Annotated in this window: 45 protein-coding genes, 1 tRNA gene and 1 pseudogene (2 of these 47 cut by a window edge); 28 read left to right on the forward strand and 19 right to left on the reverse strand. The window is 49.8% G+C overall.

Translation table 11 applies throughout. From position 1 onward, the window contains the following. Positions 1–277 carry the end of a TonB-dependent receptor domain-containing protein gene (locus ACV7NC_RS12585; protein ID WP_458152930.1) on the forward strand. 2933 nt of this gene lie to the left of the window's left edge, so the window shows 277 of its 3210 coding nt (coding positions 2934–3210); the start codon falls outside the window, past its left edge; the stop codon is at positions 275–277. 40 nt (positions 278–317) lie between these two features. Here ACV7NC_RS12585 and ACV7NC_RS12590 read toward each other — a convergent pair whose 3' ends face one another. Then, complete coding sequence (locus tag ACV7NC_RS12590) at positions 318–1673, reverse strand: sensor histidine kinase (protein WP_458152931.1); 1356 nt, start codon at positions 1671–1673, stop codon at positions 318–320. Positions 1674–1747: 74 nt separating this feature from the next. Further along, the gene (locus tag ACV7NC_RS12595) at positions 1748–4186 is read right to left on the reverse strand and encodes a two-component system response regulator (RefSeq protein ID WP_458152932.1); all 2439 of its coding nucleotides are present in this window, start codon (positions 4184–4186) and stop codon (positions 1748–1750) included. A gap of 531 nt (positions 4187–4717) precedes the next feature. On the opposite strand from ACV7NC_RS12595, the gene ACV7NC_RS12600 reads away from it, so the two are divergent. From ACV7NC_RS12600 to ACV7NC_RS12645, 10 genes are all read left to right on the forward strand, one after another. Next, positions 4718–5653, forward strand: a complete 936-nt coding sequence (locus ACV7NC_RS12600) for a bile acid:sodium symporter family protein (RefSeq protein ID WP_458152933.1) — start codon at positions 4718–4720, stop codon at positions 5651–5653. Positions 5654–5824: 171 nt separating this feature from the next. Next, positions 5825–6103 carry a hypothetical protein gene (locus tag ACV7NC_RS12605; protein ID WP_458152935.1) on the forward strand — a complete coding sequence of 93 codons (279 nt, stop codon included), beginning with the start codon at positions 5825–5827 and terminating at the stop codon, positions 6101–6103. Between the two features lie 96 nt (positions 6104–6199). After that, complete coding sequence (locus ACV7NC_RS12610) at positions 6200–7801, forward strand: hypothetical protein (RefSeq protein WP_458152936.1); 1602 nt, start codon at positions 6200–6202, stop codon at positions 7799–7801. Between the two features lie 525 nt (positions 7802–8326). After that, positions 8327–8569: a hypothetical protein gene (locus ACV7NC_RS12615; protein ID WP_458152937.1), complete on the forward strand. Its 243-nt coding sequence runs from the start codon at positions 8327–8329 to the stop codon at positions 8567–8569. Between the two features lie 1058 nt (positions 8570–9627). Beyond that, complete coding sequence (gene pstS / locus ACV7NC_RS12620) at positions 9628–10671, forward strand: phosphate ABC transporter substrate-binding protein PstS (RefSeq protein WP_458152938.1); 1044 nt, start codon at positions 9628–9630, stop codon at positions 10669–10671. A 113-nt stretch (positions 10672–10784) separates the two neighbouring features. Beyond that, positions 10785–11723 carry a phosphate ABC transporter permease subunit PstC gene (gene pstC / locus ACV7NC_RS12625; protein ID WP_458152939.1) on the forward strand — a complete coding sequence of 313 codons (939 nt, stop codon included), beginning with the start codon at positions 10785–10787 and terminating at the stop codon, positions 11721–11723. Positions 11724–11733: 10 nt separating this feature from the next. Then, positions 11734–12582: a phosphate ABC transporter permease PstA gene (gene pstA / locus ACV7NC_RS12630; protein WP_458152940.1), complete on the forward strand. Its 849-nt coding sequence runs from the start codon at positions 11734–11736 to the stop codon at positions 12580–12582. Positions 12583–12710: 128 nt separating this feature from the next. Further along, positions 12711–13520, forward strand: coding sequence for a phosphate ABC transporter ATP-binding protein PstB (pstB, locus tag ACV7NC_RS12635; protein WP_458154937.1), 810 nt, complete (start codon positions 12711–12713; stop codon positions 13518–13520). Between the two features lie 44 nt (positions 13521–13564). Further along, the gene (locus ACV7NC_RS12640; protein ID WP_458152941.1) at positions 13565–15454 is read left to right on the forward strand and encodes a pyruvate kinase; all 1890 of its coding nucleotides are present in this window, start codon (positions 13565–13567) and stop codon (positions 15452–15454) included. A 117-nt stretch (positions 15455–15571) separates the two neighbouring features. Beyond that, the gene (locus tag ACV7NC_RS12645; protein WP_458152942.1) at positions 15572–17413 is read left to right on the forward strand and encodes a GGDEF domain-containing protein; all 1842 of its coding nucleotides are present in this window, start codon (positions 15572–15574) and stop codon (positions 17411–17413) included. Positions 17414–17556: 143 nt separating this feature from the next. On the opposite strand, the gene ACV7NC_RS12650 is transcribed toward ACV7NC_RS12645, so the two are convergent. Next, positions 17557–18132 carry a hypothetical protein gene (locus tag ACV7NC_RS12650; protein WP_458152943.1) on the reverse strand — a complete coding sequence of 192 codons (576 nt, stop codon included), beginning with the start codon at positions 18130–18132 and terminating at the stop codon, positions 17557–17559. A 239-nt stretch (positions 18133–18371) separates the two neighbouring features. Here ACV7NC_RS12650 and ACV7NC_RS12655 point away from each other — a divergent pair, with 239 nt between their 5' ends. Then, the gene (locus tag ACV7NC_RS12655; RefSeq protein WP_458152944.1) at positions 18372–18887 is read left to right on the forward strand and encodes a glycerophosphodiester phosphodiesterase family protein; all 516 of its coding nucleotides are present in this window, start codon (positions 18372–18374) and stop codon (positions 18885–18887) included. On the opposite strand, the pseudogene ACV7NC_RS12660 reads toward ACV7NC_RS12655, so the two are convergent. The 3 genes and pseudogenes from ACV7NC_RS12660 to clpS all read right to left on the reverse strand — a co-directional run bounded on the left by ACV7NC_RS12660 (position 18864) and on the right by clpS (position 22923). Further along, positions 18864–19854, reverse strand: a pseudogene (locus tag ACV7NC_RS12660) (IS30 family transposase). The gene ACV7NC_RS12655 and the pseudogene ACV7NC_RS12660 overlap by 24 nt on opposite strands. A 503-nt stretch (positions 19855–20357) precedes the next feature. Next, positions 20358–22613, reverse strand: coding sequence for an ATP-dependent Clp protease ATP-binding subunit ClpA (gene clpA, locus ACV7NC_RS12665; RefSeq protein ID WP_458152945.1), 2256 nt, complete (start codon positions 22611–22613; stop codon positions 20358–20360). A gap of 1 nt (position 22614) precedes the next feature. After that, on the reverse strand, positions 22615–22923 hold the full coding sequence (gene clpS / locus ACV7NC_RS12670) for an ATP-dependent Clp protease adapter ClpS (protein ID WP_458152946.1): 309 nt from the start codon (positions 22921–22923) through the stop codon (positions 22615–22617). Between the two features lie 274 nt (positions 22924–23197). Here clpS and ACV7NC_RS12675 point away from each other — a divergent pair, with 274 nt between their 5' ends. Then, positions 23198–23401: a cold-shock protein gene (locus ACV7NC_RS12675; RefSeq protein WP_108698144.1), complete on the forward strand. Its 204-nt coding sequence runs from the start codon at positions 23198–23200 to the stop codon at positions 23399–23401. Positions 23402–23748: 347 nt separating this feature from the next. Here the strand turns inward: ACV7NC_RS12675 and icd are convergent, their stop codons facing one another. Beyond that, complete coding sequence (gene icd, locus ACV7NC_RS12680) at positions 23749–25005, reverse strand: NADP-dependent isocitrate dehydrogenase (RefSeq protein WP_458152947.1); 1257 nt, start codon at positions 25003–25005, stop codon at positions 23749–23751. A 284-nt stretch (positions 25006–25289) separates the two neighbouring features. Here icd and ACV7NC_RS12685 point away from each other — a divergent pair, with 284 nt between their 5' ends. The 11 genes from ACV7NC_RS12685 (at position 25290) to ACV7NC_RS12735 (ending at position 34073) form a co-directional block, all read left to right on the forward strand. After that, positions 25290–26597 (forward strand): HlyC/CorC family transporter, encoded by a 1308-nt coding sequence (locus ACV7NC_RS12685; protein ID WP_458154939.1) that lies wholly within the window; start codon positions 25290–25292, stop codon positions 26595–26597. Between the two features lie 113 nt (positions 26598–26710). Beyond that, a tRNA-Arg gene (locus tag ACV7NC_RS12690) sits at positions 26711–26787 on the forward strand. Positions 26788–26867: 80 nt separating this feature from the next. Then, a complete protein-coding gene (locus ACV7NC_RS12695) occupies positions 26868–27464 on the forward strand; it encodes a TetR family transcriptional regulator C-terminal domain-containing protein (RefSeq protein ID WP_458152948.1) in 597 nt (198 codons plus the stop codon). A gap of 208 nt (positions 27465–27672) precedes the next feature. Beyond that, on the forward strand, positions 27673–27945 hold the full coding sequence (locus tag ACV7NC_RS12700; protein WP_458152949.1) for a DUF4242 domain-containing protein: 273 nt from the start codon (positions 27673–27675) through the stop codon (positions 27943–27945). Positions 27946–27998: 53 nt separating this feature from the next. After that, positions 27999–29705, forward strand: coding sequence for a hypothetical protein (locus tag ACV7NC_RS12705; protein WP_458152950.1), 1707 nt, complete (start codon positions 27999–28001; stop codon positions 29703–29705). 95 nt (positions 29706–29800) lie between these two features. Next, positions 29801–30400 carry a riboflavin synthase gene (locus tag ACV7NC_RS12710; protein WP_458152951.1) on the forward strand — a complete coding sequence of 200 codons (600 nt, stop codon included), beginning with the start codon at positions 29801–29803 and terminating at the stop codon, positions 30398–30400. A gap of 20 nt (positions 30401–30420) precedes the next feature. Then, positions 30421–31524, forward strand: coding sequence for a bifunctional 3,4-dihydroxy-2-butanone-4-phosphate synthase/GTP cyclohydrolase II (ribBA, locus tag ACV7NC_RS12715; protein ID WP_458152952.1), 1104 nt, complete (start codon positions 30421–30423; stop codon positions 31522–31524). 60 nt (positions 31525–31584) lie between these two features. Next, positions 31585–32067, forward strand: a complete 483-nt coding sequence (gene ribH, locus ACV7NC_RS12720) for a 6,7-dimethyl-8-ribityllumazine synthase (RefSeq protein ID WP_458152953.1) — start codon at positions 31585–31587, stop codon at positions 32065–32067. Then, a complete protein-coding gene (nusB, locus tag ACV7NC_RS12725; RefSeq protein ID WP_458152954.1) occupies positions 32064–32564 on the forward strand; it encodes a transcription antitermination factor NusB in 501 nt (166 codons plus the stop codon). Before ribH ends, nusB begins: the two co-directional genes overlap by 4 nt. An 11-nt stretch (positions 32565–32575) precedes the next feature. Further along, positions 32576–33544, forward strand: coding sequence for a thiamine-phosphate kinase (gene thiL, locus ACV7NC_RS12730; RefSeq protein WP_458152956.1), 969 nt, complete (start codon positions 32576–32578; stop codon positions 33542–33544). Next, complete coding sequence (locus ACV7NC_RS12735; RefSeq protein WP_458152957.1) at positions 33525–34073, forward strand: phosphatidylglycerophosphatase A family protein; 549 nt, start codon at positions 33525–33527, stop codon at positions 34071–34073. Before thiL ends, ACV7NC_RS12735 begins: the two co-directional genes overlap by 20 nt. A gap of 75 nt (positions 34074–34148) precedes the next feature. On the opposite strand, the gene ACV7NC_RS12740 is transcribed toward ACV7NC_RS12735, so the two are convergent. The 6 genes from ACV7NC_RS12740 to dhiT all read right to left on the reverse strand — a co-directional run bounded on the left by ACV7NC_RS12740 (position 34149) and on the right by dhiT (position 38454). Then, a complete protein-coding gene (locus tag ACV7NC_RS12740; protein ID WP_458152958.1) occupies positions 34149–35525 on the reverse strand; it encodes an SLC13 family permease in 1377 nt (458 codons plus the stop codon). 65 nt (positions 35526–35590) lie between these two features. Further along, positions 35591–35989 carry a type II toxin-antitoxin system MqsA family antitoxin gene (locus ACV7NC_RS12745; RefSeq protein ID WP_458152959.1) on the reverse strand — a complete coding sequence of 133 codons (399 nt, stop codon included), beginning with the start codon at positions 35987–35989 and terminating at the stop codon, positions 35591–35593. Next, complete coding sequence (locus ACV7NC_RS12750) at positions 35982–36290, reverse strand: type II toxin-antitoxin system MqsR family toxin (protein WP_458152960.1); 309 nt, start codon at positions 36288–36290, stop codon at positions 35982–35984. Before ACV7NC_RS12750 ends, ACV7NC_RS12745 begins: the two co-directional genes overlap by 8 nt. Before the next feature lie 134 nt (positions 36291–36424). Next, positions 36425–37804, reverse strand: a complete 1380-nt coding sequence (locus tag ACV7NC_RS12755) for an SLC13 family permease (RefSeq protein WP_458152961.1) — start codon at positions 37802–37804, stop codon at positions 36425–36427. Between the two features lie 131 nt (positions 37805–37935). Further along, complete coding sequence (locus ACV7NC_RS12760) at positions 37936–38175, reverse strand: DUF2442 domain-containing protein (protein ID WP_458152963.1); 240 nt, start codon at positions 38173–38175, stop codon at positions 37936–37938. A 12-nt stretch (positions 38176–38187) separates the two neighbouring features. Next, positions 38188–38454 carry a type II toxin-antitoxin system toxin DhiT gene (gene dhiT / locus ACV7NC_RS12765; RefSeq protein WP_458152964.1) on the reverse strand — a complete coding sequence of 89 codons (267 nt, stop codon included), beginning with the start codon at positions 38452–38454 and terminating at the stop codon, positions 38188–38190. 44 nt (positions 38455–38498) lie between these two features. Between dhiT and ACV7NC_RS12770 the strand changes: the two genes are divergently transcribed. From ACV7NC_RS12770 to ACV7NC_RS12785, 4 genes are all read left to right on the forward strand, one after another. After that, positions 38499–38636 carry a hypothetical protein gene (locus ACV7NC_RS12770; RefSeq protein ID WP_458152965.1) on the forward strand — a complete coding sequence of 46 codons (138 nt, stop codon included), beginning with the start codon at positions 38499–38501 and terminating at the stop codon, positions 38634–38636. After that, positions 38620–39336 (forward strand): N-acyl amino acid synthase FeeM domain-containing protein, encoded by a 717-nt coding sequence (locus tag ACV7NC_RS12775; protein ID WP_458152966.1) that lies wholly within the window; start codon positions 38620–38622, stop codon positions 39334–39336. The genes ACV7NC_RS12770 and ACV7NC_RS12775 overlap by 17 nt, the downstream gene beginning before the upstream one ends. A 57-nt stretch (positions 39337–39393) precedes the next feature. Continuing rightward, positions 39394–39567 (forward strand): hypothetical protein, encoded by a 174-nt coding sequence (locus tag ACV7NC_RS12780; RefSeq protein ID WP_458152967.1) that lies wholly within the window; start codon positions 39394–39396, stop codon positions 39565–39567. Positions 39568–39990: 423 nt separating this feature from the next. After that, on the forward strand, positions 39991–41265 hold the full coding sequence (locus ACV7NC_RS12785) for a D-alanyl-D-alanine carboxypeptidase family protein (protein ID WP_458152968.1): 1275 nt from the start codon (positions 39991–39993) through the stop codon (positions 41263–41265). A 180-nt stretch (positions 41266–41445) separates the two neighbouring features. Here ACV7NC_RS12785 and ACV7NC_RS12790 read toward each other — a convergent pair whose 3' ends face one another. The 6 genes from ACV7NC_RS12790 to ACV7NC_RS12815 all read right to left on the reverse strand — a co-directional run. Then, positions 41446–41997, reverse strand: coding sequence for a FecR domain-containing protein (locus ACV7NC_RS12790; protein ID WP_458152970.1), 552 nt, complete (start codon positions 41995–41997; stop codon positions 41446–41448). Between the two features lie 134 nt (positions 41998–42131). Continuing rightward, positions 42132–44042, reverse strand: a complete 1911-nt coding sequence (locus ACV7NC_RS12795; RefSeq protein ID WP_458152971.1) for a hypothetical protein — start codon at positions 44040–44042, stop codon at positions 42132–42134. 2 nt (positions 44043–44044) lie between these two features. Then, on the reverse strand, positions 44045–49672 hold the full coding sequence (locus tag ACV7NC_RS12800; protein ID WP_458152972.1) for a hypothetical protein: 5628 nt from the start codon (positions 49670–49672) through the stop codon (positions 44045–44047). 42 nt (positions 49673–49714) lie between these two features. Then, a complete protein-coding gene (locus ACV7NC_RS12805; protein WP_458152973.1) occupies positions 49715–53029 on the reverse strand; it encodes a hypothetical protein in 3315 nt (1104 codons plus the stop codon). After that, positions 53029–56427, reverse strand: coding sequence for a DUF6603 domain-containing protein (locus tag ACV7NC_RS12810; protein ID WP_458152974.1), 3399 nt, complete (start codon positions 56425–56427; stop codon positions 53029–53031). Before ACV7NC_RS12810 ends, ACV7NC_RS12805 begins: the two co-directional genes overlap by 1 nt. Then, on the reverse strand, positions 56417–57671 hold the 3' portion of the coding sequence (locus ACV7NC_RS12815) for a hypothetical protein (protein ID WP_458152975.1). 308 nt of this gene lie beyond the right edge of the window; only the last 1255 of its 1563 coding nucleotides appear in the window; its start codon lies beyond the right edge, outside the window; its stop codon occupies positions 56417–56419. Before ACV7NC_RS12815 ends, ACV7NC_RS12810 begins: the two co-directional genes overlap by 11 nt.

The following is a 57671-nucleotide window of genomic DNA, read 5'->3' on the forward strand; positions in this document are numbered from 1 at the left end:
TGACAATCCAGCGACCAAGACGCAAGCGACGCTGCTTTACAACGTCTCCAGCAAGCGCATCGTTTCTGCCGGTCTGCTGGGAACACCGGATAAATACGAGCAACCGTTTCATCAGCTCGATTTCGTGATCAGCCAGCATCTATACAAACGCCTGTCCGGACAACTGACAATGCAAAATCTGCTGGACGACGATGTGTTGATCATGCAAGGTGACGAAATCAGCCGTCAGTTCCGCCGCGGACGATTCTTCAACTTGAGCGTGCGTTTGGCGTATTGATCAGGAAAGCACGAGGCGATTTTTCTATTTTGAATAACGGCTACTGCTGCAAGGGAACTTTTAGCGTGAAGCAGGTCGGTTTCTTGCGGTGAATTGTCAGTTCCGCCGAAATCTGCTCACTGAGCAGTTGAACCAGTTGCAGACCCAGTGATGTCGTGTTTTCGATATCCAGATCGTCCGGAATGCCAACCCCGTTATCACTCACGCTCACCAGCAGTTGTCCGGGCGTTTGCTGCTTCAGGTAAATTTTGATTTCTCCTTTACGGTCACCGGGAAACGCATATTTCATTGCATTGGTGCAAAGTTCGTTCAAAATCAATGCAAGCGGAATGCTGATATCAATCGGTAAATGAACCTGATCGGCATCGATCATGATGGCGGTTTTTTCAACATCTAACGCATACGAAATCGACAAATTGTCTGTCAGCAATTGAATGAAACTGGAAAAGTCGATTCGGGAGAAATCAAGCGATTCGTAAAGAATCTGGTGAATCAATGCCATTGACTTTACTCGGTTCTGACTTTCTTTAAAAACAGATACGGCCGTTTCGTCCGGTAGTTTCTCAGATTGCATGCCGAGCAGGCTGTCGATTATTTGTAAGTTGTTTTTGACGCGATGATGAATTTCCGCTAAAAGCAGCTCCTTTTCTTTAAGCGCTGATTTGAGCAATTCTTCTTGTTGCTTGCGCTCTGTGATATCGATGACCGATGCAAGCACCATCTTTCCTCTGGGCGTTTGAATCGGATTCAGACCGACCTCGACCGGAAATTCCTTGCCGTTTTTGTGTAAACCGTACAAATCCCGGCCGTGACCCATCGCTCGCGTACTGGGGTTTTTCAGGTATTCACTCCTTAATTCAGGGTGATGCGCGCGGTGCGCGACGGGAATTAAGATTTCGATGAATTGTCCGAGCAATTCCTCCCGCTTGTAACCAAAAAGCGCTTCCGCGGTGGAATTGACCAGGATAATTTTTCCCTGCTGATCGGTCATAACCATCCCGTTCGGAGAAGCATCAACCGCCAGCAATATCATTTCTTCAGCATGCTTGCGGTCCGTAATGTCGACGATCGCGGCGAGCACAAACGTGCCGTCCCGTTCGGTTTCAACCGGATTCAAACCAACTTCGATCGGAAACTCTTGGCCATTTTTATGCAAGCCGTACAGATCTCTGCCGTGGCCCATCGGGCGCGTTCTCGATTCGTTGATATACGCTTGGCGGTAATCCGGATGAGTGTGGCGGAAACGATCGGGTATCAGTTTTTCCACCGGATGCCCGATTAATTCCTGCCGCGGGTAACCAAATAACTTTTCCGTTGCGGAATTCACCATGACAATCTTGCCATCGCGATCAGTCATAATCATGCCATTGGGGGATGCTTCCACGGCGAGAAGCATGATTTCCTCGGTATTGCTGAAGTTTCGGAATCGGGTTGATGACATCGTAATGCGCTAGCTCTAAAGGATTGATATTAAATATTGAAAGCGTCGATTCGATCCGGGAGCTTCCGGATCAAATAGGGAATCCGTTCCGCCGGAACCGGTTTGCTGAGCAAGTAACCTTGCAGCTCCTGGCATCCGAGATTACCGAGAAAGAAAGCCTGATCGTATATTTCGATGCCTTCCGCGGTGACTTGCAGGTTGAGTTTCTGAGCCATTGCCAGAATTGCAGCGGCAATGGCGCAATCGTTGCTGTCGTGCGGGATGCCTTTAACGAAACTTTGATCGATCTTTAACCGCCGGATTGGCAGATTTTTCAGCGAACTCAAGCACGAATAACCGGTGCCAAAGTCGTCGATGGATATCGGTATGCCAAGATTTTCCAGTTGCTCCAAGTTGGAGATATAAATGACTTCGTTCTGCAAGCAGGATTCCGTAACCTCCAGCTCCAGCAGGCGCGCCGGTAGGTCGTACTGTTTTAATAATTCCGCGATCAACTGCTGCAGATGCTTGTCTGCCAATTGGCGAATCGAAATATTCACGGCAATGCGAAGATCGGTGAAACCCTCGGCACGCCAATGCGCGAGCTGCTTGCAAGCTTCCATCAGAATCCAGTTGCCGATTTCGACGATCAACCGGCTGGTCTCCGCGACAGGAATGATTTCAGCCGGGGATAACAAACCTTTGACAGGGTGCTGCCAGCGGATCAAGGCCTCGACGCCGGTGACTCGGCGTTGTGATAACGAATATTGCGGTTGATAGTGCAGCACAAACTCATTTTTAATCAGGGCGTGATGCAATTCTCTTTCCCGGGTTAAATAATGCACTGCTTTTTGCGTCAGCGACGGATGGTAAAAAGCATAACTGTTGCGACCTTTATTTTTGGCTTCATACATTGCAGTATCGGCCATTTGCACCAGATCATCGTGATGCTTCGAGTGATCGGGATAAACACTGATGCCGATGCTGCATGACAGCACGATTTCCATGTTGTTGATAACAACCGGCTGCGATAAGCAATCGAGGATTTTCTCGGCAACTTTGACTAATGCATCGTTCGATTCGATATCCGGCACGATCACGATAAACTCATCGCCGCCCAATCTTCCCAGGGTATCGCTTTGACGCAAGATCGAGGTCATGCGATGGGCGACGTAGCACAGCATCGAGTCGCCATGTGCATGCCCCTGGGTGTCATTGATCAGCTTGAAATTATCGAGGTCGATGAATAACACGCCGAGTATCGAAGTGTTGCGTGTTGCCTTGGAGAGCGCCAGCTGCAACCGGTCCATGATCAACATCCGGTTCGGAAGCTTGGTCAGGCTATCGTAATAAGCCATATTGGATAGCTGTTCCTGAGTTTCGCGAATAACCGTGATATCGGAAATCATGACCACATACTGTTGCTCTTCGTTGGCTTTTGCCGGAATGAATCCGATGGTTAACCAGGCATGCATCGTCTCTTTACTTCGTTTGAAAGTCGAGATTTCGCCGCACCAGTGGTCGTGCCGGTCGACATTTTGCCAGATCTCCTCATACTTGCTGTCGCCCAAGGCTTTACTGGTCAGAAACGGTAATTCTTTATTTCTGAGATGATGGGGCTTGAGTTCGGTAATGCTGTAAAAGGCAGTGTTGGCGCAACTGAATTGACGATTCTTGTTCAGTATCACGATGCCTTCCGCAGCGTACTTAAACACGGTCGCTGCCTGTGCTAACCGGTCTTTGGTAAGCCGGCTTTCAGTCGTTTCTTGCAAGACACCGACAATCTGATTGACAGTCGCATCGCTGGTTGCAAATGCTTTGCCGTACAGCTTATACCAGAGGGTTTTATTGCTATCCGCATGAACGCGGAACTCGATTTCGTCTGCAGAGCCTTTATTGTCACGTAGCTTATTGATGAAATCGGTTACGTTTTGTTTATCGTTGTCATCAATGGTGAGAAAGAAGCTTTGCCAATTTGTTATTGGCTCGATATTTCCATTGGGATTCTTGCACATAAAGATCTCGTGCGAGTTTTTGACTTCCCAAGTTCCCAACCGCGCGGCTTCGAGTGCTAAGCGGAAATGCTCTTCGTTCTTTTTCAGTTGGAAATCGTTTTCAAAGCGCTCGATACTGACTTGGATGATGATGTGCAACTCTCTGTCGGAAAACGGTTTAAGAATATAGCCGTAAGGCTTGGTTGTTTTTGCACGGGTTACGGTTTTTTCCTCGGAGTAAGCCGTCAAATAAATGATTGGAATACTATGCGTTTTTTGCAGTCGATCGGCGGTTTCGATGCCATCCATATTTCCTTGAATATGAATATCCATCAGCACAATGTTGGGAAGTTCCTGATCCACTAGCGCCAATGCTTTCTCACCGCTGGCAGCCATGCCGGTAACTTGATAGCCCAGTTTGGTCAGCCGTCTCTTCAAGTCCAGCGCAACAATTTTTTCATCTTCCACAATCAAGATCTTGATATTTCCACTCATAGTTGCTGTCCTTTCTTTAGTGATAATTTCTACTGACCGACTAGCCAATAGCGCAGTGTATTTCTAACTGATTCATTCGAAGCTGATAAATCAACTGTGAGTGGTCAACAAATTAACAAAAGATAGAATTAATTGATATCAGTAATCTCTTATAGTAATTTTCCTACATTCAATCGGGTCTCAGTAATCGTGACATTTCAACAAAATAGGGGGGAGCGGGTATCGCGTAACGAAATGATTTGCTCGCATAGTCAATTAATCAGGGTTTCCTAAGATCAATCTAGTGCGTATCGGCGTCTTTTCAGACCGCAATCGCATGCGCCTACTTTTCATGCTATCGAATAACCTGCACAATCCGGGATTATTGGTAACAGCTTCAATGATCAACTACCCAACTAATTTGATGAATTTTTATGGCGTACCTTAGCGAGTTTTTAACATTTGTTTTTTCGAAAAACTTTTTTACCCGCGCTTGCCGGCTTGACGATGAACGGTGGATCATTGTTGGTTTCTCGCGGGAGCATGTTTGATATGCTGCAAAAACTCACCTCGCTGTTTCCGCTGTGGATGATTTTGCTATGCGCGACAGCATTAATCTGGCCTGAAGGCTGGATGTTTTTGAATCAAGGACCGGTGGTGGTGTTGATACTCGGTTTTGTGATGCTGTGCATGGGATTGACGTTGAGCTTCGATGACTTCCGCAGAATCACATCGATGCCAAGGGCTGTTGCGATTGGCTTTGCTGCACAGTATTCCATTATGCCGCCGCTCGCTTGGGGGATCGCCTATTTACTGGCGTTACCGGATCATTTCGCGGTCGGATTGATTCTGGTCGGTTGTTGTCCTGGCGGAACGGCTTCGAATTTGGTGTCGTACATCGCTAAGGCGGATGTAGCGCTGTCAGTGGTGATGACGGTATGCTCCACGTTGGCGGCGGTGGTGCTCACGCCGTTGCTGACGCAATTATTTGCGGGTGCACTGGTGCCGGTCGATACCTGGATGCTGTTCAAACAAACCATTCAGGTGGTGATCGTGCCGATCGCGCTGGGGTTGCTATTGAACCGCTGGCTGCCCAGGCTGGTGCAAAGTGTGCTGCCGGTCGCGCCGTTGCTGTCGGTGTTTGGCGTGTGCGTTATCTGCGCCATTGTATTTGCCGCCAACGCGGAATCGATTTTAACCCATGGCGCCGATTTGCTGCTGGCAACGTTGATGCTGCACGGATGTGGCTTCCTGATCGGCTATTATTTCGCAAAATTTTTGGGCTGCCCGGTACGCAGCGCTCGCACGATCGCAGTTGAGGTTGGCATGCAAAATTCCGGTTTATCGATCGTGCTGGCGAAACAAGCGTTTCCAATGCTGCCTTTGGCGCCGGTGGCGGGCGCGGTATCGGCGGTGATGCATTCGCTGATCGGCAGTTTATTGGCGGTTTTATGGCGATTACGGCCTGCCGTTTCTGATCGAAGTTAACCAGTAAAGAGGAATATTCGACGCTTCTCCGGGAGATACGGACACAATCCTCTGTGAATAACGGGCTTCCTTGTTGGTTCAGCGTGTATTAATTGGGTCTGGACTATGTTGTTTGTGCAACCATGACGCAGCGGCGATGCAACAACATTATCAATCAACAAGGAGCTCATCATGAAAAAGCTTTTCATCATCATTCTCGCTGTCTTACTGTTGTGCGGATTCCGTGCGCCAAACGGCAATATCATTTCCAAAGGCGAGCTGGCCGACAAGCTGATCGCCAACATGGGCGAGCCGCATCAAAAAACCGATCTGGGAATGATTCAAACCAGAGCTTTTGGCGGAATTGCCTATATCAAGCGCGAAGTCTGGTTTTATAAAATCGATGATTACAATTACCGGTTTGTCATTGAGAATGGGAGAATCATTGACGATCATTGGTCGCGGTTCTGATTGAAGGAATTGACACGCAAGTGTCATATTCCGGTAATGTTCGACTGTTAGATTGTTGCCACCTTATTACAATTATCACGCAAAGGTGGGTACATCATGTTTGAAATAAAGCAGGTAACAAAACGATTAACCGCAGTGACGGCATTGCTGCTGGGCGGTTTCGTCATCAACAGTCACGCGGCAACTGCGACATACAATCCGTCAACCGGTTTGGTCGAGCTTCCGGTCGTGGAAGTATTAAGCGGCGGATCATCAGCTTTCTACAGCGCGCAATTACAACTGAGCGGCAGCGAATTGCAATTGGTTTCGGCGGCTCCGATCGGCGCAGCCAGTGGGCAACGCAATGTATTTGATTCCGATACAGCGGCAGTGCATATTCCTTCAGTACTGGTGGGATCGGATGATTATTACGTGAAATTGAAATTGGTGCCCGGATCGAATCCGTTGCGCTTTTCACTGGATCAAGTTGTCAGCAATGCTTTCCAAGGTTGTCCAAGTTTCTCAACCAACGGTCCGGTTGCAGGGTCGTGCATTTTAAGCGGCACGATTACTTCCAATGTGACCTTGACCAAAAATATTCAGTGGATATTATCGGGCGGGGTGTATGTCGGTGGCGATAAAGTGCAGAACGCAACCATCACCATTAATCCGGGCACCAAAATTTTCGGACAAAGCGGCGCGGATTATTTGTGGATCCGCCGCGGTTCCAAAATCATGGCGGAAGGCACACCGGATAATCCGATTGTAATGTCAGGGCCGCTGCAACAAGAACCCGGTGAATGGGCGGGTCTGGTAATCGCCGGTAATGCACCGGTAAATGGCTGTAACGCCGGTGTAGCGCTTTGCGAAATTCCTTTCGAAGCGATCACGACCGAAAAGTTCGGCGGCAACAATCCCAACGATAACAGCGGCGTTCTCAAATACGTGCAGATCCTGTTCGCCGGCGCGCAAGTCCGCCCGGATGAAGAATTGAACGGGTTAACGCTCAACGGCGTCGGTTCCGGCACCATTATCAGCCATGTGCATGTTCATGCCGGTCTGGACGACGGTATCGAAGTATTTGGCGGTACCGCGCAAATGAAATATATCGTTCTGACCGATATTCGCGACGATTCCCTGGATTGGACGCAAGGCTGGAAAGGGCGCGCGCAATTCGTGCTGATCAAGCAAGCGGTGGATTCGGGCGATCGTGGCATTGAAGCGGATAACAATGAAGTCAACCACGACAGCGCGCCACGCGCACAGCCGATTCTGTCCAATATGACCATCATTGGCCGTAACGGCAGCGCGGTTCAAGGCGTATTGCTGCGCCGTGGCACCGGTGTCAATATTCATAACTCCGTGATAACCGGCGGCTTTTCATCCTGCGTGAGAATCGATGGCGCTTCAACCTTTAATAATGCCGGTGCAATTGGCAGTCTGAGCGGTAATTTAACCATTGAGAATTCTTTTGTGAATTGCACCAGCGACTTCTCCGATGGCGAAGGAAAAACCTTCACGACAGCGGACTGGTTTGCTGCGCAGCCCGGCAATCAATCAAGCAATCCTTTGTTAAACGGCTACTTACCAGCCGCTGGATCGCCATTAACAACAGGCGGATCGGCAGTTGGTGATTCGTTCTTTACGATTGTCGACTATGCCGGAGCATTCAAAGATGCCGGTAACGACTGGACCAGAGAATGGACCTTTCCCTTTTAATTAATCTTTGCTAAACCTCCCCCGGATTTTCGCGGCTAATCTCTCTGCAGCCAGCGAAAATCCGATTCGATTTTGTCTCTTTTGTTTTGACTTATGCATTCGCAGGTTTTATCCATCAAGACGTAACGTTTCTTTAGAGTAGTCATTTCCCATAAGAATACTCTGGCGTCGAGGCTGACCAGCAATTATTAGTTTATTACTGTCACTGGCGGTATCGAGTATTCACTAAACATTAATATATCTGACATCAGTGTTTCATATATTGCCGGTATATTTTCAGAACTCGGCTGATGCACCGCGAGAATAACCATTTTAATATTTTTCGAGTACTAGTTTGGGGCTAGCAAGGACGATACTTTTTTAAGAAGCCGGTTTAGAAACCTCAGTTTGAGTTACCATGATGCAAAAATATATTTTTGTTATGCTTTTGTTAGTGATGTAATAATTTACAAATTTTTAACATTCTGTACCTTATATTGAACCTCGTTTAGGTCGCTAATAAGCGTATGATTAACGAGGGTATGTATGAAAGTTGAAATTCGAATGGCTCGCGTGGTTATATGCTGTGTATTCCTTATTCTAATCAGTATTGCTTTGGCTGTTGCATTTTATGTTGTGATTGCCAATTGGGGAAATCTCTCTAGCATTATTGCAGGGGTATGTCTTTTTTCTGCTTTTTTCTTTCTTCGGAAGATAATGAATAAAAATAGAAATCAAACGCAATACCCACAGCGCAGATCTACCGATGATTGCACGGATGATGAATGATATCGTTATAGATTATTGAAATCCATAACCATTCAGAGACTGCCTATAGCTAGTGCTATATCTTTACCCTCAAATTTTTTACACATCAGGGATAGTTTCTTCGGAAGAGACGCAGCAACTAATTGAAGAAAAATTTTAAGTACGGAGTTTCATGCGTTTATTACACGCAATAAGAAATTATATAATCATCGTATCTGTGCGGTTTAGGTCTGTATCGCCAAGCGACGTTCAACCTTCATCAAAAATTCATTGCACTGACATAAGAATTTCATATCGGCTTGCTATCTTAACAGGCGGAAATCAATGTTCTGAAAAAGGAAAGCCGTTGTGATGTTTGAGAGTAGATTGACTAGCCTGAAAGAAAATTAAAAGTTGCTAACAAGGTTAGTGATGTTAGTGACAAAGGGCTAATAAATTTCATAGCCTTCTCAGAATCAGTCAACGCTTAGTCACGGTTGAACCGCTGATATTTAGATATTAATAAGGATTTTTATGAAAAATGGTAATCATATCCGGCCAGTACTTTATTTTACTTGTTTTATTCTTCTATGTATTTACATTTTCGTAACAAGCTCTGAATGGATGATTAACTGGTCGGTTGTTACTAATGTCTTTCTAGGAACTTATTTTTATTCAATCTATTGCTTGCTCGGGATTATGGCGGGTAAACCTTGGAATCAGGTACAACAATATTACCGTAGGCCATCCATCTAGCTGATAGCCTTTCAACGAAGTCAACGTTTTCTGACGAAGAATAATTCCTTGTAGCGGTTTGTTTTTCTCTGTATATCGCTTCCTTCTAAGCAATATAGATAATCGCTTGACCCAAGCGCTTTAATTAAAAAGTGTCACGACGGTCCCGGAGGCCGTGGGCGTGTTGAATTGGGTTTTATGTTTTTTTTACCTCCTTTACCGCACCTCCCAGCCAGCATCTTGCTGGCAGCCGTTGGGGGGAATTGCATTGCAATGTGAAGGTCATCAATTTGTCACATCAGCGGGTTACTATTTCATTTCATTCGAATTCCATTCATTGATAGCTCATAGGAGAAGAAGAGGGTATGAAATTTCCGATCAATGTCCTATTGTTTGCAACCGGCTTGTTATTTGCGGTTGGCGTGGGTGCGGCCGACATTACCGGTGCGGGCGCGACATTTCCTTATCCGATTTATGCCAAGTGGGCGGATGCCTACCATAAAGCAACCGGCATCCGGATGAATTATCAATCCATCGGTTCCGGCGGCGGTATCAAGCAAATCAAAGCCGGGACAGTCGACTTCGGTGCATCGGATAAACCGCTGCCGCCGGAAGAACTGGAAAAATCCGGGTTGATACAGTTCCCGACGGTTCTCGGCGGCGTTGTGCCGGTCATAAACCTGGAAGGCATCCAGGAAGGTCAATTGAAATTAACCGGCGCGGTGCTGGCCGATATATTTCTTGGAAAAATCAAGCGCTGGAATGATCCCGCCATTGCGAATCTGAATACCGGACTTAACCTGCCTGCGAGCAATATTGCCGTGGTGCATCGGGCTGATGGCTCCGGCACGACTTTTTTGTTTACCGATTACTTGAGCAAAGTAAGTCCGGCATGGAAAGAGAAGGTGGGCGCGGATGTTTCCGTGTCGTGGCCGATAGGCACCGGCGGTAAAGGCAATGAAGGTGTCGCCAATTTCGTCAAGCAGATTAAAAATTCGATCGGCTATGTCGAAGCGGCTTATGTGAAGCAAAGCCGCATGAATTTCGTGCAACTGCAGAATCTGGACGGTGCTTTTGTGATCCCCACAGAGGGAAATTTCAGAGCTGCCGCAGCCAATGCGCAATGGGATAGCGCCGGCTTTTATGAAATCCTTACGAACAAACCGGGTTTGGAAAGCTGGCCGATCACCGGCGCCACCTTTGTATTAATGCACAAAGTTCAGAAGAAACCGGGGCAGGCGCTGGCGGTGCTGAAATTTTTCGAATGGGGATATACCTCTGGCGGTTCCATGGCGCTCGATCTTGATTACATTCCGTTGCCAGACGATGTTGTGAGCCGGATAAAAGAATCCTGGACAGCTAATGTGAAAGGAAAAGATGGGCAGATTATTTACCCCGGTGGACAGTGATAGTCAGTGCGATAGCAGTGGCAAGCGGGTTTGCGATTTTGCTTTGAAGGCTGATACTTATACCAAGATTGCAATGTGAGTATAACGGTAGTTTTAATAATAGATTTTATGCAATGTTAACCAAACAGCGGCTTTGGGATGCGATATTCCGCAAAACGACCTGGTTTTTTACCGTGATCGTATTGGTGTTGCTGGTAGCGCTCATTATTTCCTTGATCATGGGCAGCATGCCGGCACTGAAGGTTTTTGGTCCTGGATTTATCACCAGCTCGGATTGGAATCCTGTCGCTGAGCGTTTCGGAGCATTGGTGCCGATCGTCGGTACCGTAATTACCTCGATTATCGCGCTGGCCATCGGCATTCCGGTAAGCTTCGGGATTGCGTTGTTTCTGACCGAGTTATCGCCGCTGTGGCTGCGGCGTCCGTTGGGCACCGCGATCGAATTGCTGGCCGGCATTCCCAGCATCATTTACGGCATGTGGGGACTGTTCGTGTTCGCTCCGTTCTTTGCAGCGACGGCCCAGCCATGGCTGCAGGAAACATTGGGGCATTTACCCGGAATTGGATTGTTGTTTGAAGGCGCCTTCATGGGAATCGGCATGCTGACTGCGGGAATCATCCTGGCCATTATGGTGATTCCATTTATTGCGGCGGTGATGCGCGACGTCTTCGAAATCGTGCCGCCGATGCTGAAGGAGTCTGCGTATGCATTCGGCGCCACTACTTGGGAAGTGCTGTGGAATATTGTCTTGCCCTATACCAAATCCGGCGTCATCGGTGGCATCATGCTGGGATTGGGGCGGGCCCTGGGTGAAACCATGGCGGTTACATTCGTGATCGGTAACGCTCATCAACTGCATGCTTCATTGTTCATGCCGGGGAACAGTATTGCTTCGGCGCTGGCGAATGAATTTACTGAAGCCGATGGTGAGCTTTATACCTCGGCATTGATTGCGCTCGGATTGATACTGTTTGTCATCACATTTGTGGTGCTGGCGTGTTCTAAATTGATGTTGATGCAACTGAAAAAACGCGAAGGCGTCACTGCTTAAAAGAGACTTCATGAAGATTCCCATCTATACCCGGCGGCGCATGATCAATGCGTTTCATCTGACCTGTTCGGTGTTGGCCATGATTTTCGGCTTGTTCTGGTTATCCTGGATTTTAGTAACACTGTTTGGTAAGGGCTTCGATGGAATCAGCACGGCATTGTTTACCGAGATGACACCGGCGCCCGGCAGCAGCGGCGGTTTGCTGAATGCCATTGCCGGCAGTTTGATGATGGTAACGCTCGCTACCATGATCGGCACGCCCATCGGAATACTGGCTGGCACCTACCTGGCCGAATTTGGCCAAAAGGGCTGGCTGGCATCAAGCACGCGGTTTGTAAACGATATTTTGCTATCGGCGCCGTCGATCGTGATCGGATTGTTCGTTTACACCGTTTATGTGGCGAAAGTGGGGCATTTTTCCGGGTGGGCCGGAGCGCTGGCATTATCGCTGATCGTTATTCCGGTGGTTGTGCGTACCACCGAGGATATGCTGCGGCTGGTCCCGGATAGCCTGCGCGAAGCCGCCGCCGCGCTGGGCGCGCCACAGTGGAAAGTGGTAACGCTGGTAACCTGGCGGGCATCGCAAGTCGGGATATTGACCGGCGTATTGCTGGCGGTTGCGCGTATTAGCGGGGAAACGGCTCCGCTGCTTTTCACCGCGCTGAATAATCAGTTTTGGAGCGCGGATATGAATCAGCCGATGGCAAATTTGCCGGTGGTGATTTTTCAGTTTGCCATGAGTCCGTATGAATCCTGGCAGGAATTGGCTTGGGCCGGGGCGCTATTGATTACGTTGAGCGTGCTGGGCCTGAATATCATTGCGCGGTTCTTTTTGCGCAAACAGGTCTTGCGTGGATAGCACCCGGTAATGGGTGTTGCCGGAGTGCCGCAAGACTACTGATTCACTCACTATGAAAGACTTTTATGATGATAAATCAAGAAATCATGTTCGATAGTAAATTGTTCGGATCATCCGATGCTTCGCAGATGGATGCGGCCGCAACATTGAAGCCGGGGATAACGGCTAGTCCTGCCGGCGATGCGGATGTCAAAGTGATCATCAACGATTTAAACTTTTTCTATGGCAAGCAGCATGCGCTGAAGGCCATCAAAATGAATATCCTGGAAAAAAAGGTGACTGCTTTCATCGGCCCTTCCGGTTGCGGTAAATCAACGCTGCTACGGACTTTAAACCGGATGTATCAGTTATATCCCGGGCAAGTCGCGCAAGGCGAAATTATCGTAGACGGGTTGAATATTCTCGACAACAAGCAGGATATCAATATGTTGCGCGCGCGCATGGGGATGGTTTTTCAGAAGCCGACACCTTTTCCGATGTCCATTTACGATAATGTCGCATTCGGCGTCAAGTTGTACGAAAGTCTAAACCGCAACGAAATGATGGAGCGCGTGGAATGGGCATTGCAAAAGGCCGCGCTTTGGGATGAAGTGAAAGACAAGCTGGATCACAGCGGCATCAGCCTCTCCGGCGGCCAGCAACAACGCTTGTGTATCGCCCGCGCCATTGCCGTGAAACCCGAAGTGGTATTGCTCGATGAACCGACTTCGGCGCTGGATCCGATTTCGACTGCGCATATCGAAGATCTGATATTCCAGCTTAAGCAAGACTACACCATCGCTATTGTTACCCACAATATGCAACAGGCCGCGCGCGTTTCCGACTATACCGCCTATATGTATCTGGGCGAGCTGATCGAATTTGGCGATACCGATACGATTTTTACCACGCCTAAGCAGAAAGCGACGGAAGATTATATTACCGGCAAGTTCGGCTAATGCATCGGGACTGTCACTCGAACTGTCAGTGAAATAATTGATTCATGATCAAGCATCAATCAAGAGCACAAGATCAGGATGATATGGGATTACAGCCGTTTGCCGGCTTGTTGACCGAACTTGAAGCTTTGAAGGATGAGCTGAAAGACATCGAGCAACATTATGCGCCGCAATTACGGCAGATCAGTCCGTTGCATCAAAAGGATGCGATCAACCTGATTCATTATCTCGGTTTGAGACGCCGGGATATGCGGGATTTGCAGGCGCGGCTGGCGAAGGTCGGATTGTCATCGCTGGGCCGCATGGAATCGCATGTGTTGTCGCATCTGAACGCCATTATCAATCTGCTCGACTGTCTTCTTGGGAAGCAATCGATCGCCAATATTTGCGCACCGGTTGAAACAACGGAAGATATCACCAAGCTGGAAAGCAATACCAACCAATTATTCGGCAAGCCCCCGGCGCATCGCAGGGTTCGCATTATGGTGACGTTGCCTGCGGAAACCGCCAACGATTATTCCTTGATCAAGGAAATGCTGGTCAACGGCATGGATTGCGCGCGAATCAATTGTGCGCATGATTCGCCGGAAGTTTGGTTGCGCATGATCGAGAAAATCCATCAGGCGCACCGTGAAACCGGGAAGCCGTGCCGGATTCTGATGGATTTGGGGGGACCCAAGTTACGCACCGGAAGCATTGCCAACGGACCGCCGGTGTTGAAATGGAAGCCGCAGCGCGATATCTACGGAAAAGTTACTTTTCCGGCGAGAATTTGGCTCTATCCGGAAATCGATGGTGATTCGATGCAGGCGGCTGAGGCCGATGCCAGCGTACCCGTGCAGGGTGACTGGCTGGCGAATGTTAAGAAACGCGATGTCATCGAATTAACCGATGCCAGAGGCTCGGTACGAACCTTGCGGGTAATTGATAAAATTGGCAGGGGGTGCTGGACGGAATCTTATCAAACGGTGTATCTCAAGCCTGGTACGACACTTAGCTTGTTGCGGCTGTCGGCATCCGGACATGCGCGCCGTGCAGGATATACCGGTATGGTTGGCGCATTACCGTCTATGCCTGAAACCATTCGCTTGCATACCGGCGATAGCTTGGTCATCACGCGCGAACAATCGCCGGGAAGACCCGCGCAATTCGATGTTAATGGACATCTGTTGCAATCGGCCAGCATTGCTTGCACGCTGCCGGAAGTATTTCAGACCTTGCAGCCTGGAGAACGTATCTTAATCGATGACGGTAGAATCGGCGGAATCATCCGCAGCGTTTGTATGCAGAAATTGGTAGTGGAAATCACCCAGGCACGAGAAAGTGGAGAGAAACTGCTCGCCGATAAAGGCATTAACCTGCCGGATAGTCAATTAGCGTTAAGCGGATTGACCGCACACGACATCGAGCACCTGGAATTTGTCGCGCAGCATGCGGATATGGTCGGATTGTCATTTGTCAGACAGCCGTCCGATATTTCACAATTGCAAGAACATTTGCAACGGTTGAAAGCCGGCAAAAAACCCGGGATTGTTCTAAAAGTGGAAACACGAGCCGCTTTTGAGAATTTGCCGGGATTATTATTGACATTGCTGCGTTCGGACAATGCCGGTTTGATGATTGCGCGCGGCGATCTGGCGGTGGAATGCGGTTACGAAAGATTGGCGGAGATGCAGGAGGAAATCCTGTGGTTAGCGGAAGGCGCGCATTTGCCGGTAATTTGGGCGACCCAGGTTCTGGAAGGATTATCCAAAACCGGCAAACCCAGCCGCGCGGAAATATCCGATGCGGCCATGGGCGAGCGTTCCGAATGCGTGATGCTGAACAAGGGAGCGCATATCATCAAAGCCATTCAATCGCTGGATGACATCTTGCATCGCATGCAGTCCCATCAACAGAAAAAAAGTTCGCTATTACGGCGCTTGCATTGGTAATCAGCGCTGTCAGTGTTTTTTGCATCGTGCAGCAAGGCTGACACTGATTGGATTGTAATAAAAAAGTCATTCGGCTTTGTTAGTGTTGCCGGCAGGAATTCTTTAATCAGAAGTGTTATGGAATGTGAAGTTAGAAAATCGTCAACGAAAGATATTACTGCGGGCACAGTAATCGAATCCAGCCGAAGTGAGATTTTCTTGCAATTGGTTGGAGTCATTGAGCAGCGTCAGCTTACCGCAAATTTTCAACCGATTATTTCCATGTCTAGCGGCGAAATTTTCGCTTACGAAGGGTTGATACGCGGTCCCTCGAACAGTTCATTGCATTCTCCCCTGAGCCTGTTTAGAGCGGCTAGTCAATTTGGTATGTTGGCCGAGCTGGAACGTTTATGCCGTCAGGTTACGATGGAAGCGTTTGTGCGGTTGCAGCTTCAGGGTAAACTATTTCTGAATGTGAGTCCGGAGTGTTTGCTGGATACGAATTTCCAAAACGGCGAAACTCTCGAGGTGATGCGTTCGATAGGTCTGGAACCGCACCGGATCGTAATCGAATTAACGGAGAATCAGCCGGCCTATGATTATTCTTTGCTGCTGGGAGCAGTGCGGCATTACCGCTCACTTGGGCTGGAAATTGCCATCGACGATCTGGGCGAAGGTTTTTCCAGTCTCCGGTTATGGTTCGAACTTCGTCCGGAATACGTCAAAGTTGATCAGCATTTTATCCAGAACATCAACCAGGATCCGATCAAGCTGCAATTTGTCCGTTCCATTCAGCAAATTGCTGAGAACTCGAATACCCAGATCATCGCCGAAGGTATCGAAACGCATGCAGAGTTAATGATCGTTAAGGATCTCGGCATTTTATACGGGCAAGGTTATTACATTGCCAGGCCTAATGCCGATCCGGCCAAGCTTGTGCCGATGGAAGTGGCGCATAGCATTCAACACAACGGTATTTCGGTGTATCCCAGAAAAAATAGCGTGATGCAGAAATCCTTGGCGACCATGAGGTTGCTGCGCATCGTGCTTCCCGCCACCCCGGAAATGGACAACGATGAAGTGTACCGGCGTTTTAGCGATTCATCCTTACTGGAATCATTGCCGGTCGTCAGAGATGGCGTTCCAACGGGTATCATCACCCGCAACCGTTTGATCGATGCTTTTGCGCGACCGTACTGGCGTGAGCTTTACGGTAAGAAATCCTGCACGCTTTTCATGGATGAAGCGCCGCTGATAGTGGACAAGAATATTAGCCTGCAGGAACTGAGTGCTGCAATGGTGGCGGCCGGGCAGCGCCATTTATCCAATGGCTTTATCATTACCGAACAAGGGCAGTACCTGGGCATGGGAACCGGTCACGATTTGATGCGCGAGATAACGCAATTGCAAATTACTGCCGCGCGCTACGCCAATCCGCTGACCCTGCTTCCGGGTAACGTGCCGATTGATGAACACATCGACCGGTTGCTGGAGAATCATGTCAGCTTTTGTGTTTGCTATTGCGATCTGGATGCATTTAAGCCTTTCAATGATATTTACGGTTACCGGAAGGGCGATGAGGTAATCCAGACGACCGGCAGCTTGCTGACACGCGCGTGTGCTTCCGAACGGGATTTTATCGGACATATCGGCGGAGATGATTTTATTATTTTGTTTCAGAGCGATGATTGGGAATTACGATGCCGCGATGTACTTAAGAGTTTTTCCCATGAAATTGAGTATCACTTTAAGCTGATTCATCGTGATCAAGGCGGTTACTATTCAATAGACCGCCGAGGTCAACGCGCGTTTCATCCGTTGATAACGCTTTCTATCGGAGCGTTGCTGGTTACTCCGGGTATTTTTAACTCACACCATGAAATCTCGACGATTGCCACCGCTGCCAAACATCAGGCAAAACGAATCGCGGGAAACAGCTTGTTTATCGATCGGCGTGAATATATAAAGAAGCGCTTGTAGTTTCCTCCCTAACACCCCGGCCGGTAGTTTAGCTGTGCATGGCAAGTAATCTTTTTAGAGAATTATCCAGTTTTTGTCTATGGCAAATATCGCAGCAATCCTGAAACTTATCGTGAATTAACCAGTAATAACAATCAACAAATCTATTCTTTAATAAAGAATTCAATGGTTTCAACTGGAAATATGGGATCTACTTGAGAAAGCGAAAAAGATTGCGAGACGCCGGTTTCTCCAGTAGTCCGGGCCATAAATGAATTATCGAGCTTGGTAACGCTTTTAAGCGTAAATGCCTGCTTTGAGGGTAAGTAATCAAAAACCAGTGTATACGTACTGGGAAAGCTAGTGTCACCCAGCAAGACCGGATCGCCGCGCACAATGTCTTTATTCCGCACAATACTACCGTACGAGATCACTAGCTGATTGCCATTAAAATACGCGACTGCTTTTATCCGTGAAAGATCGGCTACATGTTCAAGGCCTTCTGAAATTTTATTTAGCATTTCCAGGCAGGCTTTATCTTTGAAGACCAAGTAACCACCCTCCAGCAACAATTTGTAATGGCCATTCCCCAAGTCTTGTTCGATTAAAAATCTGCTTTGCGCCGGAACACTGGAAGCTGCCGATTCATCCGTACATTCAAATCCGTCATATACGATCGACAAGGCATAAGCATTGCTAAGGCTTAAAGAAAACAGTAACCAGATAAAAAATTTTTTCATGATTGCTTCCTGTTTGAAATCCGATTGGTTTTAAGGATTCGTTGATTATATAGTGTTGGCAGTTTTCGAACACTGAACTGTAAAAATCATCCGCGCAATCAAGTCATCATAGATTCATTAGAATTTAACCGGCTAATCATATCGTTGAAACATCCTCTGGCTAACATCCCGCACGGATATGTTGGTGGTATCCGCTCAGAAGTTTTAAGTCAATCAATAACGATGGATAGGAGAAAGCTATGAGACAGCATCAGGTAATGCAAATTGGTTCGCTGATGATGGGATCGATCGCGATCATTGTTTCGCTAACGACACCCGGTTGGGTTGCAAGCAGCGATGGCACCTTGATCGGTAACAATCAAAATCGGAACATGACTGTTCAATTGGGACCGCGGCCTTATTTTCTGGTCAACGATATGGATAGCGGACCGCTAAAAGATAAAATGAGAAGCTGTGAAAACGGGCCGTTTAAACGTTCGGATTTTTCGATCGGGCATCGCGGGGCGGCGTTGCAATTCCCGGAACATACCAAGGAATCATACGAAGCAGCGGCGCGGATGGGTGCCGGGATATTGGAGTGCGATGTCACGTTTACTCAAGATAAGGAATTGGTTTGCAGGCACTCGCAGTGCGATTTACATACTACGACCAATATCCTTGAGACCGCGCTGGCTGCGAAGTGTTCAGTACCTTTTGAGCCAGCTGTTTACGACAGCGAGGGTAAGGCGGATTCAATTTCGAAGTGCAACACCTAACGGTAATTTAGTGTAACGCACCGTCTTCCCGAAGAATATCTCAAACGGGGTTCTGAATCCAAGCACTTTGCGTGGCCGGTGGTTGAGTCTATCCACCGCCCATTGCACTTGTTCCTGGGTAACCTCAATCAACTCCATTGCCTTGGGGAAATACTGGCGCAGCAACCCGTTGTTGTTCTCGTTCAAGCCACGCTCCCATGAACGGTAGGGACGGGCGAAATAGACATCTGCATCCAGTTCCGCCGCGATGGTTTCATGCTCTGCAAACTCTTTCCCGTTGTCGAACGTCATGGTGTAGCACTTGTCTTTATGGGGACGCAGCAGCCGCGTTATCGGCCGCCGTCACACCCGATGCCTGTTTGCCGGGTACTTGGGCTGCCAGTATGTAGCGCGACTTCCGCTCAGCCAATGTGACCAAGGCGCCTCGATGGTTCTTGCCGATCACGGTGTCGCCTTCCCAGTCGCCTATGCGGCTCTTCTGATCGACAATCCCCGGGCGTTCGTCAATGCCGATCCGGTTCTTGATCGTGCCCCGGCGCTCTTGACCGCCCGCGTAACGTTTTCTGCGCGGTTTCTGGCAGCGCAAATGTTGCCACAGGTCGCCACCACGGCGTTTGTCTTCATAAATGTGCACCGTCTCATGGCTGATTCTCAACCCGCATTCCAGTGTAAGCCGGCAAGATGCTTGTTCCGGGCTCATGTCCAGCCGGATCAACCGTTCAATCTCCGCCCATTCCGGCAATGAGAAACGCTGGGCATTGACGCATTTCTTTCGACGCTCATCCCGCAATTCCTGCGCCTGCTTTGGACGCCAGCCACGCCGGCCTTTGTTCCGCCCGAATTCCCGGGATATCGTTGACTTATGTACGCCCACTTCATCCGCAATTTGCGTTTGGTTCAAGCCCGCTTTCTTCAAACCGGAAATCTGGTATCGTTGCTCTCGGGTGAGCTGCTTGTAGTGCTTCATCTGTGCTCCTTTTACTTGGCGTTTAAGCAGCTCCGATACTACCGCAGCTTGCCTATAAACTTCCTTACAAAAGTTGCACTTCAATGTTGAATCCGCCCTTTTAATGAGATGGGATTGTTGAAAGATTTATAATTGTTTGTAAACAATTAGACACAATGTTGCTACTGGCTGTATTTTGCTGGAGTGTTGAGTGATTCGATTGGAAAGTTAAAAAAAACGCATGCGCAACAGCGCTAAAAACATTGAGTTGAATTGCCTCGATCGCGTATTTCAAGAACCTTCTGAATTCAGTGCTTATATCCAGAGTAACTCGAATATATGTTGAGATGCAGGCACTGATTGGGAGATCAGTAGAACAACTGAATTTTGTGGTTATCGTTAAAATCGAATTGTATGGAATGGGAAACTAAAAACCCTTACATTTTTTGTTGGATGATGAGTTTGAGCAAGCTGCATTTTTAATGGGTCTTGAGCTTCTATTGTGATGAATGCCCTTACATAGATCATAAAAGTGCAGCTTCGTCCTCGAACAGAAGTTTGATCTTTTCGTGTTTATCGATATCGACGGTAATTTTACCGCCATTCACAAGCCGTCCGAATAGCAGCTCGTCAGCTAATGCGCTGCGAATTGTGTCTTGAATCAGCCGTTCCATTGGGCGGGCGCCCATTAACGGATCAAATCCGTGTTTTCCAAGATAGCTGCGCAATTTTTCGGTAAATGTTGCTTCTACTTTCTTCTCATGTAATTGCGATTCGAGCTGGATCAGGAATTTGTCAGTTATGCGAAGAATGATGTCTTCATTTAATGGTGCGAAAGAAATAATCGCGTCGAGTCGATTACGAAACTCGGGAGTAAATAATTTTTTAATGTCCGCGAGTTCATCTCCGGTAGATTTGGTTTTGGTAAACCCGATCGCTGATTTTGTGAGAGATTCTGCGCCGGCATTCGTCGTCATAATGATAATGACATTACGGAAATCCGCTTTTCGTCCATTATTATCGGTGAGGGTTCCATAATCCATGACCTGCAGCAGGATGTTAAAAATATCCGCGTGCGCTTTTTCAATCTCATCCAGTAACAATACTGAATAGGGATGTTTGATCACTGTTTCCGTTAATAATCCACCTTGATCGAAACCAACATATCCTGGTGGTGCACCGATCAGGCGGGAAACGGCGTGCCGCTCCATATACTCAGACATGTCGAAACGATGCAAATGGATACCAAGCGCATAGGCTAACTGCCTGGCAACTTCGGTTTTTCCAACACCTGTAGGTCCCGAAAACAAGAAGGAACCAACTGGTTTCTGGGGATTCCCAAGCCCGCTGCGCGCCATTTTTATCGCAGCTGTCAATGCATCGATTGCATCATCTTGACCGAAGACTATCGCCTTCATATCGCGCCCCAAATTTTTTAATCGATTACGATCATTTGTGGATATATTTTGCGGCGGAATCCGTGCGATTTTGGCAATGACGTTTTCGATTTCGTTTTTACCTATCACTTTGCGTTTTTTGGATTTAGGCAATAGCCGTTGCGCTGCGCCAGCTTCGTCAATCACATCAATCGCTTTGTCAGGTAAGTGCCTGTCATTGATGAATCGAGCCGACAGTTCGGCTGCGGAGACAAGCGCGCTAGCGGTGTATTTGACTTTGTGATGTTGCTCATACCGCGATTTTAAGCCACGTAGTATAGCAACTGTGTCATCCACGCTGGGTTCGTTTACCTCGATTTGTTGGAATCGCCGTGATAGGGCGTGGTCTTTTTCGAAAATTCCACGATATTCATTGTAGGTAGTTGCGCCAATACAGCGTAATTGTCCGGAACTTAAAACAGGTTTCAGCAAATTAGATGCGTCCAGAACGCCTCCGGAAGCCGCACCGGCGCCGATTAGGGTATGAATTTCATCAATAAACAAGATGGCGGAAGGATTGTCGGTGAGCTGTTTCAATAATGTCTTTAAGCGTTGTTCAAAATCACCGCGATATTTTGTACCTGCCAATAAAGCACCCATATCGAGTGCATAAATTTGATGCTTCAGCAGTAGATCAGGTACATCACCTTCGACAATACGCTTCGCCAGACCTTCTGCAATAGCGGTTTTACCAACACCGGCTTCACCGACCAGCAACGGGTTGTTCTTACGGCGCCGGCATAAGGTTTGAATGACGCGCTCGATTTCTTTATCGCGCCCGACCAACGGATCAATTTTGTTAAGTAAAGCTAGGTGATTAAGATTGATCGTATAATTCTCGGGCAGTCCACTAGTGCTGGATTCATTTTCATTTTCTGCTTCACTGCCTGATTTGGTATCGGACTCGTGTGAGACTTTGCGAATATTATGAGAGATGAAATTGACTACATCTAAACGTGTGACACCTCTTTGATGGAGGAAATAAACGGCATGAGAATCCTTTTCGCCAAAAATTGATACCAAAACATTGGCGCCCGTCACCTCTTTTTTTCCAGAAGATTGAACATGGAGAATCGCGCGCTGAATCACGCGTTGAAATCCGAGCGTTGGCTGCGTATCAACTTCGTCTGCTCCGTTAATTACGGGAGTATGCCGTGTGATATGGTCTAATAGGGCCGATCGTAAATCTTCAATATCGACCAAGCATGCATTGAGCACTTCTGCTGCGCTGGCATTATCAAGCATAGCCAGTAACAAATGCTCGACTGTAATAAATTCATACCGTTTCTGCCTTGATTCAACAAAAGCCATATGCAGACTGACTTCCAAGTCTGGAGCAATCATCTCAATTTTCCTCCATTACACACCTGAGCGGGTGCTGATTAATTCTCGCAAAGTCAGTAACCTGCTTTACTTTGGTGTTTGCGATATCACTTGGATAAATTCCACACACACCCACACCTTCAGTATGTACTTTCAACATTATCTGTGTGGCCTGCTCATGATTCATGGAAAAAAACTTTTTTAGCACTTCTATCACAAACTCCATAGGGGTGAAATCATCATTTAATAATAATATCTTATAAAGTGGAGGAGGTTTTTGTTTTACCTTCTCATGCACTTGGGAAATGACTTCTAAATGATTGTCAGACATTACGACTTACCAGCTTTTGAGAAACATACAACTACTGAAAATAATCTGCATTTTGACATCTTTGACGATTACGACAAATTTTTCAAGTATCTTAAGACAATTACATATTCGTTTGCCATAAAAATTTTGTAACCGCTTGACTTTAACGTTAGATTTGCGTAAAACTGCATTTGGCGTTTGATTTCGAGTTTTTTGAGATGTTTTTTGTTCCTCGGGATGCAAGAATTCAAATAGTGTTAGGGTTTCCGGCCCAGTTTTTATATAGGAAGTAGAAATGGCAACAGGTACAGTTAAATGGTTCAACGATTCCAAAGGTTTTGGTTTTATTACTCCAGATGATGGCAGCGAAGATTTATTTGCTCACTTCTCGGCAATTAATATGTCTGGATTCAAAACTCTTAAAGAAGGTCAGAAAGTAAGCTTTGATGTCACTCAAGGACCGAAAGGAAAGCAAGCCTCTAATATCCAATCCACTTAACTACTATAAATTCTGGCAGAAGAACCCCTATTAATGCTTAAAGATTGATAGAGTTTAGTTAGATAGCCGGTAAGTCAATAACTATAACAATCCATATTTAGTATTTTCCCAATCCCCCTTTCTGAGAATTAATAGTGAGGGGTTCTATTTTCTATTCTTTTTTGCGCGCTGCATTGGATCAGAATCGAGATGAAATCCAGATCGCTGAGTTAAGGAAAGCGCTGGTTAATGACTGCACGAACGAAACATTTCGTTGCGCGGCACTCGCTCACTCGCCTATCTTGTTGATATTTCCTGGTTGCTGCGTTCGTTCGCCAAATTTATCAGCATTTTCCTAACTAAACAGCTTATAAAGCTAAGTTCTTAATTATCGCGTTACCAAACGCGGAGCAGGATACTTCTTTGGAGTTGGCCATCTGGCGTGCGAAGTCGTAGGTGACGATTCCTTGCTGGATTGTTGTTTCCATTCCCTTAATAATCATATCGGCGGCTTCTATCCAGCCCAAGTGACGTAGCATCATTTCAGCCGATAATATGATGGAACCTGGATTTACTTGATCTTTGCCTGCGTATTTCGGAGCGGTTCCGTGCGTTGCTTCAAAAATGGCAATGGTGTCACTCAGATTGGCGCCCGGTGCAATTCCGATCCCTCCGACTTGCGCCGCAAGCGCATCGGAAATGTAATCGCCGTTCAGATTCAAAGTGGCAATTACATCGTATTCTTCCGGGCGTAACAAGATTTGCTGCAAGAACGCATCTGCAATGACATCTTTAATGATAATGCTCTTTCCATTTTTCAAGATCAATTTCATCCAGGGACCGCCATCCAGTAATTCAGCGCCAAATTCCTTAGCGGCTAATGCATATCCCCATTTTTTGAATGCTCCTTCGGTAAACTTCATGATATTACCTTTATGTACTAGCGTTACCGACTTGCGATTATTGGCGATTGCATACTGAATGGCTTTGCGTACCAGACGTTCCGTGCCTTCTTTTGAAACCGGTTTAATACCGATACCGGAGGTTTGCGGGAAGCGAATGCTTGTTACTCCCATGTCATTGATCATAAAATCAATAACTTTCCTCGCACTCTCTGATTCTGCTTCCCATTCGATACCCGCATAGATATCTTCAGAGTTTTCCCGGAAAATGACCATATCTGTTTTTTCCGGGCTTTTAACAGGACTTGGCACTCCATTAAAATAACGAACAGGCCGCAAACAGATATACAAATCCAGCAGTTGGCGGAGAGCAACATTGATTGAACGGATACCGCCACCCACCGGTGTTGTAAGGGGACCTTTAATTGAAACTACGAACTCCTTTGCGGCTTGTAATGTTTCTTCCGGTAACCATACGTCTTGACCATAGATTTTCGTTGATTTTTCCCCTGCATAAATTTCCATCCAAGAAATTTTTCGCTGGCCGCCATAAGCTTTATCAACCGCTGCATCGACAACTTTCTTCATTACCGGGGTGATATCAATGCCGATACCGTCACCTTCGATAAAAGGGATGATGGGATTATCGGGAATAGTTAATGAATTATCGATGTTTACCTGAATTTTTTTTCCGTCAGCAGGTATTTTTATATGTTGATACATGGTCTCTCCAATTGTTGGAAGCAGGTCGAAATTAATTTATTTTTCTGAAAAGAAGAATGTATTGGAAAAAGTTTTAAACAATGCATGAGAAAAATTAATTTCATACATGTCTGCGATTTTCTAATTATTATACGTGTAATCGCAATATCGCGTAAGATTAGAAGGGATGCTCCGCTGCAGTTAATGATCGAAGCCAACCTGATTGGCTGCTGGGAATGCAGTTCATTTATTGGTTGCTCTTAGCAGCAATGACACGATTTCATGATAGGTGATTCTTGGAAGATTTGCCGTTACACATCTTGCTGATTGCATTGGTGTTCTTGTTGATTTTGTCAGGTTTTTTTTCCTTATCTGAAACCAGCATGATGGCGATTAACCGCTATCGCTTGAAGCATCTCGCCAAGCAAGGCCATCGCGGCGCCCAGTTAACGTTAAAACTGCTCAATAAAACGGATCGGCTATTGGGAGTCATTTTACTGGGCAATAATTTACTCAATACCGCTTCTGCAACATTGGTCGCAGTCATTGTTGCTACATTGTTCGCGCATGATGACTTTGCGTTATTCATGGGGACGATTGCAGTAACATTCGCAATCCTGGTTTTCAGCGAGATTACCCCGAAAGTGATCGCTGCCGCGTATCCAGAACGAATCGCGCTTACAGCCAGTTACATACTAACGCCACTACTGATTATCTGTTATCCCGTGGTGTGGTTTGTCAATTTGTTTGTGAGCGGCCTGTTGCTGTTGTTCGGATTAAAGCCGCAGAAAGGCGAACTTGAACAGAAAATTAGCACCGAAGAACTCAAAACATTGGTTTTGGAAGGCGGTCATTTCATTCAGCATAAGCATCAAAGCATGTTGTTGAATCTGTTCGATCTTGACACCATCACTGTTGACGATGTCATCGTCCCGCGCAGCCAAATCGAAGCCATCGATCTAAACGCGGATGATGAAGTCATTCATGCACAGTTATTGACTTGTCATCATACTCGCTTGCCGGTGTATCGTGATCGTATGGACAATATTGTCGGGATTGTTCATGTCCGCAAGGTTTTAAATCAAATGCAAGATGGCAAGGTCACAGCAGCGGTTCTGGAAAAAGTTATGCGCAAACCTTATTTCATTCCATCAGGAACCTCCCTGTTTTCGCAGTTACAGCTTTTTCAGGAAAACCAAAAAAGAGTCGGGTTAGTGGTCGATGAGTACGGTGAATGGATGGGGCTGGTAACACTTGAAGACATCATCGAAGAGATTATCGGGGAATTCACTACCCATGCGCCTACTCAGGCAAACACTTTTCTAAAACAAGAAGATGGCAGTTTTATCGTGGAAGGCAGCACTTTGCTGCGAGAGCTGAATCGCAAACTCGGTTTTCAGTTTCCATTGGACGGACCAAAGACTCTCAATGGCCTCATCCTGGAGTATCTGGAAGATATTCCGGAAGCAGGGATCGGCCTGAATATTGCCGGTTATCCCTTGGAAATCATCCAAACCAAGAATCGTGTGGTAAAAACTGTTAAAATCTTCCCCGTTGCAACCATGGCATTGGAAACAAAAACTACTGAGCAAACCGGTCGATCAATTGAGTGATGCGCCTCATATTTTTTCATTATGATCATATCCGGCAATACAAGTTGGACGGGAAAAATAAAAGCGGTTATCCTGTCGCCCGGTAAACAACAGTAACCGTCTGTTCACCAAAAGCGCCCATAGCTCAGCTGGATAGAGTACCGCCCTCCGAAGGCGGGGGTCGCACGTTCGAATCGTGTTGGGCGCGCCAATCCATCAAAAAATCCGCTACTTAAAAATTAAAACCAAATTTAATTTGATTTTTAAGACAACTGGTCGTATTATTTCTGCATGTCAAAATCAAGTAAAAAAGAATTTAATCGAGAGAGTCTGTTGAATCAAGGTGTTGTTTTTTTTATGAATCAAGGTTATCACGGCACTGGTCTGCAGGAGATTCTCGATGCGGTTAATGTTCCTAAAGGTTCTTTTTATAACTACTTTAGCAGCAAAGAAGAATTCGGTGCGGCAGTCATTCAGCATTATATCGAGCCGTTCATTTTGCGGTTATCCACGCATCTCCAGCAATCCGGTTCCGATGCGCTGGGGGCTATCCGGCGCTATTTTGCCGAGCTGATTGTGGAACTTGAAGAAAACAAATTTAAAGGGGGGTGCTTGCTGGGCAGCCTCATGGGAGAAATTGGCAGCAACAGCGACGTATGTCAGCAATCCCTGCAATCGGCAATCGCACGATACCGGGATTTATTGCAATCCGGCCTGGCCCAGGCGCAGCAACAAGGTTTTGTCAGAACGGATAAGACTCCCGAAGAAATGGCTGATTTATTGATTAATACATGGCAGGGGGCGCTACTGCGGATGCAAATAGAAAAATCGTCCGCGCCGGTCAAACAATGCTGTCATGATTTACTGGATGATTTTTTTGTACGGTAGTTATTTTTTGATATTTAAAAATACGACCGGTCGTTTTTAATGTACATTAAGGAAACAATGATTAATTCAGCAAACGAGATGAAGCACGAGGCGCATGGCATGCAGCAACCGAAGCATATTAACAAGATAGGCGAGGGAGTGAATACCGTGCAACGAAGTAATTCGCTCGTGTGGTCAATTAATCAGTATTCCCATAAAGGAGAAAGATATGCCCAAGTACATGATTGAACGTGAGATTCCTGGTGCTGGTTCGTTCACGCCCCAAGACCTCCAAGCCATTTCGCAAAAGTCCTGCGCTATTCTTAACAGCATGGGGCCAAGCATCCAATGGCTGGAAAGCTACGTGACTGATGATAAGGTATATTGCCTCTATCTTGCGCCGGACGAGGCCGCTATTCGAGCGCACGCGGAACAGGGCGGATTTCCTGTCACTCGTGTTGCGCAAGTCCGATCGGTGATTGATCCCACGACGGCTGAATAGTCTCGAGAAATTTCCTGTTGACCTGGTCATTAACATTTTTAACGGAGGTAGCTATGCATTCCAGAATTATCGTTTTGCCCTTTCTGATTGCGGTTCTAGCCGTTACAAGTCCTGTCACATCCTGGGCTACGGCTGAAAAAGAAAACCGCCCATCGCACACTCCGGTATCCGGCGCGGCGCAACAATTTGATTCGAAGCATCACCCCGCTCCCCGGTTACAGAACCTCGGCAAGCACGCATTCCCTGTCAGTACAAATAATCCATTGGCGCAGCAATACATCAATCAAGGGCTCAATCTCGCGTATGGATTCAATCATGCCGAGGCGCGTCAGGCATTCCGGGAAGCGGCCCGGCTGGATCCTGGGCTTGCGATGGCGTATTGGGGACAAGCGCTGGTGCTCGGCCCGAATATTAACGCCATGATGGAGCCGAACGAAGAGCCCCGCGCGCTGGAAATCATCCAGCAAGCCAAATCCCTGATGACGCGAGCTTCCGAGAAAGAGCAAGCGCTTATCAGCGCCCTTGAAAAACGCTACTCCGGCAAAGCCGAACACAGAACCGCCAATGACCAAGCCTACGCGGCGGCAATGCGCGAAGTGCACCAGCGCTTTCCGGATGATCCGGACATTGCCATGCTGTACGTCGAATCGATGATGGATCTGCGGCCGTGGGGTTATTGGATGCTTGACGGCATTCCTTACGAAGGCACTGCCGAAATTGTCGCCCTGACGGAAGACGTATTGCGGCGCTTCCCGGAACACCCCGGCGCCTTGCACATGCATATTCATTTAATTGAGCCGACATTGACGCCGGAACGCGCCGAGAAGTCGGCTGATACGCTGCTTAAATTAATGCCGGAAGCAGGACATATGATTCATATGGCATCGCATATTTATCAGCGCGTTGGCCGCTATGCCGATTCGATCAAAAGCAATCAAATGGCTATTGCGGCGGACGAGTCTTACATCGCGCAAGATCATGCTCACGGCATATACCCGATGGTTTACTATCCGCACAATATTCACTTTCTTTGGTTCGCGGCGACGTCGGATGGGCAAAGTAAACTTGCGCTCGAAGCGGCAAAAGAAACGGCCCGGAAAATCGATGATGACGTGCTAAAAGCCATTCCGCTGACGGCGGTTTTCCGCGTGACGCCGTATTGGGCGCTGGCGAGATTCGGGCATTGGAAGGAAGTTCTAGACCTTGCTCCGCCGCCATCGATCAATGCCTTCTTAACCGGCAGCTGGCATTATGTGCGAGGCCTCGCGCTGGTGGCCACGAAACAGTTGACACAAGCTGAACAGGAGCTCGCGGCGCTGCGCAAAATCATGGAAGATCCACGATTAGACCACCCTTTGTTGTCTAAAAACACTTCGAGTACAGTGCTTCGCATCGCTCCGGAGGTGCTTGCCGGCGAAATCGCTGCCGCCCGAGGGGAATTCGATCAGGCTATTGCGTATCTTGAAAAAGCGGTCCGGCTGGAAGACGCCTTGATCTATACCGAACCGGCCGAATTTCATCAACCGCCACGGCTATCGCTCGGTGCCATCTTGCTGGAATCAGGGCGGCCGGAAGAAGCAGAAACGGTTTTTTGGGAAGATCTGCGCCGCAACCGGAATAATGGCTGGGCGCTTTACGGCTTAATGCAGGCCATGCGCGCGCAAAACAAGGACGATCAAGCGGCTCTGATCGAAGCGCGTTACAAGAAAGCCTGGGAGCGCGCCGATGTGACGCTGACTGCGCCCCGTTTCGGGCGCTAGGCCAGGTAATTAGCGCCAAACTGTCATCCGGACAGATTCTTGGTATCGGGTAATGCTAAACTATGCGGTTTGAGAAACTGGAAATTTGAATCGAATTGTTTACCGGAATCATAGAAGCCACAGGTGTCATCGCCAGTATCCAGCCTTGTACCGATAAAGGTCATGGCGATTTGTCATTAACCATTTCCGCGCAACGGCTGGATCTGAGCGATGTCACGCCCGGCGACAGCATTGCTGTGAATGGTGTGTGTCTGACGGTAACCGCACTGGCGCATGATTCGTTTGTGGTCGATGTTTCCGTGGAAACACTGAATTGCACCGTCGGACTGGATCAACCAGCCGCAAGCGTCAATCTGGAAAAGGCCATGCGTTTGTCCGACCGGCTGGGCGGACATTTGGTCAGCGGGCACGTGGATGCCGTTGGCAGAGTGGTCGAATTGGCTGCTGTCGGGGAAAGTCATGAATTGATCATTCAAGCGCCGGAATCCGCCGTGCGGTTTTTAGCACAGAAAGGCTCCATAACCGTCAATGGTGTTAGTCTGACGATCAATCGAACAGAAGCCCGCACGTTCTCAATCAATCTCATTCCACATACCATGGCAATGACGAACTTGAAAGAACTCATCCCAGGCGCGCGGGTAAATCTGGAAACAGACATGCTGGCTCGTTATGTGGCAAGATTACTAAACGTTTAGTTTAACCGGGGTAAGAGAGCATGAATATCAGCGCTATCCAGGACATTATTGCCGATTTGAAACAAGGTAAGATGGTCATTTTGGTCGATGAAGAAGACCGTGAGAATGAGGGGGATCTGGTACTCGCCGCTGATTTTGTCACACCGGAAGCGATTAATTTCATGGCGACTTATGGGCGCGGCTTGATTTGCTTAACCTTGACCGAAGAGCGATGCCAGCAATTGGACTTACCACTCATGGTGTCGGCTAACCGGTCACCGCTGGGTACCAATTTCACCCTTTCGATTGAAGCTGCCAGCGGCGTTACCACGGGAATTTCAGCGGCGGATCGCGCGTGTACCGTTCAAGCCGCGGTCAAAGCGGACGCCAAACCTCAAGACATCGTACAACCCGGGCATATTTTTCCATTGATGGCGCAGAAAGGTGGTGTGCTGGTGCGCGCTGGACATACCGAGGCCGGTTGCGACCTGGCGAGATTGGCCGGATTAACCGCAGCTTCGGTAATTTGCGAGATTCTAAAAGAAGATGGCAGCATGGCACGATTGCCGGACTTGATCGAGTTCGCAAAAAAACATCAGCTTAAAATCGGTGCTATTGCCGATCTGATTGAATATCGCAGTCAAACGGAAAGTCTCGTGACTCGTGTTGCCGAACGCGTGATCCAGACAATGCATGGCGAATTTTTATTGACCGCTTTTCGCGATGAAATCGCCAATACGATTCATCTGGCTTTAGTCAAAGGCGTGATAGATCCGTCCGCTGAAACCCTGGTGCGGGTGCACGAGCCTTTATCGGTCATTGATTTATTGGATATCCATGACAATACCCATTCCTGGAGTATCCATGATGCCATGAGACTAATCGCGGAAGCGGACCGAGGTGTTATTGTATTATTGCATCGTAAGGAAAGCGCTGCAAAACTGCTGGAGCGCATCCAGAAAAAAGATCCGCATAGCCACAGTCCGATTAAAACCGATCTGCGCGATCACGGCATAGGTGCGCAGATCCTGAAGGATTTGAATGTTGGTAAAATGCGGTTGATGGCTGCGCCAAGAAAAATGCCGAGCGTTACTGGGTTCGGCCTGGAAGTGACGAGTTATGTGAACATGCAGCAGGAGCGCTGATCCATTCGCCGAATCGGGCAATAAAGTCAGTGATGAAGTGTAAAATTACAGGAGTTAAACATGGCTTATTACGACAATATCATTGAATTTGAATCGAATCTGGACGGATCGGATATACGCGTCGGCATTGTCATGAGCCGGTTTAATATCGATATCGGCGAAGGCTTGCTAAGCGCATGCACCGCGGAGCTGAAAAAGAATCAAGTGCAGGATTCGAATATTCTGATTGTCACTGTTCCCGGCGCGTTGGAAATTCCTTTGGCCATGAAGAGAATGGCGATGTCGGATCAATTTGATGCCTTGATTGCTTTGGGCGCCGTGATACGCGGTGACACATATCACTTTGAAGTGGTCGCCAATGAATCGGCGCGCGGCCTGCTGATGGTGCAACTTGAAACCGAGATACCCATCGCCAATGGCATATTAACCACGGATAATGAAGATCAAGCGATTGCGCGAATGAGCACTAAAGGAGCGGAAGCGGCGCAGGTTGCCCTGGAGATGGCAAATTTGCATTTCAAGATAGATGAAATCGGTATATGAATGACATGTTAACTGAGACTGGCCCGATCGCCGATAATAAAACGGAGAAATACAAAAGCCGCCGCCGGATTGCGCGGGAATTCGTGTTGCAAGGTCTCTATCAATGGCGAGTCGCCGGCGGGAACGCGGCGTACATCGAACAGCAATTGCGCGAATCCGAAGAATTCAAGCATGTCGACGAGAAGCATTTTGCACTGGTGTTGCATGGCGTGATAGAACGAGTTGAAGAACTGGAGGAAGCGATAAAGCCATGTCTGGACCGTTCCATGAAGGAACTCAGTCCGGTTGAGTCCGCCATCTTGTTTCTGGGCGCTTATGAACTCATGCACTGCCCGGAGATTCCTTACCGCGCCATCATCAACGAAGCAATCGAGCTAGCCAGGACGTTTGGAGGCAGCGATGGTCACAAATATGTCAACGGTGTGCTGGATAAGTTGGCCGACCGGCTCCGCCCAGTGGAAACGCGGGCGCAAAAAACGGTAAGGAAGCATCCGTAGCGGTTCTCATCGTGTGCTCGGAGTTTGACCTCATCCAGCATTATTTCAAGAAAGCGCGCAACGATGCAGTGCTTGGCATCGGCGACGATGCAGCGCTCATCTCCGTGACGCCCGGTCACGAGCTGGCATTATCGACCGATACCCTGGTAAGCGGACGGCATTTTTTTGCGGATGCCAATCCCCATCAACTGGGTCATAAATCACTGGCGGTTAATCTGTCCGATATGGCGGCAATGGGCGCCAACCCCCGCTGGGCAATGCTGGCGCTGACGTTGCCGGAAGAATTGGCGAAACATCCTAGCTGGCTGGCGCAATTCAGCGAAGGCTTCTTCGCACTGGCCGATAAGCACCGGGTGCAATTGATCGGCGGTGATACCACCGCCGGGCCATTGGCTATTTGCGTGCAAATTATCGGCGAAGTTCCTGCAGGGCAAGCGTTGCGCCGTAGTGGCGCGAAACCGGGCGACGACATTTGGGTATCCGGTCAACTTGGCAGCGCCGCGTTGGCGCTCAAACATGAATTACAACAAATTACTCTTGAATCTGGCGAAGTTGCGCAGTGCCTGCCAGCCTTGCTGACGCCAATTGCCAGAGTGGAACTGGGGCAGCGTTTGATCGGGCTGGCGCATAGCGCCATCGATATTTCCGATGGCTTGCTGGCGGATTTAGGGCATATCCTTGAAAATTCCGGGCAAGCCGCTTGCATTTATCTGGAAGATATACCGTGCGTCATTCCATTGAAAAAGCGGATACCGCAATCGATCGCTTTACAATGTTTACTGGCCGGCGGCGACGATTATGAGTTATGCTTTACAGCATCAAAGGTCCAGCATGAACTGATTGTTCAACTTGCTGCAACCATGCAGCTACCGCTGACCCACATCGGTGAAATCGTCAGCGGTACCGGACTGATCGTTAGAGATGCGCAAGGAAACCCAATAACGATGGATATCAAAGGTTATGACCACTTTCGCGCCTGAACCCGAGAATACAGTCAATACGCAATCCGCACCATTCAAACCCGATCTGGAACTGGTCTACAGTCATCCGGCCTACATCATTGCGTTTTCCGGTGGCGTCGGCCTGGCTCCGGTAGCACCCGGCACGTTTGGCACGCTGGTTGCGTTTCCTCTGTTTTGGCTGTGTAACCTTTACTTAACCCCGCTGGTTTTCCTGCTGGTGATCGATCTCATGTTCATCGTCGGCATCTGGGCCTGCGGCCTCAGCGGCAAAGCGCTTGGCGAACCCGATCATAGCGGCATGGTGTGGGATGAAACCGTCGCGTTTCTGCTGGTGTTGTTCTTCATCCCGGATGAATGGACCTGGCAATTGGCGGCATTTGTATTGTTCCGCTTCTTCGACATCGCCAAACCGCAACCGATCCGCTATTGCGACAATCGATTCAAAGGCGGATTTGGTGTGATGTTCGACGATTTGATTGCCGCTTTCTTTACCCTACTATGCTTGGCGGGATGGAAGGCTTGGGTGTTGTCCGGCATGTTGTTTTAGACCAGCGTCTTAGAAGTTTCATTCTTAGACCGCATAATCCGGAGCAGTCATTTCCATTCTTTTGAAGTGCGGTTGCTACACCACCAAAAAATAACAAGCTACCGTAATCACTACCGCCCCGATCAAATTCAACATCAGCCCTTCGCGCACCATTTGCGCGACGGTGACGTGACCGCTGCCGAACACGATAGCATTCGGCGCGGTGGCGACAGGCAGCATGAAGGCGCAGCTTGCGCTCATCGCGGCGGGCACCATCAACAGGCTGGGATCGAGACCGGCCCCGAGTGCGGCGGAGGCGAGGATCGGCATCAGCAGGATGGTGGTGGCGGTGTTGCTGGTGGCCTCCGTTAGAAATGTAACCATTAAAGCAATGGTGGCGATCATTACCAGCGGATGTAGATTGGCTAGAATCGTCAAATGATCACCGATGGCGTGCGACAAGCCGGATTCGATAAATGCTTGGGCGATGGCGATACCGGCTGCGAACAGGATGAGAATGCCCCAAGGTACGCGCTCGGCGGTTTGCCAGTCGATCAATTTGCCGCCGCGTCCGTTCGGTACCAGAAACAGAATGACCACGGCGATGAGCGCCACAATCGCATCATTCGCGCCTTTCAGGCCGAACCAGGTGCTCCAGCCGCCAAACGGTTCCAGGCGCGTGATCCACGCCAGCGCGGTCAAGCTGAATACGATCAACACGCGATATTCTTCCGGACGCCAGTCGCCTGCGGGCGGGATCGTCAATTCACCCTGGTAATCCAGTTTGCGCGTTAGCCATAATCCGGCAATCGGCAAGAAGATGAGCACTACCGGCAGACCCCAGCTCATCCATTGCGAGAAACTCACCGTGTTGCCGGTGAAACTTTCGTACTGCTGCATAAACACCAGATTCGGCGGTGTGCCGATCGGCGTACCTAAACCGCCGATACTGCTGCCGTAAGCAATCGCCAGTAACAGCGGCAGCGCGAGTTTTCGATCGGGGCTTTGCGCGATCACCGCCAGCGCAATCGGCAGCATCATCAACACCGTCGCGGTATTCGATATCCACATGCTCAATGCTGCCGTTGCCGCCATAAACCCTAGCACGATACGGCGGCTGCTATGCCCGCCGATGACATTGACCATCCCCAGCGCAATGCGCCGGTGCGCGCCGGAACGTTCCATTGCCGCCGACAGCATGAAACCGCCGAGCATCAGCAAGATCAATTCGTTACCGTACGCCGCAGCAATCTTGTCTTGTGGTAAAACACCGGTCAGCGGGAAAACCGCTAGCGGAATAATCGACGTCACCGGAATCGGAATCGGTTCGAAAATCCACCACACCACGCACAAGATCGCCACCGCCCCGGTCCAGCAAGCCGATGGCTCCCAGCCGGATTGGCTCATGGTTAGCCACACTGCGATAGACAGCAGCGGACCGGCAATTAAGGTCCAGTCGCGATTAGAAGTCATGGCCATCAGTTTTGTGTAAAAGGGGATGGGTAAGCGATGGTGTTATATTTCAGATGGTTACGTGTTTACTGCAACTCCTTAATCAATTCAGGATGTTTATCCAACAATTTGAATAAGTTAGTAACAGCGGCAACCGGTTTTGCTTGGCCCCGTTCATAACGGGAAAATGCGTTCTTTCCGCCGCCCGCTAAGCGAGCGGCTTTTACCTGCGACAATTTTAGTTTCTTTCTGATACGAAACAGCTCTGCGGCTTCATCGGCATCAACTTGTCTGCGGAATGACAACCATCTTTCCTCCTCGGCAGGATCAAAATCGATCACGCCATCTCCACAGTGATCACAGAATGCTCCGCTAATCTCAGTGGTATAGCAATGCTCCCGGTAAAACTGATTCGTAGTTTTTTTGCCATCATGCAGGGTACCAAGGCCACATAAATGACAAGCCTTACCATTCCATTTACTCACCGTCTCTCTCCTTAAATGAGATCACAAAATATTCCTCATGGCGCTGGAATTTGATATAGAGATCAATTCCCTTCCAGTTACTGTGATAAACATCTTGCCAAATGCGGTTATCGCCATGTGTAGTCATGCTCTTATAAAAATTCTTTCGTGCCAGCTTTTTGATAACCGATAAAGCGTCTGCTTGCGACATACCAATTGCACGTATTCCAGCGAGCGCTGTGGCTGTGAGATTCATATCCTGCTCCGTCAGCATCTGGGCATGAATTTCAGGCAATGAATAATGTGGAATACGCTTTTCCATTCGCAGATTATACCCCTATTAGGGGAATTATCTCGCCTTGTCGTGTTTAAAAATATGAACCGTTATCCCACTCGGCGTAGTAGATTAGTCTTAAGTCCGGCAGACTCCTAGAGACGTCCTATAGTGCCCCCAATTTACAAAAAGCAAATAGTAACCAGCGTAATCACCACAACACCTATGAAATTCAGTGCCAATCCTTCGCGTACCATTTGCGCGATGGTGACGTGGCCGCTGCCGTAGATGATAGCGTTCGGCGCCGTGGCGACGGGGAGCATGAAAGCGCAACTCGCGCTCATTGCGGCAGGTACCATCAGTAGAGCGGGCTCGATGCCTGCGCCGAGTGCGGCGGAGGCGAGGATCGGCATCAGCAGGATGGTGGTAGCGGTGTTGCTGGTGGTTTCGGTCAGGAAGGTGACGATCAGTGCGATGGTGGCGATCATGATCAGCGGGTGCAGGCTGGCCAGCATCGTCAAATGACCGGCGATGGCGTGCGACAAGCCGGATTCGATAAAGGCTTGCGCGATGGCAATACCGGCTGCGAACAGGATCAGAATGCCCCAGGGCACGCGTTCGGCGGTTTGCCAATCGATCAATTTGCCGCCGCGTCCGTTCGGCACCAGAAACAGAATCACCACGGCGATGAGCGCGACAATCGCATCGTTCGCGCCTTTTAGACCGAGCCACGTACTCCAGCCGCCGAACGGTTCCAGACGAGTGACCCAGGCCAGTGCGGTCAGGCCGAATACAATCAACATGCGGCGTTCTTCGGGACGCCAGTCGCCCACGGGGGGAATCGTCAATGCGCCGCGGTAATCGAGCTTACGCGTCAGCCATAACCCAGCCAGCGGGATAAAGATTAGCACCACCGGCAATCCCCAACTCATCCATTCCGAGAAGCTCACTGCCGTACCGGTAAATTTTTCATATTGCTGCATAAATACCAGGTTCGGCGGCGTGCCGATCGGTGTGCCAAGGCCGCCAATGCTACTGCCATAGGCGGTGGCCAGCAGTAGCGGCACTGCCAGTTTTTTGTTCGGACTTTGTGCGATCACCGCCAACGCAATCGGCAGCATCATCAACACCGTCGCGGTATTTGAAATCCACATGCTCAACGCCGCCGTCGCTACCATAAACCCTAGTACTATGCGGCGGCTGCTATGCCCGCCGATGACGTTGACCATCCCCAGCGCAATGCGCCGGTGCGCACCGGAGCGTTCCATCGCCGCCGACAGCATGAAACCGCCGAGCATCAGCAAGATCAATTCGTTACCGTACGCCGCAGCAATCTTGTCTTGTGGTAAAACACCGGTCAGCGGGAAAACCGCCAGCGGAATAATCGACGTCGCCGGAATCGGAATCGGCTCAAATATCCACCACACCACACATAAAATCGCGATTGCACCTGTCCAGCAAGCCGGCGATTCCCAGCCGGATTGACGCATCCAGAAATACAGCGCGCCTGCCTGCAACGGTCCGGCGATCAATGCCCAGTCGCGATTGGAAGTTATGGTCATAAGTTCTGTGTGAAAAGGAAGAAGTTGTGAAAACCCAGATGCTTACGGGTTCGAATCATGCCGCAGCGGTGCAGGGGCGTCAATGAATGCTCTGTAACTTTTGGCTGATTCAGAACCTTTAGAGATGCTCTTCAATCAGCCTCAGTCAATCCGGCCATCAAAGTTTCGGGCGCGATGTCCTGTTCGTGCGGCCATGTGACCGCGCCGAAGACGATACCGACTTGATTAAAGTAATGCACATCGCGCAATTCGCGAAAAACACCGTGATCGAGATACGGTTTCATATCGAAAACCCCCTTGCGGCCGTCCGCTACTTCCACGTAAATACAATAATCCGGCAAGGGTTTGACTGTTTTTACATCCCAGTACATAGCGTCATTGCCTCATAATGGATCGATTTTGTAGGGCATTTCACCGCTCACCGCCAATTCCCAATCCGCCAGCAATTCATCGCGATGAAGTTCAATCCACGCTTGCACCAATCGCAATTGTTTACGTGGCAATTCTCCCGAAATGATTTCACCGTCATCGATACTGATGGAAGCTTCAAACTCCGCATATTTCGCATGGATATGCGGGAGATGGTGATGCGCATTATCAATCAAATACATACGGATTATGATTCCATAAAACATTGAAATGATAGGCATTATAGAAACTCCATCGATTTGGTTAACGCAAGAGGCAACCAAGCGTGCTTACGGGTTCGAATCATGCCGCAGCAGCGCGGGGGCGTCAATGGATACCGGGATTTATTGACAACAGCTTGATGCAACTGCAAGATGCTCAAACTTTTTTAGCCATTGCCAAGACTGATGGAACCAATAAGTGATATGGACATGCTCCCGATAGAAAATTTGCCATTCACCGTTCGTATCATTAACTCACCGGATGATTTGCAAAAAGCCGCCGATTTGCGCCGGCAAGCCTATGCCCGGCATATTCCTGAGTTTGCCGAACAATTGGCCGCACCGGAAGCCGCCGATACCGGCCCGGACACCTATGTTTTGCTGGTCGAATCCAAAGACGATGCGCAAGAGGGGGGGGGCAAAAGTCTAGGGACGATGCGGATTCATGTCAACCGCCATCATCCGCTGCCGCTTGAAAGTACCATCCAACTACCGGAACAGTTTGAAAACCAGACATTGGCCGAAGCGGTCCGTTTTGCGATAACCGACGGACAGCTCGGTCAACAAGCGCGCAATGCGCTTTTCAAGGCATTTTATTTGCTGTGCCTGACACTCGGAGTTGATCGGATGATCGTTTGCGCACGTTTTCCACTCCAGAAATTGTATCTTGGCTTACTTTTTGAAGATTTATTTCCTGCCGGTGATTTTATTGAAATGAAGCATATTGGGTATATTCCACACCGACTGTTAATGCTTCAGGTTGATCAAGTAAAGTCAATTTGGAAAGCAAATGATCATTTTCTTTTTCATTACTTTTTTGAAACAAATCATCCAGAACTTAATAAAATTATGACTCAATCTGGGAATTTAAAACCTTATGAGGAATTTTCTGGCGCCTCTTGACGCTAAAAATTCATCAAATCACTCTATGCCAACATTGAAGCCTGCTGTGCAGGGGGGGTGTCAGTCAATGCAAAACAAGAAATCTTGCAATTATCGGGCGCACGCCCCAGTCGGTTTATTACCGAGCTGATTCTTAACTGGTGTGTCATTGCGTTGATTATTAGTGCCGGTGTTTATTTTTCCAATGTTTTTGTGACGATGGTCTGCATCTTGTTGATGGGAACGCGGTAAATGGTATTTGGAGCTTACATAAATACTGAAAAAACATATATATTACAGATTGTTAAGTGAATATGAACGACGGCGGTGTTCGCCGGTGAAGCTTTGATTTGCCCGCAATGATTGGATTTCAAGGTAACGAACGGCATGCGTAATCGCAGAAAATGCTTTGTAGATAAGGCAAAATGTGCTATTTATTAACGATTATGTAATAAGGCTTTCGTTTTAGAATGCATGGCATGAAGGATTGATACGGACAATTTTTTTATGCTTGCAGCGCGTTCGATGGCATCGAACGGGAGCAGTCAATAAAAAAGTGGAAAAAATAATAAGCCCATCGTCATATCCGGAATTGCAAGCTTGACTTGCAAAAGTTGGCTCAGCGTGAGCCGCAGGGTTTCCATTTTTAGATCAATATTCAAGAGGTACTCATTCATGTTCTTTTCAAACCGCGCAATCACAAAAGGACTTCTCGCCGCTGCAGTTTCATTGTTGTCCTTGTTCTTGTTGAATCCGGCGCAGGCGAATCCCCGCTATTCTTCCATTGTGATCGATGCCGATAGCGGCGCCGTGCTGCACCAAGACAGCGCGGATGCCATCCGCTATCCGGCTTCTCTGACCAAGATGATGACGTTGTACATGCTGTTCGAAGCGATGGAGCGGGGCAAAATGACGCTGGATACGCCGATGAAAGTGTCGGCTCATGCCGCCGGTATGCCGCAGACCAATATCGGGTTGCGTGCCGGTGACAGTCTCAAAGTGCGCGATGCGATTCCCGCTTTGGTTGTGCGTTCGGCGAACGATGCCGCAGCTGTGGTTGCTGAAGCGTTGGGCAACAGCGAAGCTAATTTCGGCCGCATGATGACCGATAAGGCGCGTCAGCTCGGGATGCGTTCAACCACTTTCCGCAATGCTTCCGGTCTGCCGAACGGCGAGCAAAAAACCACGGCGCGGGATATGGTGACCTTGGCGACACGGCTGATGAAGGATTTTCCAAAATACTATCATTATTTTTCAACACAATCGTTCAGCTATAAAGGCGTGACTTATAACAGCCATAACCGCATGGTGCGGAATGTTCCTGGCGTCGATGGATTGAAAACCGGTTTTATCCGCGCTTCGGGCTTTAATGTGGCGACATCTGCGAAACGGGGTAACCGCCGCGTCGTGGCGGTAGTCATGGGCGGTCATACGGCTGCGGCCCGCGATCAGCATATGGCGCAATTAATCGACCGCAGCTTGAGCTCGAGCAATCGCGCAAACTCAGTGGCCAGTCAAAAAACGCCAACCCGTGTGACAACAGCGGCTGCGGCGAAAGTGAGCGCACCGGCTCCTGCTCCAGCGCCCGTGCAAAAACCCCATCAGCAACAACCTAGTAAAGCGGATACAGTGGTAGCGGCATCGCGGCATCATCCGGCGGCTCCAAGCGCACAGACATCGTCCTCACATCCGCAATCGCAAAAAGCCGGATCGTCCGCCAAAGAGAGCTGGGCTGTGCAGATCGGTTCCTATCATGAGCCTGACCGGGCGCGCGCCAATGCGCAGGCAGCAGCTCGCTTGATACCCGGCGAAGTGGCAGTGACCGAAGTGGAAATCAGTAACCGCAAGTTGTACCGGGCGCGATTGGTGGGATTGCAGGAAAATCAGGCGCGTAACGCCTGCCAAAGCCTAACCCGGCAAGGCTTTGGATGCTTGGTGGTGCGCTCTTAATGCCAGTAAGCTAGGGAGGCGCTGATTGATGGCCTGCGCAAGCGATTTGCTGCGTTGGGTGGTGCTCAGGAACTCGCTTATCTTATTGATACATATTGTTTTCTTGTGCTTCATCCGCCTTGCATCTCATCTTGTTCGACGAATTAATCAGTGCCTCCTAGGCAAACAACCGGGGTAGAATTACTGCTGAGATCGCCAAGGCGCAATGTCCCGTTCGGTGAGCAACCGGTGTTTGCTGATGCCGGTGTCGTCAAATTCGGCTTGTTCAAGCGCATTGATCTGAAAAATAGTGCCGGAAGGGGTATGAATCTTGATGTGCCCATCGGCAACGGCGATATGACCGGTGCCATCTTTATGTAATTGCACGCTAAAGCGGGTTCCGAAATCCTTGATGAGGGTATTGCCGGCTTTCACTTCCAGTTGATGAACGGCGTCCTTTTGGATATCAAAATATACATTTCCCTTGAACAATTCCACATGCAGCGGTTGGCCTTCCTTGACGGCGACGGAGCTGCGCGCATCCAGAGCCATATCAATACCCGGTGCTATCGGCGTTGCTAATAGCGCTTCCGACTTCGTTTCATAAAGCCGCACACTATGCGGTTTGCCGAAATACCAAGTCATCAGCCCAAGAAGAACACAAAATCCCATAATGGCGCAATGAATCAGGAAACGCCGCCAGCTAAAAACGAATTTAAACGGTTCGATTACCGGTGGTTCGGATTTTTGCATGTTGATAAGCAAAAAAATTGAAAGCGGAAATTATATACCGATGATTGTAATTTTTTTAACCTGGAATTAGATCGATCGATTACAAAAAGCGATCATTGCTTGGATCATCAGATATGCTGCGATTGCCGGTTACATTATTTCGGCACGGGTTTCAGCGCGCGGCGCAGGCGCTCGCTGGTCGGCTTGACCCGATCAAACGCCAAGCCGCTGCTGCCTTCGCCACGGCCGGTATGTTTTTTCACACCCAGCCAGCAGAAGACCTGGCCATTGTTCCAGCGCGTGCGCTGATACGCTTGTGTGACTTGCACGCCTGCTCGCGGGACTTCTTCTTCGTGCAGAAAATAAGGTTGCGGTGGTTGCTGGTCGAGTCCTTGCCGTAAGAGTACCGTACGCGGTTTGACTTTCTCCGGTGGGTTCGGATCGCCGAGGATAATTCGCGGCATCGACGCGCGCTGTAACTGGATTTCGCGATTGTTGTTGTCTAAATGCACGGGAATCATTGGAATCCAATTTTCCGGCACGCCTTGCATCAATTGATAGCGGATAGCCGCACTTGCTTCGGGGACTTCTGGCACCACCAGACCACCTTCGATTTCACTGTCCAGAATACTTTCCAGGCGGCTGAAAAGTTCGCGTCCGGCTTCGTTTCCCGGTTTGCTGCGGCCTGTTGCCAATGGAATTTTTTTCTCGATGCCCCACACCATATTGGCCACTTCATCACGCACGAACCATAGTTCATCCAGTGGTTTTCCTTCCTGGATCTTGGGCACGGTCGGTAACAGCAATAAAGACGTATCGGCGCGAACGTTATCGCTGCCTTTAACGGTAAGGTTATACATCGCCCAGCGTTGCCAGTCCTCATCGCTGCCGGAACCCGATGCCGTGACCCAGAATCGTTCACCGAACACATTGGTGACAGCCAGACCTTGGACATTGGCGATACTGCCGACCGGCAACTGGAAAGGCACCAAGAACCAATCGTTGGCATACACCAAACCGAATTCCATCAACAGTAGTTTGTTGATGTCGGTAGTATCGGGTTTGATGTCGCCGAAATTGGTTTTACCTTCTTCAAACGTCCACCAACGGGTATTCGGCATGCCTTCGAATTGAATGGCGGTTGGGAAGAACGATAATGTGGTGGTTTCTTCCACCGGACTGCCATTGCTGGCATCCAAGCTTTTCTTGGCAGGATCAACATCCAGGTTGTACCAATCCAGCCGGCCTTGGTAATACTCTTCAGCGGTCATGACTTTTTCCGTGCCGGATTTCGGTGCCGATACCGCAAATTGATATTCCAGTTGTTGCGGCTGCCAAGCGTCGTTTTGATCCTGATCCGGCTGGTAGAACAGTTGCTCGTACCATTGTACGAATTTGCCGGCCAAATCATCGATGGTTGTCTTGTCGATATCATTGGCTAGAGTGATGCCATCGTAGGCGTGGTGCAGATTATCGGCTTTTAAATAGAAATACAGATTGGCGCCATCCATCGCGCGTCCTGCCAATGCCGAGAAGCTTTGCCATACCGCCGGATGCGCGGTCAGAAAAGCATCGCTGCGGTTGGCAGGATCGGGTTCGGTGATCTGGTAACCGGCATGTTGCAGGTATTGCGGTTTCAATGCGGATAAACCGGCCGACTGGAGATACTTGAGCCATTGCCGTCCCATCAGCAAGCGGATATCTAGCGAGAGAATATGCTGCTGCCCGCTGTAAGGAAACGGGCGCTGTTCGACGATCGCTTCCAACGGAGCTGACCGGTCGAAATCCTGAACAGCGGCATCGCCGGGCTGATACTTGGTCAGTTCGGTGGTCGCCATGTGTACCTTGGCGAAAATCGGCGATCCGGCATCGTCGCCTTTGAATTCACCGGTTTGCCACTGCTTGCAGAGCATCCACAGCGGATCGCGGATCTCGGCACGGAGCGCACGGGTGAAGTTTTTGGTGCGGGGCCGTCCTTCCAGGCGATTCCATAGCACCACTGTGGGCAGCAACATTTTGCGATCAAGCACTTCGTGAATGTTTTCTATCGCAATAAAATCGTTCATGGCTAACTCTCTACGTTGGATTTGAATTGCACCGCATTATTAAAGGCAAGATCAAGCGTCATCATGATCGGGTAGCGGGTTACCGAGGATATTACGGCTGGCAGGAAGCGGGCGTACTCCGTTTCATTCCAATGCGCCGGTTCAACAGCACGTTTTCTGGCCATATCCAGAGTTTCGTGCAAGGTGTCGACCAAATCCTGCCATTGCCAGTGACCGGTAAAGTTCGCGGGCAGCGCCAGTAGCAACGATTGCGGCGCTTCGCAATTGGGGCGGTCATAATGGAACGTCAAGCCGGTGGTTTCCTGCGTGGTGGGAATCACTTCGGTCCACTCGTCGAGCAGTAGCCCGCAGATTGGGGCGTTTTGTGCAAAAGGATCGGTATAATGCGCGGTATACAGCAATTTGTCGCTGTCGATTACAAATGGATCGGCAGTGCCAGGTTGGGTATCGGGATATTGCAATGCCAGCCAATGATCGTCGGGGCGGTACGGAAACTGCAACGGCGTTAAACTCAAACTGACATTGTTCAATGCCTCGCCAAATTGCATCACACTTTCCCAGCGTTGCAATTTCTCCCGTACTCGTGCAACACCATAAAGCCAATTGTCTTCAGGGAAATCCACACTCATGTCATTTTTCTGATAACTCAGCAACTGTGCGCGATTGTCGAAGCTTTGCTGCCATTCGCCGCCATGCGCGGCGCTCAGATTGAATTCGGGCAAGATGACGAAATCTTCGTGTGTTAACTGCCGGATTGCGCGTGTCAGCTCGTCTATACGCTGTTCGGCAGTGGCCGAAGTGTCACCGGTGATTAGGGTATTTGCCGTCGCCAGGCGCTTGTCAATGTCTGCTGCCAGCGCCTGAACTTTGGCTTGCAGGGTTTGGGCAAAACTGACGATGGCTTTTTTATTGTCGGTCATATCCAGTGCTTGCGTATCGTGCAGCGCAATGTCACTTGCCCGGGCGAGCATCGATGCGTACAGTGCGCCAACCTGGCTGGCGGTTGCCAGCAGATTTTCAAGATTTGTTAGGCTGTTTTGGAAGCTGGTTTTATGGGTAGTATTCAGTGTGTTCAGCAAATCGTTGGGATCGTTTGAAGCTGGGATTGGAATCGATTCGGTTACGATCAATAACGCCGCTTCCATCAGGTATTGCATTTTGTCTTCAACAGGTGTGGCCGGATCCAGCGCGCCGAAACCGGTGATGCGTTGTTCAAATTCTTGAAGTGCTGCTTGCCAACGGGTAACGATGTCTTGCAGTTTCTCCAATAACGCCTGGAATTGAACGCGCCGCCAGTCGTAAACAAAGCCGACCGCAGCTCCAGTCAAACCAAATTGATTGATTGTGGCGGCGAGCGGCAAATAACTACTGAGCATTTCATCGAGATGATTGAGCGCATTGTTTTCCGCAACGACCGGATCGGGATCGTTCAGCCAGGTATCGATCTGCGTTCTCAGTGCATTCAAGGCTGCTTGCTGCGGCAGCAGCAAATCACGCACCGTGGTGACTTTTTCAACACGGATGGCTGCCACGCCGTCATCTTGCTGCGATGCTTCGTTCGGCAGTTTCACATCGGTGGTTTTGAGCGGTCGCGATTGCGTGAGCAATACTTTCAGATCGTGCAGCATCGGCATTACTTCAAAAAATGAATATTTACCGGCTTGCTTGCCGCGATAGCGGATTTTAATATCGCTATCGATGCGCACACCGGGGATGGCATAGACTTGTGTCAGGATGCGATCGTCGAGCGCGGTCATTTGCTGCTGGTCGGTCGATAACATGTAGATCAGGTCGACAGCCAGCAACCCCAAATCATGTGCGCTGACTGTTTGCTGTTCCTGCTGTGCGTTGGCTTGATTGTAATAATCGACAACACAGAAAATGTCGCTCATTGCCGGCAGTAATTGCGTTAACCATTGATTGACGGCCGGTTCCGCTTTGGCGCGCGGTGTGCTGTTGGCAGGGTCGCCGGGGTTCAAGCCGGTGCGCAAATGCAAGCCGACGCGATGCGTCAGCGTGATGCCGCTGCGCGGCGTTTGCACCACTTCCGGTATCGGCGGGAAGTGTCCCTTGCTGAATGCATCCAATGTTCCGGCGGCGCGATCGTAATTGCCTTGTACCACTTGATAGACGCCTTCCGCCATTGCCAGATCGGCGACGGCGTCGTTGATGTTCAGAATGCGCTGCACTTCGCGATTGATCGCATCCAGTTTGTTTTGTTCAGTGATCGCAGGTAACGTCGCAATGCCGAACGGATAATTCCGGTTTGCGCCGGATTGCGCTTGCACATGCTCAATCAGCGCCAGTCCATCGACGACATTGCGCGCTTCCACAGAACTGATCGGTTCGTTGCTAGGGGTTGCGGTGGTCGATAACCGGTCGCCTGCCAGCGGAAACTGCTTGCGCAGATCGAAAATGATGCTGTCGAGAAATAAATCGCCGGCATCGTGCAAGCCGCGCTCCAGGTAATAACCCAGCAGGGCCGCAAGGCTTTGGCCATTGCGCATGCCGTCGATGACATTCATCGCCAGCCGCACACGCTCGGAGGTGAGATTAATTGCCAAGCTGTCAGGATTGCTCGGAGTGGCGTTGGCCAGATAGCCGTTGCGCAATACCGCGGCAGTAACCGCATGATTCAATGATGGCGCGTGAATATAGCCAAAATTCTTGTCGTCTGCGACCAGTGGCGCTTGCCCCGGCTTGTTGAAAATTCTATCGAGTTCTCCGGTCAGATCGACTGGCGTCAGGTTTTTGTTTTCCGGACGGACATCTTCCAGCCAGGCGTAGGCGCCCAGATAGCAACCGTGGGATTCGTCAACATGACCATTATCCGGTGGGGTACCGGGGTGCGGTTGAGTGGGCCCGGCTATTTGCTGCATGATATCGAGTTGCACGTTCAGCAACCCGAGCCACCAAGCATCGAGGCGATAGCTGCAGCAGTCGATATGTTCGGCAAAGTTCCTTTCCAGCCGCGCCGTCGGTGTCTGCCGCAGACGCTCCAATGCGTTGATTTGCGTGTTCAGGTAGGGATTGCGTATCGTTAATATTTGCGGAATGAAGTCGGCGATTTGCAGATTCGGTTGATGGGTGATGGCTGGTTCCGCTTTATACAGATACTGCCAAGGACTGCCTTTGTCTTCTTGTGCTTCCTGAATGTGCAGAAACTTAGGTTCACGTTTCGCCACGGCGAATTGCTGCGTATCCATGACATTTGCTTCCAGATGCAAGCGCAAACTGGTATCGAGGTAAGACAGATCCAGTGCATGATGGAGCATCAGATAGAGCAACGCAGTCGGCGGTTTGTCGTCGATAAAGCCTTGTTGCAGACGCAAGGTGTTGTGCGAATCGCGCGCCGCGGCAACCAGCCACTGAAGATAATTCGAACCGTCGGTATGATAGGGCCGGATCGGATTGAATTCGGACAACGCCTGATCGTCGATCAAAGGACCTTTCAGCAGGTTGGCCGCCCGCGTGAAAAATTTGTTGAGAATATCGGGAATCTTGTTGTTTTCCTGCGCGGAATAGCCCAATTGCGCGAGCAGGTTGAGGCCGCTCTGGGTGTAAATCAGCGATGCAATCGCGGCATAGATCGAACCGTTGATAAAAGAGGTTTTGTAACGGTTGTACAACTGCTCGGCGCTTTCCGCATAGCGCTGATAAAACTCGACCGATGCCGGATGCAGACCGACGATATCGAGCAAAGCTTGTTGCGGGTCGGTTTGCGGTTTGCCGACATAGGAGACTTTGGGGAGCAATGTCACCCAACGTTCATCGGCTTTCTTAATGAGCTCGTAGAGCCGGGAAAAGAACAGAAAAGAGCCGGAAATGTGCGGCTCCAGCCGGTCGTTAGCGAAAATTTTGCGATTGATCCATGCCATGCGTGAGAACGGTGTCGCCGGCAGAATCCCGTAAGGTTGTTTGCCGATGCGGATGGCCGGTAGCGTGCCGCGGCCCAGTACATACCGGTTGAAGTAATTGCGTGTATGGGTGATGGTGTCATCGCCGAACACCGGTTCCATCATCTGATCCATGAAATAACCGAGTGTAGCAGGCCACAGCGCTTCGTTCATCGCTCGGGCTTCCAACTGGTCATTGGCGTAATAGTGCGGCGATAATTTCAGGATGGCCGGGTCGATACCCAGGCTTTGCGCCAGCCAGCGGCCGTCCTTACGTGTGCGCCAATCGGCGGGATCGTCATCGGCGGCATACTGGTTGAAATAATGATCGTAACTGGCGTCGGCATCGCTGAACCAGGTATAACCGCTTTCCTGATCCTCGACGTTATTGGTCGGAGCGCCTTGCGGCAGCAGGCTGAAACCCTTGCGGCTGCGTTGATGATGCTGAATCAATTGCTGCAATTGCTCGCGGCTTTTGTTGACGTCGGCACTGAGCCGGATACCGAGCACAAACAGCCGGCTGAAACCGCGTTTCGCCTGGATGTCATTCAAATTAATCTTGAACCCCATACCCTTGGCGACTGCTTCGTCAAAATCGGTGATCCATTTCATTTCATCGGGCACGATCAACTCGTCATTTTCCAGCCGCAATTGCTGATCTTCCGGCGCATTGGGGTTGGGGCCGACGATCAGCTCCGAAGGTACCGGACGGCCGATATGGAATAACGTTTGTTCAGTACCGTTAAAGCCCATCACAACGAAACGCTCCGGTAACAGCGCGACGCGCGCCGGATTGGACCAAGCCAGCAATTGCGTATCGACTTCGTTGACGACAGGTAACTCCAGGAACTCGACGCGCACGTTGGTGATCGTTTCAGGCTGTGCCGGTTTGACATTCAAGTTCTGCGGCTGGTATGAGCTGACGATTTCTTGCGCGCGAGGTTCGCCGAGACTGTTTTTGAGCACGGTAAACGCAGCATCCAAAGCCGTGGCATCGTTATTGGCATTAAACACGGCTTGCCAGTATTGTTGCACCACCGGTTTTTCGGCGGCGGGCAATGGCTGTTCGGATACGATCACCAGAATATATTCGCCAGCGGCTTTGGTCGGCTCTTCGGATAGATTCAGCGGTTTGAATAATTGGCTCAACCAATACGCCCGGCCTGCGCCATGGCTTTTAACCAGCGATTGCCAAGCGGCGCGCTTCTCGCTATCGACTCCGCCCGCTATCCAGATATTGGTCCAGTAAATGCGGGTGTTGCTGATTTCGATTTCAGAAGGAATTTCTTCAAAGGTATCGATGCTGATGTCATCCGGGTAAACGCGCACCCATAACTGATCGACGCCATCGCGCCCCTCGGGGCCGGTAACTTTCTTAAAACGCGTCTCGATGCGCAACGGAAACAGCAGAATCGGGTGAAGATCATTCAATTGCCCGATGTTCTTGGTCGGATCGGAAAAAACCTCGAATAATGATTCGTGATCGAGCAGAACTTGCCGGTCTTGCTGAAGTTCGGCTTGCAGTTTGTCGGCATTGGCGCGTAATGCTTCTTGCTCGCGCTGCAATGCTTGCAATTGTTCTTTCGCTGCGGCATCCGAGCGTCGGCGCAGTGATGCAAGATCCCGCGCGTTTTTCTGCAGCTTTTCATTGTTGACGAACCAGTCCAATCGGCTTTGCTGGTGTTGCCGGCGCGCTGAATCGAGTTGTTCTTGCGTATCTTTAAAATTTGTCATAAGCCACTTCTTTCGGTTGAAAGTTCTACTTACAAGCCATGCTTAATCGGGTGGCAGCATTTCGGATGCGTGCACGCCGACGAGAACCGGCGCCTGGAACAAGATATAAGCCAGTTCCGCCGAGTTGATATTGGCTGTCCAGCTCAACAAATGATCCTCTTTCCATTGCTCCGCTTTTTCCTGCGCGGTGCCGCCCGGTGCCGTATTGGGCAAGCTGCGCGCTGGCGCGCTGGCGATGTCGATAAACTCGCCATCGCTGATGCCGGGCGCCACATCTGTCCACGCGAGGTCATTCCAGACTTGGATCGGGCTTTCGCGGTTGATATCCAGGCCGAAGCGCGGTTCCCCAGGCCGTTCCTTAATTACGAAGAACCAACCCGGTTCATCGTCAACTTCGGGATTGCCGCGTGCTTCTTCTTCGGTTAAGTCGAAGCCGAAGAAGTAAATATCCGGCTTGACTTGCGCTTCATACAAAGGCGTTTTGATCGGCACGCTGTCGTCGAATATCCGTTCGGTTTTTTTGTTCGGTGCCGGATTGGTATCGCTGATCGGCTGCCATTTGGCTTTTTGCGCATAAATCACCGCATTCGGGTATTTCTTCAGCAATTCGCCGCGAATCACCAATACCAATTCCTCTTCGTTCTCAAGACCTTGCTCGCGATGATCATGCTCGCCTAGTTTGGAGAACCGCGACCAACGGTGAATCGGCGGGATGTCTTTCAATTCCTCGCGGCGCTGCTCGTTGTCTTTGGTGGGACTGAGGAAGCCGCTGACGTCCCAGAACTGCCGGAAATAGGAACCGCGCTGATCGGTCGGATATTCGCGCCACAGCAACTCGCGCGCGAATTCGTGATTGAGGCCGACCATGTAGGATTCGATGAATGGCTGGTTGGTTTTCAATAACGTGATGGTGTTTTGTCCGATGAAATTCAGATTCGGCACAAACAGCTCGGTGGATTTATCGACCAGCGGTTTGTACATCGGGACATCGAATTCCGGGTAGGCCATCGCCTCGACAAATTTCTCGCCGATCAAGTTAAGGATATGCGCAGGTAACAGGATGTTGTTGAATGTCCATTTCGGGATCGTAACCGCCGGATTCAATTTGAACAGCGTATCCGTCGCCAGTTGAGCAACATTGATTGGTACTGTCGCGGGAATGACACCGGCTTGCAAGCCGTTTTGTAAAACCTTATATGAATCTTTCAACGCGGTTTTAAAGCGACTCGATTGGACATTATCGGCTGCGCCGGCGGTTGCTGGTTGCGGCGGATTGGCCGGATCCAACGCCAGCAAATTTAATTCCGAGGTTAACACAAAGTCATTGCTCGGCGGCATAGCATCCACCGCAGCCGGCATTTGTCCGCCTTCGGAGACCGAATTAGCTTGGTTGGTTTGTGTGATCAGGCGCTGCAAAGTGCGATAAGCCCACAACAATCCCGCGCCAGCAAGCGCCGCTGCAGCCCAGATGCCAGCGCTGGCGCCGATAATCACCAGCAGGATTGCCAACAGCAAAATCAACGCTGATAAAAGATAAGGAATAAAAGGATAGCGTTTGAGTAAGTCCAGCAACCAAGATGGCACATCCTTGGGTTGCGCATCTTGAGAGAGATTGTCGAGGGATGGTAGTGTGGCCGGGATCACATGCGGCGGCGCGGCAGTAACGACACCATCGTTGACGCGGGTAATTAGATTATTCGGATGGCTGTGATCGTCAAAGACCGATAATTTTTGCAGCCGGCCGTTCGGACGCAACATGCGCCGTAGCGATGCGGAAGAAAGCGCCGGCGTGACCGGGCTTTGCTTGATTTGATGAAAAACCGTCACACCTTGACTGATTACGCGTTTTTGTACGGGCGCTGTCATGAACAGAATTTTGTCGTGACTGATTTGTTGCAATGGCAGCACTTGTTTCTGATACCAACTGTTGGCGGTGATTTTGGCGAGTTGCGCCAAGCGGATTTGCCGGTTGGCTTCGAGCACGTCACCCACCTGATCCCATGCCGCATCCATATATTCCTCCTGGTTGGCGATGATGACGTCAGTGCCGAAACCGGCGGCACTGCGCCAGCGCGGATCGAGGTTGAGTTCATGCAACCAGTTCTCGTTGTTGGGGGCATCGCTGCCGTCGGCTTCTTTCAGCACACGATTTCTCAATGCATGCCAGCGGCCATAAATCGGCGGTGTGATCAAGGGGTCGGGGTCAGCCTGAATGGCGGCGGGCAAATCGGCGTTCTGGTTGGCGGTATCGGCGGCGAGCCGGGCGTAGTCATCGGCAAGGTTCAGAAATGCCGCCAATTCCTGCTGGAATACATGCGGATACGGTTGATCCCAATTTTCCCATTTGGCGATTTCCTGCTCGGCTTCGTTGCTTAACGGCGCAAGGAGCGCGCCGCCCAGTTTCAACACGCCTTCCAAATCCGGATTTTGGATGCCGCTGATATTGGAACCGGGGTTTTGCACGTCGATATCGCGGCGGCCAACGCGGCTATCCGCCGGTTTCGGCTCGAGCAGCCGCACCAGATACTCAAAATCGCCTTGCGACCCGGTGCGGAAGAACCAACGGTAATAAAACGGAAACTGTGTCGGCGCCGGGCGTCCTTCACCCCACGCTGAAAATGTCGCATGCGGCGCATCGTCTGGGTTCATTCCCAGTCCGGCCAGACGGCCGGTTTCAAAAGTCGGTATCAGAAACGCGTGATAGCGCTCGTTCGGAGTCAGTTTACGCGGGCAAACGATGCGCGAATAGGCTTCGTCGGCGTTTTGCGCCAGCACGCTTTGCAGTTGCGATAGCGTGTTGTTGATATCTGGCGCTTGCGGAGCATCCTGACTGCCGGCGATATTTTTGTTGACGTGCACATGCGCCCACGCCCACAGTTCTTCGGCCTTCGGAAATACCGCTTCGAACGGATTGGCCTTGATGTCGATAAAGGGCAGCGGTTTGCCGGAAATATTGCCGCCTTCGGCAAATTCGGTTTCGGCCAGTACGATTAGTGTGACCCAAGGTCGCAGCCGGGAACCAGCCGGTGCTGCAGGGGTATAACGCCAGGGGAAATCTTCGTCGTAAAACTCGATATGGCAGAGATAATTGGGCTCAAAGTTGGTGATCCAGTTGAGCGGTTCGGTTTTGATGATTGCGCGCGATTCGATACCGATGATGTCGCCAGGGCCGTACAGCGCGACATCCTTGGTGATGGCAGCCGCTACGTTGCCGCCTTCGCCGCCACTGCCTTTGATATTCAGGTTGACAGCGATGCTGGCGCGGGTTTTGACCGAAGCATCGAGATCCGCCGACTGGATATTATTGGCGACGCCTTGCCGCAGCCACGGCAGAAATGTATAGGTGCCGATCGCCATTATGCCGCCTCCTTAAATGGGGTTGCTTCCGCGCTCGGAATGACGTGCAGATTGTCTTGCAGCCCGGGCGACTGGCTTACCTGCGTGCGCAGGAAATCCTGTGCTTGTGCGTGTGTTGCAAAATAAGCATCCTTGCTATGAGGGCTGTTGTTCATGGTCGAAGCGACCACATAACCGGCTTCCTTGACCACCACTTTCTGATCGATCGGCGCTTTTTGCATTTTGTAATTGGCTGAAAGCGTCGATTTCGAAGCAGCGTTGCGCCCCAGGAAGTGATTGAAAAATTCAACGCCGATAGCGACAAAGCGGATCAGCAACGAAATGAAATTGTTATCGATGATGTTTTGCTCGTAACGCACCACGCGCTTCACTGCTGCGGATGATTTCAGTTGCTGGTTGCTGACCGACAGCTCGATGCCGGCGTTTTGCTTTTCGTAAGCGGGTGCGCTCAATTTGTTAGCGTCACTGAGGGTTTTGTATTGCGCAGTCGCAAACGATTCCTTGGTGTCTGAGACTTTAGCTAAACTGCCATCGGTGACTTCAACGGTGAGTCGCTTGGCATCTTTCGGTTTCTGATTGCCGATTTTGTCGAGATCCAGATCCAGCGGAATGGCGCGCTGGTTCACGCGTAACACCCCGACCGGGTGCAGAATCACATCGCTGGTGCTTTCAATCGCGCGTAGCGATACCAGCAATTGATTGGATGTGGGTAGTTCGGCTGTCCAGTTTTCCAGTTTCTCGAATTCCGCCGCGATGAGCGGCATGATATCAATCGACGGCAAAGTAGTGTTTTCATCTTCGCCCCAAGTATGACTAAAGGGTACGTCGATATCCCAGAATAATACCGAGATCGAGCCTTCACCTTCGATATGCCACGGCGAGGTGCCTTCCAGTTCGCCGCGCATGTGTACGCTGAAAAAGCCGATGCCGAACACTTTGACCTCGAACGAGGCGGACACGGTGATGATGAAGTAGAACGGCGAAAACTGGAACAATGCATCAAAACCGATATGGCCGGAGATATTGAAGGCACTCAATCCGAAATAAACTTCCGCTTTGGCGCCGAATTGCACGGTATTGGAGGTAACGGCGAAATAACCTTCCACACCAATACGGGCGAACGAAGTGTTTAGTATGTTAATCGCAATTCGATTAGGGCTAGGAAACGGCAAAGGCGGCGGTTTGAAAGAAGGGTGAAAGCCGCCGACACTGATGACAAAATTGGCATTGTCCCCCCAGGCGATCAATAGCCCCATATCGCCGTCGATGGTGAGGAAAATTACCCGTGAATCATACAGGCTGGCATAAAACCACAGCCGTTGCTTGTCGACTTCCAAAGCACCGATAAAGCTGACCTGTATGATGATTAATGCAGCATCTTCGTCGGGTAATGCAACTTTAAGCACGCCAAGGATGGCGATGTTGCCCGGCGGAATCTCGATAATGATGCCCAACGATGCACTGACCAGCGTCGGTGTTCCCCAGCCGAGTTTTGCCATCGGGCCGATCAGAAATACATCTTGTGCGGGCGGGAAGAATTGCCGCAGATCACTGATGATACGTGGCGCGTTTTCGATAATGTTATCGGGGAACATGATGCTGTCGATCGAACCCGTGCGCACACCGGCGGCAATGATCTCCAGTTCCATCGTGCGGTTTAAGCCGAGCAGCCCGCCGACCGCGTTTAAGGTAAAGCCGAAACCCAATTGCAGCGGTGTGCCGAATTCGGCGCTGAGTATGATCAGCAGTGAGAATCCATCGGAGCCATCGGGCATGCGCGTGGTGATCAAACCGATGGCTTTAACCGTGACGATGCCGCTGAACATCAATTCCAACGCACCGGCGTATTCTTCCTTGTCGAAATCGAAGTAGAGATAGCCACCGCCTTTGACAATACCGACATCCAACGACAATCCGACACCGTTCGGTGGCTTGAATCCTAACTTGATATCGACCGGCCCGGCGTTACCCTTGCGATCATCGACCAAGGCAAAGTCGATGGCTAGACCGATGTTTTCGACGACGGCGGCAAGCGGACCTAAGGCGGCTTTGATATCCGAAGAGATGGCGGTGGGGAATTTGTTGTTTTCGATGCCGACCGAAAAGGTCAATGCGCTGACTTCGACCGGTCCGAGATTCAGATGCAGCGGCAGTTGGATTTCCAGGGCGCTGCTGCCGACAAAAAACAGACCTTCGCTGCTGTTATAGCCAAACGCCATGCCGAAGTCGGAATTGAGCTGGATACCGCTCAGAATATCGGTGAGAAAACCGTCGCCGTCGGCAAAGGAGATTGACAGCTTGCCGCCGCCGATTTCACCGCCGACAGTAAAATCGGCGGTCGATTGACCGCCGCTGCCTTGAATCCGGCCGCCGAAGTTGACACCGAATTTACCCACTTCCAGCCGGCTGCCGTCCGGTTCTCCGATCAACAGATAAGGTGTTGCCGCTTGTGTGCGATCCGCGGTGACACTGAGGTTCAGTGAGCCGGTAATAGTGTCGGCTGCGGAGGTTTGGAAAGTAAATTTGGCCGGTGGCTGAATGACTAATTCGGCGCCGAACGGCAACGTGGCCTGTAAATCCAGTGTGACTTTCAGATCGTCGGCGGCAAATTCAATTTTTCCGGGACTGAGATTCTGCCGAATCGATAAGCTCAAGCCGTTCGGATTGAGATCGGTACGCGGGCGTAATTGAAAAATGACGGCTTCGAGAATCGGCGTGGGCGATGTATCGTCAAAAAAAGCCGGTGCTTTGAGATGAAGTAACAAACGTTCAAGCCGCTGCAGCAAATTAGCAGCATCAAGACTGTTGCTGCCCCAGTTATAGTGTGACTGTAATGCCGACACCGGCGATTTCAGCCACTTGCCCAGTTCGTTGAAATGGAAGGTGGAGATCGTGAATTCGGGATTGCCGGGATCGGTGGAACCGACATTGTTGCGTTGCCGCTCGAGAATTCCCAACAGCTCGAGGAATTCGTTGATACCGTTGGCGGCGTCCAGCGTGCGGACTAACAAGTAGTTAAACAACCGATCGGCGAAATGACTGGATACGCTCGCCGGAATACTGCCGATTCCCTGTACGGCGGTTTGTAGCTGATCGATTTTCTGGATGGCGGTGATCACCTGGCTGATCAATTCCACGCTGATCAAGACGATTTGCTCGATATTTTCCGCTTCGATTGCTTCCACCAAATCGCCGGCTTTTTGCAGCACAGTTTTGCTGCTGGCGACCAGCGCCTGCATCGGTGAAGCCAGTGACGATACCTGGCTGCTGTTGAGCGTGATCCCAAGTTCGGCAAATGTTTGTATGGCACGGGTGCTGTTGAGTTCACGCTCCAATGGTTCCAATACATTGGAGATTTGCAGCAAGACGCGCTGTAAGGTGTTTACTTCATTTGACATCGACCGTCTCCTCTACGTCTACGGGCGTGACATGTCCGCTGGCTTCATTGGAATCAGGCGCTTCTTCAAACTGTTTAACGAATTCGTGCAGGTTATCGAAGCTGTTAATGAAACCCATCACTTCGTCAAAGTAGAGCCGGATGACTTGTTGCAGAGATTCGCTGCCATGTTGCGTGAGCACCTCGGCCATGCGCCGGATCATTTGATCGCGGCTGATCCCTTCCACTTCAAACGGAATGATGTGCGCGGGGTCGCGCGCATTGTTAACAAAGTGCGCCAAGAACGCAGGACCTTTGCTGCGATGCCATGCCACCGTGACCGGCCGCCGGTGATTGACGAGTGCAACGACTTCCTGACGATGATCGAGAATCTGCTGGTAAATCTCAGCGCCCTTGCGTGTATTCAGAAAACGCTCGCGAACTTCGGTAGTGTGGTTGATGCCGGTGAAGATGCCCTCGACATCGTTTAACGTCTGCCCAGCAGGACCGGCCGGCGGATTGGCGGTGGTGATGGGGGTGATGCTGAGAAGATCGATGACCGGATGAATATGACAAGCATAGGCAATGGCTGGATTACTGCTGGATTTAGCAAAAATTAAACCAACCAGTTTATTTTGCGCATTTACCAATGCCGAACCGGAGTCGCCATGTTCGACAAAGCGAAGAATGCCATCACAGTCGGCTTCAGTCGCTTCAATTGTGATGTGCCATCCTTTAGTACCGGAGGGATCACCGATACCAATGACTTTACCTTTTGTTTTGCTGGTTCTTCGTCCAACTTTATAGACTACATAATCGCTACCACCCAGATCAGTTTGTTTAACACGATCTACGTCTTCCAGTTTACTGTTACCGCCGATGTTCAAGCCACGGATTTCATTCTTATACGAAACCCCGCAATTGGTATTGCACCAACTTGAAATACAAATATTAAGTTTCGCGGTAGCAGCATCCACAAAAAAATCTACTGCAGTTTCATTGGGGTAAGCGTATGAGTGAGTACCGTCTTTGCCGGCATTATTAATTTTGCCGATTGGGTGTCGCTGTTCTTGGTCAAGTACAATAGACACTTGGCCATTTTGTTCAACAAATTTTGGTTGATAGACGGTATCACCTACAGTCGCTCCACCGAATGTCAATACATGATTATTCGAGACTAATACTACATTTTCTGGTCCACTGACACCGTTCAAAGTGGCAAAGAACCCCAGAGTTCCATTATCGTAAAGGTTATTTGAATCAGCT

It is taken from the genome of Nitrosomonas limosa (assembly GCF_054188085.1).

Excerpts from the sequence above, each read along its gene's own strand:
- ACV7NC_RS12590 (WP_458152931.1), bottom strand. The coding sequence starts at position 1,673 with ATGCTTCTCGCCGTGGAAGCATCCCCCAATGGCATGATTATGACTGAT.
- ACV7NC_RS12595 (WP_458152932.1), bottom strand. The coding sequence starts at position 4,186 with ATGAGTGGAAATATCAAGATCTTGATTGTGGAAGATGAAAAAATTGTT.
- ACV7NC_RS12600 (WP_458152933.1), top strand. The coding sequence starts at position 4,718 with ATGCTGCAAAAACTCACCTCGCTGTTTCCGCTGTGGATGATTTTGCTA.
- ACV7NC_RS12605 (WP_458152935.1), top strand. The coding sequence starts at position 5,825 with ATGAAAAAGCTTTTCATCATCATTCTCGCTGTCTTACTGTTGTGCGGA.
- ACV7NC_RS12610 (WP_458152936.1), top strand. The coding sequence starts at position 6,200 with ATGTTTGAAATAAAGCAGGTAACAAAACGATTAACCGCAGTGACGGCA.
- ACV7NC_RS12615 (WP_458152937.1), top strand. The coding sequence starts at position 8,327 with ATGAAAGTTGAAATTCGAATGGCTCGCGTGGTTATATGCTGTGTATTC.
- pstS (WP_458152938.1), top strand. The coding sequence starts at position 9,628 with ATGAAATTTCCGATCAATGTCCTATTGTTTGCAACCGGCTTGTTATTT.
- pstC (WP_458152939.1), top strand. The coding sequence starts at position 10,785 with ATGTTAACCAAACAGCGGCTTTGGGATGCGATATTCCGCAAAACGACC.
- pstA (WP_458152940.1), top strand. The coding sequence starts at position 11,734 with ATGAAGATTCCCATCTATACCCGGCGGCGCATGATCAATGCGTTTCAT.
- pstB (WP_458154937.1), top strand. The coding sequence starts at position 12,711 with ATGGATGCGGCCGCAACATTGAAGCCGGGGATAACGGCTAGTCCTGCC.
- ACV7NC_RS12640 (WP_458152941.1), top strand. The coding sequence starts at position 13,565 with ATGATCAAGCATCAATCAAGAGCACAAGATCAGGATGATATGGGATTA.
- ACV7NC_RS12645 (WP_458152942.1), top strand. The coding sequence starts at position 15,572 with ATGGAATGTGAAGTTAGAAAATCGTCAACGAAAGATATTACTGCGGGC.
- ACV7NC_RS12650 (WP_458152943.1), bottom strand. The coding sequence starts at position 18,132 with ATGAAAAAATTTTTTATCTGGTTACTGTTTTCTTTAAGCCTTAGCAAT.
- ACV7NC_RS12655 (WP_458152944.1), top strand. The coding sequence starts at position 18,372 with ATGAGACAGCATCAGGTAATGCAAATTGGTTCGCTGATGATGGGATCG.
- clpA (WP_458152945.1), bottom strand. The coding sequence starts at position 22,613 with ATGATTGCTCCAGACTTGGAAGTCAGTCTGCATATGGCTTTTGTTGAA.
- clpS (WP_458152946.1), bottom strand. The coding sequence starts at position 22,923 with ATGTCTGACAATCATTTAGAAGTCATTTCCCAAGTGCATGAGAAGGTA.
- ACV7NC_RS12675 (WP_108698144.1), top strand. The coding sequence starts at position 23,198 with ATGGCAACAGGTACAGTTAAATGGTTCAACGATTCCAAAGGTTTTGGT.
- icd (WP_458152947.1), bottom strand. The coding sequence starts at position 25,005 with ATGTATCAACATATAAAAATACCTGCTGACGGAAAAAAAATTCAGGTA.
- ACV7NC_RS12695 (WP_458152948.1), top strand. The coding sequence starts at position 26,868 with ATGTCAAAATCAAGTAAAAAAGAATTTAATCGAGAGAGTCTGTTGAAT.
- ACV7NC_RS12700 (WP_458152949.1), top strand. The coding sequence starts at position 27,673 with ATGCCCAAGTACATGATTGAACGTGAGATTCCTGGTGCTGGTTCGTTC.
- ACV7NC_RS12705 (WP_458152950.1), top strand. The coding sequence starts at position 27,999 with ATGCATTCCAGAATTATCGTTTTGCCCTTTCTGATTGCGGTTCTAGCC.
- ribBA (WP_458152952.1), top strand. The coding sequence starts at position 30,421 with ATGAATATCAGCGCTATCCAGGACATTATTGCCGATTTGAAACAAGGT.
- ribH (WP_458152953.1), top strand. The coding sequence starts at position 31,585 with ATGGCTTATTACGACAATATCATTGAATTTGAATCGAATCTGGACGGA.
- nusB (WP_458152954.1), top strand. The coding sequence starts at position 32,064 with ATGAATGACATGTTAACTGAGACTGGCCCGATCGCCGATAATAAAACG.
- ACV7NC_RS12735 (WP_458152957.1), top strand. The coding sequence starts at position 33,525 with ATGACCACTTTCGCGCCTGAACCCGAGAATACAGTCAATACGCAATCC.
- ACV7NC_RS12740 (WP_458152958.1), bottom strand. The coding sequence starts at position 35,525 with ATGACTTCTAATCGCGACTGGACCTTAATTGCCGGTCCGCTGCTGTCT.
- ACV7NC_RS12750 (WP_458152960.1), bottom strand. The coding sequence starts at position 36,290 with ATGGAAAAGCGTATTCCACATTATTCATTGCCTGAAATTCATGCCCAG.
- ACV7NC_RS12755 (WP_458152961.1), bottom strand. The coding sequence starts at position 37,804 with ATGACCATAACTTCCAATCGCGACTGGGCATTGATCGCCGGACCGTTG.
- ACV7NC_RS12760 (WP_458152963.1), bottom strand. The coding sequence starts at position 38,175 with ATGTACTGGGATGTAAAAACAGTCAAACCCTTGCCGGATTATTGTATT.
- dhiT (WP_458152964.1), bottom strand. The coding sequence starts at position 38,454 with ATGCCTATCATTTCAATGTTTTATGGAATCATAATCCGTATGTATTTG.
- ACV7NC_RS12775 (WP_458152966.1), top strand. The coding sequence starts at position 38,620 with ATGGAACCAATAAGTGATATGGACATGCTCCCGATAGAAAATTTGCCA.
- ACV7NC_RS12785 (WP_458152968.1), top strand. The coding sequence starts at position 39,991 with ATGTTCTTTTCAAACCGCGCAATCACAAAAGGACTTCTCGCCGCTGCA.
- ACV7NC_RS12790 (WP_458152970.1), bottom strand. The coding sequence starts at position 41,997 with ATGCAAAAATCCGAACCACCGGTAATCGAACCGTTTAAATTCGTTTTT.
- ACV7NC_RS12795 (WP_458152971.1), bottom strand. The coding sequence starts at position 44,042 with ATGAACGATTTTATTGCGATAGAAAACATTCACGAAGTGCTTGATCGC.
- ACV7NC_RS12800 (WP_458152972.1), bottom strand. The coding sequence starts at position 49,672 with ATGACAAATTTTAAAGATACGCAAGAACAACTCGATTCAGCGCGCCGG.
- ACV7NC_RS12805 (WP_458152973.1), bottom strand. The coding sequence starts at position 53,029 with ATGGCGATCGGCACCTATACATTTCTGCCGTGGCTGCGGCAAGGCGTC.
- ACV7NC_RS12810 (WP_458152974.1), bottom strand. The coding sequence starts at position 56,427 with ATGTCAAATGAAGTAAACACCTTACAGCGCGTCTTGCTGCAAATCTCC.